The following is a 57,671-nucleotide window of genomic DNA, read 5'->3' on the forward strand; positions in this document are numbered from 1 at the left end:
CAGTCCCGGCACCGTATACCGCAATAGGTTTGTCTTTTTGCGCGTTGCCGCCGCCGAACTGCAACACGTCGTCTTCTGACAGCATCGGGATCGCCATCGACACGGCGGTGAAGTCGTTGATCACTTCCAGATGGCTCAGCCCCAGGTTGGCCTTCATCTCTTTAATCGAAAACGCCCAGGTGTGATTGGTCATGGCAACCCAGTCTTCGGTGACCGGGCAGGCAATCGCGATACAGGCGTCCTGCACCTGAATATCATGCTCTTGCAAATATTGGCGGATCACCGCCTCCAGACTGTCAAACTCCAGGCCGGAATAGGTTTTCGCCTGGGTAATTTCACCCGTCGCCACAGTGCACAACGCCAGGCGGGCATTGGTGCCGCCTACATCACCTACGAGGGCATAGGTCATCAGTATCTTCTCCGCAAAATGAATAATAGAAAGCTGCCCACACTGTAAAATCCCGCCGCAAAAACAACAATCACCATCCTCCGCGCTGCCGTCCATTAGCGATCCAGATCACAAAAAACGTTTCAGCCTGGCGGCTTCAAGGCGATTTGAAACAAATTGCGGCAAAAAACGTCGCGCGGTGGCTGTTAACCGTCATAACTCGTAGGCACTATTACTCCGCTGTGGACCTGGCCCAGCCGGAAATTTCTTTGCGTGCCAGCGTGTCGATTGTCTGGCAAGCTAGCGCTATAACCCAATCACCCGTTCGCCCTGCCAGCCAGAGGGCCATTGACAAGGGATCCCCGCATGTTGCACCCGCGCGCCAATGCCATGTTGGCCTTCGCTCTGCCTGCTCTCATTATCGGTTCTGCCTCAAGTTTGGTGCTCATTCTGGTGATGAAGTTCGCCGAGGCTCTGCAACGGCTGCTCTGGGTCAATGTTCCCGCCGCGTTGAATATCGACACTCACTCCCCCTGGTGGCTGGTGGGCATGTTAACGCTCACCGGCGTCGCCGTCGGGCTGATTATCCGTTTTCTCCCCGGCCATGCAGGGCCGGATCCGGCGACCGAGTCTTTGATCGGTATGCCGTTGCCGCTTTCTGCGGTGCCTGGGCTGGGGCTGGCGTTGATTATTGGCCTGGCGGGCGGCGTCAGTTTGGGGCCAGAAAATCCGATCACCGCCATCAATATTGCGCTGGTGGTGGCGGCAGGTTCGCGTTTGCTGCCGAAAGTGCCGCGTATGGACTGGATTATTCTCGCGGCGGCCGGCACCATCGGCGCGCTGTTTGGCACCCCGGTCGCCGCGGCGCTGATCTTTTCGCAAACCCTGGCGGGCAATAATGACGTTCCCTTGTGGGACAGGCTATTTGCACCGCTGATGGCGGCAGCGGCGGGAGCGGTCACCACCCAGCTATTTTTCACCCCGAATTTCTCACTGCAAATTGATGCCTATGCCGCGACCCGGCTGGCAGATATTTTCAGCGGCTCGATAGTCGCCCTGATCGCCATCGCGCTGGGTATGGTAGCCGTATGGAGCTTTCCGCACATTCATCGCCTATTTCATTCGATTAAGAATCCGGTGCTGATGCTGGGGTTAGGCGGCTTTGTGCTCGGCCTGCTGGCGCTGATCGGCGGTGAAATCACGCTGTTTAAAGGGCTGGATGAAATGAAGCAGTTAGCCATCGGTGAGAATTTCTCCGTCACGGAACTGATGCTGATTACGCTGACTAAACTGGCGGCGCTGGTGATTGCCGCTGCCAGTGGCTTTCGCGGCGGGCGCATCTTCCCGGCGGTGTTTGTCGGCGTAGCCTTGGGGCTGATGCTGCATCAGCACGTGCCGGCCGTGCCGGCAGCCATTACCGTCTCCTGCGCCATTATGGGGTTGGTACTGGTGGTCACGCGTGACGGCTGGCTCAGCCTGTTTATGGCCGTTGCGGTGGTGCCGGAGCTGCATCTGCTGCCGGTGCTGTGCATCGTGATGCTGCCCGCCTGGCTGGTGCTGGCGGGCAAACCGCTGATGCTGGTGGGCAAGGGCAAACAGCTTCCCCCGCGCGAAGATTAAGCCAGCGCGAATTCCGCTGCGGCGCGCGCATGGATTTCGGTGGTGTCGAATACCGGCACTGACGCATCTTGCGCGCTGACCAGCAGGCCAATTTCGGTACAGCCGAAAATAATGCCCTGAGCCCCCTGCTGCTCCAGATCACCGATAATGCGGCGATACTCGTCACGCGACGCATCGCGGATTTTACCCAGGCACAGTTCTTCATAAATAATGCGGTGCACAATGTCACGATCGGCGGCTACGGGAGTGACCACCTCGATACCGTGCTTTTCCTGCAGTCGCCCACGGTAGAACTCCTGCTCCATGGTAAAGCGCGTACCGAGCAGCCCAACGCGACGAATATCCTGTTGGCGCACCTGCAGCGCAGTGGCGTCAGCGATGTGGATCAGCGGTAAACCGCTGGCCTGCTCGACCGCATCCGCCACCTTGTGCATGGTGTTGGTGCAAATGACAATGGCCTGCGCACCGGCGGCGCGTAATGAGGTCGCCGCATCAGCCAACAAGCGCCCGGCACCGTCCCAGTCGCCCTGATGCTGCAGGCGTTCCACCTCGTGAAAGTCGACGCTGTAGAGCACGATTTTAGCGGAATGCAGACCGCCCAGCCGTTGCTTAACCTGTTCATTGATCGTGCGGTAATAAGGAATGGTCGATTCCCAGCTCATACCGCCCAGCAGTCCCAGCACTTTCATCATTGCTCCTCGTTTTCATCGCCGTAATTCTTCGACATTACCTCAGAATCACGGCGGATACGACGGCTTATTTCGCACCGGAATTCACCGGCTGGCGCGCCTCGAACCAGCGCTGACGCAGCGTGTCGTACACCCAGTTATAGAGCATGGTGTACGGCAGGAAGAACAGGAAGAAACCGATCTCCAGCATAAAGGCCTGAACGAAAGAAATGCTCAGCATCCAGGCGGCAATCGGCACGCCGATCAGCACAAAACCGGCCTCAAAGCCCAGCGCGTGAAACACCCGCACTTTAAGGTTACGTGCCACACGGCTCACCGGCCACAGGCGGTCAAATACCGTGTTATAAACCATGTTCCAAACCATGGCGACGGTGGATAACATCACCGCCAACGCACCGATCTGCACCATCGAACGGTTGAGCAGCCAGGCGCCCAGCGGGGCGCAAATCATCACTGCGATAGCCTCAAAACCGACGGCGTGGACGATACGTTCAATGAAAGACTTGTTTTGCAGTTGCATACATCACCTGTTTTTTTACCTTATAAATTTGTAGGGGCGCTGCAAGCCGCGCCCGTGTTACCAGGAGCGGATTTATTCGCCTCCTATGAAAACCAGGTGATTATCATCGAGTTTTTGAGTAGATTAAAGATAGGTTCCATCTATAAAGTAGATACATTATGCGCTACTCCCCCGAAGCTTTGCTGGCCTTCGTTGAAGCCGCCGCCCTGGGCTCTTTTTCCGCTGCGGCCCGTAAGCTGCGTAAAAGCCAGTCAACCATCAGTACCGCCATCGCCAATCTTGAGGCCGATCTGGGTTTGATCCTGTTCGATCGCCAGGCACGCCAGCCGGTACTGACAGCCGCTGGGCGGAAAGTGCTGGGCCATGTACAGGAAATTCTTGCGGCCAGCGAACGGTTGGATGCCCTGAGCATTCGGCTGGCGGACAATATAGAGCCGCGCTTAAGCGTAGTGTTTTCCGATACCTATCAGCCGAAACACCATGACCGGCTGATGCAGCAGTTCGAGCAGCGTTATCAGGATATCGAACTGGAGTGGATGATCGCTGAAGAAGGTGACGTGATTGACCTGCTGCAAATCGGTCGCGCGCACCTGGGCATGGTTGAGGTGCAAAAACAGTATCCGCCAGACATCGCCTTTGCCCGGCTGCCGGAGCAAACCGAAATGGGGCTGTTCGTCGCACATTCGCACCCGATGGCGCAAACTGCCTCGCCCACGCCTGAACAACTGTCCAGCACGCGGCAACTTATCCTGAACACCTATACCGGTGCCGAAACCGCCCGCTCTGGCGGGCTGGTATGGTCAGCCCCCAGCTATCTGCTGTTGCTGGAAATGGCGGAACAAGGGTTTGGCTGGGCGGTACTGCCTCGCTGGCTGGTGCAGCAATACGGTCACAACAGGCTCACCGAGCTGCGTCCGCGCGGCTGGCCCAAGCTGATATCGGTGGATGCGGTTTGGTCTAAGCTGACCCCGCCGGGACCGGCGGGGTACTGGATGCTGGAGCGGCTTTTGGAAAGCTAACAGGTTCAGGCCGCCGCGTTACGTGACTGAAGGGCACTTGAGATCGTTTGCAGCAGTTCGGGAATGTCCATCTTCGGCAGCACCACTTCGACAAAGGCCAGCTGTGGGCTGTCGGCCACTTCGCTCAGCGCCTGGCGCAGCTGTTCCGGTTCGGTAACGCGTAACGCTTTCACTTGACGTTCAGCACCTAACGCCTGCGGTAGTTGAGTCCAGTTCCAATGAGCGATGTCGTTATAACGCTGGTTCGGGCCGTGGATTGCCCGTTCAATGGTGTATCCGTCATTATTCAGCAGGAAGATCACCGGCTTCAGCCCATCGCGCAACATCGATCCCAATTCCTGCACCGTCAGCTGTGCTGAACCGTCGCCGATCAGCAGCACCACTCGCCGCTCCGGCTCCGCCGTCTGTGCACCGAACGCCGCCGGCAGTGTGTAACCGATAGATCCCCACAGCGACTGGACGATGAAACGGCAGCCTTGTGGCAAGCTTAGCGATGCCGCGCCAAAACAGGCGGACCCCTGCTCGGCGAGCAGGATATCGCCCGGCCGCAAAAAGCCCTGTATCTGTTGCCAGAAACCGTGCTGATCCAGACCACTGCCGTTCGGATCCGGCAACGCTGAACGTTTAATCTCTGACCGTTGCCATTGGTTGGTCAGCGACAACGTTAACTGGTGTAACGCGATAACCGCGTCACGCATCGGGATTTGACTGAATACCTGCTGCCCCACACGCGCTTCAAAGGGCTGAAGATCAATACATTTCTCGGCAGGAAGGTGCTGACTGAATCCGGCGGTAATGGTATCGGTAAAACGTACGCCAACATTAATGATCACGTCGGCGTTCTCGATCAGCTGTTTTACCTGTGGCTCGCTAGCCGCACCGACGTAGGTCCCGGTGAAACAGGCATGAGTTTCGTCCAATACGCTCTTGCCTAGCAGCAAGGTTGAATGCGGCATATCCACCTCATTCATCCAATGCTCCAGCACCTTTTCAGCACCGAAGCGTTCGGCCAGGAAATCGGCTAGCAGAGAAACCCGCCGTGCCGGTAACAGCAACTCCCGTGCGGCGGCGATAAAGCCCTGCAGTGATGCCGGTGAAAGATTGGCCTGTCGCAGCATTAACGTGGCAGGCTTTGACACCAGCGGCGCTTCAGCCACGTCGCTCGGCAGCAGCAGATAGACCGGACGACGCTCGAACAGCGCGGTAGTCAGCAGGCGATCTATTTCCCCTTCGGCGTTATCGGCGGTGAGGCTGGCCTGAGCCACGGTCACCTCTTTCGCCATGCGGGCGAAGTGACCAAAATCCCCGTCGCCCAGGGAGTGATGCAACAATTCACCAGCCCGTTGCGCACGCAGAGCCGGTGCGCCCACCACGTGGATCACCGGCAGGTATTCGGCATAGCTGCCGGCAATACCGTTGACTGCGCTCAGTTCACCTACGCCAAAAGTCGTCAACAAGGCGGCGGCTGGTTTACAACGCGCGTAACCGTCAGCAGCATAGGCGGCATTAAGTTCATTGGCGCACCCTACCCAGGTGATTTGCGGGTGATCGATCACGTGATCAAGAAACTGCAGGTTATAGTCACCAGGCACGCCAAAGAAGTGCCGGATGCCGATCTGAGCTAAACGATCGAGTAGGTAATCAGCCACCGTATAGTTCTTATTCATGATCATCACCTGCCAAGGGTTAGGATTTTCAGTATTAAGTATCGAAGATGTTGTATAAATTTCGAACTTTATGTCTGAAAGGTAACTGGAAACCCTGCGTTACATCCCTGCCCCATTGGCTGACATTGGGCCGCTCTGATAAGCCATGTTGATATACAGGCTGTTTAGCGTGATCGCAGCCTCTGACAAATACGGTGAAAGCGCATACACTAAAATTCATTTCACCTCCGCTGAAAAGGGTTCGTATGCTCTACCAGGCTGATTCTTCACGTTATCAAAGTATGGAATACCGTCGCTGCGGCCGCAGCGGGCTAAAGCTCCCGGCCATTTCACTTGGCTTATGGCATAACTTTGGTGACGTCACGCTGTATGACAACGCTCGCAGGCTGATCCACTGCGCGTTTGATCTCGGCATTACCCATTTTGATCTGGCCAACAATTATGGCCCGCCGCCCGGCTCCGCCGAGGAAAACTTCGGTCGCATTCTCAAGGCGGATTTGAAGTCCTGGCGCGATGAACTGATCATCTCGTCAAAGGCCGGTTACACCATGTGGCCCGGGCCTTATGGGGATTGGGGCTCGAAAAAGTACCTGGTCGCCAGCCTAAATCAAAGCCTGCAGCGCATGGGGCTGGAATACGTGGACATCTTCTACCACCATCGTCCGGATCCGGACACGCCGCTGGAAGAAACCATGGCCGCCCTGGATTTGCTGGTACGGCAGGGCAAGGCGCTTTACGTCGGGTTGTCCAACTACCCTGCCGATCGTGCGCGCCAGGCGTTCAGCATTCTGCAGCAGCTCGGCACGCCCTGCGTGATCCATCAGCCGAAATACTCCATGTTCGAACGTTGGGTGGAGCCAGAATTGTTGGATACGCTGGAAGAACACGGCGTGGGTTCTATCGCCTTCTCACCGCTGGCCGGCGGCCTGTTGACCGATCGTTATCTGCAGGGCATTCCCCAGGACTCACGCGCTGCCAGCGGCAGCCAGTTCCTGCAGCCCGATCAGCTCACCGAGGATAAACTGGGAAAAATTCGTCGACTTAATGCACTGGCGCAGCAGCGCGGACAGAAGCTGTCGCAAATGGCGCTGGCCTGGGTATTGCGTGGCGATCGCGTCACTTCGGCACTGATTGGCGCCAGCAAGACCAGCCAAATTGAAGACGCCGTAGGCATGTTGGCTAACCGCACCTTTAGCGATGATGAAATTAAGCAGATCGAGCAAATATTAATGTAATCGCTTACAATTATCGCCGGTTTATCGCCGGCGATAACGCCTGCCGCGCCAGACAAATCTTAAATCACTCTCCCTGCCCCGCTTTTAAGAATGCCGCTAAGATTCAACCCTATCCACAAAGGCTAATATGCCGATATTGCAGGTAAAACTATAAGGCTGTTTTATAAACTGATGAACGCGCTTCATTAATTGTAAAACCGGCCAAGCCGCTACGGCGGAAAGGAGCATTCATGTTTAAACCTCTGTTATTGGCCGCTCTGTTGGTGGTGTCAACGCTGCCTGCCATCCAGCCAGCGCAGGCGGAAGGGCTGAGTATCGATCTGATGCCGGGCGTCTCATTACGTATCGGTGAGCAAGACAATCGCGGCCGTTACTGGGACGGTTATGACTGGCGCGACCGCGACTGGTGGCAGGGCCATCAGGGTCGGTACCTGGGTGAACGCAATCGTCGGGGCTACAACTGGGATGGTTATCGCTGGCGCGACAACAATTACTGGCGTAAGAATTATTACTATCATGAGGGGCGCTATCGTAAATACGATAAGCACTATTATAAGCACCATGAGAAGCATCACGGGAAAGGCCGACGTCATGACGATCGCGATCATCGCCACCATGACCACGATGATTGACGGCCAAAGGCCGTCAGCCCGCCTAATCCTCCTCATTTAACAGATCGAGATACCCGGGGCGACCCGGGTTTCGCTGATATTGAGCTTGAGTGAACCGCATTAGACTCAATGTCGGCCCTTCATTTGGTGTCCGCTCAGAGAAGGCTGCTGACCAGCAGGTAGCCGTTCAGCCCAACCACCACCAGCACGATCACTTTCCCTATCGCCTGTATGCTGCGGCTGTTGACCATCTCCCCCATCAGCTCGCGGTTGCCGGTGAACGACAACAGCGGCACCAGCGCCAGCGCAATACCGAAACTCAGCAGCACCTGGCTCAGTACCAGAATACGCGTAGCGTCCATGCCCATCATAATGACGATAAACGACGGCAGCATGGTGACCACCCGGCGCACCCACAGCGGAATATAAAAGTGTACAAATCCCTGCATCACAACCTGCCCTGCCAGCGTCCCCACCACGGTGGAAGATAATCCGGCAGCGACCAGACTCAGTCCGAAGATGGTCGCTGCCGCCTGGCCCAATAGCGGCTGCAGCGTCAGATAAGCCTGATCGAGATCGGCAATGCCGCTGTGGCCGTTAAAATGGAAGGCCGCAGCGGCGGTAGCCATCATCGCCAGGTTAACAAAACCGGCTATGGTCATGGCAATGGCGACGTCAAACTTGGTGGCCGCGTAGCGATCGGCTTTTGAATGCTCACCGCCGGTCTGGGTTAATGACGAATGCAGATAAATCACATGCGGCATGATGGTCGCGCCGAGCACCCCGGCAGCCAAAAATACCGCGTCGCCGTTCGGCAGGTCCGGTATCGCCATGCCTTTCAACAAAGGCTCCAACTGCGGCTGTGAAAATACCAATTCCACCATATAAGCTGCGGCAACAAACAGCAGCAAACCGCCGATCACCATTTCCAGCGGTTTCTGCCCGCGTTTTTGCAGCATCAGGATAAGGAACGTGGCGATACCGGTCAGGATCGCCCCTTCCAACAGCGTGACGCCCAGCAGCAGTTTGAAGCCAATCGCTGCACCAATAAACTCGGCCAAATCTGTGGCCATGGCAATGATTTCCGCCTGAACCCAATAGGCCCAAACCGCCGGACGCGGGAAACGATCGCGAATGTGCTCTGCCAGATTTTTACCGGTGGCAATACCGAGTTTTGCGGACAACAGCTGGATCAACATCGCCATGACGTTGGCCCACACCACCACCCACAACAGGGTGTAGCCAAAGGAAGCGCCTGCCTGGATGTTGGTGGCAAAATTACCGGGATCGATATAGCCGATAGCCGCTATGAATGCGGGGCCCATCAAGGAAAGTTTGATCTTCCTGGCAGGGCGACTGGTGGTTTCAACCACATCACTGTTCAGCATGTTCTGAACCCTTACTTCTATTAAGCCTGTGGTTATCTTATGTAAATGATAATAATTATCAAGTGCATTTAGAGCGGTAATGCTTATCTCTGCGATAGAAAATAACCACGGGTTTAACGAAGGGTTTGGCGGGTAAGTGAACATTTACCGCACTGAACGAAGTTCTATCCTGGGAAAAATCCTTTGGATGATCCATTTAGCGCAAGAATATGAATTTCATATGGATTGATTAACCTCTTGATTTTTTATGCTTTACCGTACAAGTTTAAGATGTTTCCCCCTATGATTTTCCATATTTGCAATAGAGCTCTCGTTTTTAAACGTGGCGTTACATAAAATGACATCCGAAATTCAGCCTGCCTCAAGTTTGGAGCAAACATGTCCCATATTGCGCACTTTGCGTTGGCGTTAGTGGTCGTCGCGATCCTGGCACTTTTAGTGTGTCGCGATCGTAAAAGCATCCGCATTCGCTATGTTATTCAACTGTTGGTTATTGAAGTACTGCTGGCCTATTTTTTCCTGCATTCGGAAGCGGGTTTGGGCTTTGTAAAAGGATTTGCCGCGCTGTTTGACAAGCTGCTCGGGTTTGCTGGGCAAGGGACTGATTTTGTATTCGGCGGTATGGGCGACAAAGGTCTGGCCTTCTTCTTCCTGAAGGTACTGTGCCCAATCGTCTTTATCTCTGCGCTGATCGGTATTCTGCAATACATTAAAGTACTGCCGTTTATCATCCGCATTATTGGTACCGTGCTGTCAAAAGTAAACGGTATGGGCAAGCTGGAGTCCTTCAACGCCGTCAGCTCGCTGATCCTGGGCCAGTCTGAAAACTTCATCGCCTATAAAGATATTCTGGGCAAGATGTCAGAAAAGCGCATGTACACCATGGCGGCAACCGCGATGTCCACGGTTTCCATGTCCATCGTCGGCGCTTACATGACCATGCTGGACGCCAAGTTTGTGGTGGCGGCGCTGGTACTGAACATGTTCAGCACCTTTATCGTGCTGTCATTGGTCAACCCGTATGACACCAGTAAAGAAGAAGAGCTGCATCTGGGCAACCTGCACGAAGGCCAGAGCTTCTTCGAAATGCTGGGCGAATACATCCTGGCGGGTTTCAAAGTCGCGATTATCGTTGCTGCGATGCTGATCGGCTTTATTGCCCTGATCGCCGCGCTCAACGGCCTGTTCAGCGCCATCTTCGGCCTGAGCTTCCAGGAAATCCTGGGCTACTTCTTCTATCCATTCGCCTGGATTATGGGTATCCCTAAGCACGAAGCGTTGCAGGTTGGCAGCATCATGGCGACCAAGCTGGTTTCCAACGAATTCGTGGCGATGATGGAGCTGCAGAAGGTTTCTGCTGAACTCTCTCCGCGCAGCCTGGGTATCCTGTCGGTGTTCCTGGTTTCCTTCGCCAACTTCTCTTCCATCGGCATCGTAGCCGGTGCGATTAAAGGGCTGAACGAGCACCAGGGCAACGTGGTTTCCCGCTTTGGTCTGAAGCTGGTTTACGGTTCTACGCTGGTCAGCATCCTGTCTGCGTCGATCGCAGGCCTGGTTCTGGGCTAAGCTTAAAAGCCAGTCATGCAAAGGTCGCTTCGGCGGCCTTTTTTATTGCCTGCGATTCTTCTGTAACTGCTGGCATAACAGGAGGCGTTACGGTGATTCAATATGGGAAAAGACAGAAAGCAAAAAGCCGACCCTAAGGTCGGCTTTTTAAATGGTGGTGGAGCTAGACGGGATCGAACCGTCGACCTCTTGCATGCCATGCAAGCGCTCTCCCAGCTGAGCTATAGCCCCACAAAAGTGGCACGCTTTAACCGGCGTTACGGTATTCCCCAACCCTTCTGAGATAAAGGTTGGTGGAGCTAGACGGGATCGAACCGTCGACCTCTTGCATGCCATGCAAGCGCTCTCCCAGCTGAGCTATAGCCCCAATCCACAATCACGAAATCCTGTGAACGGGGCGCATAATATGAAACCCCTGAAAAACTGTCAACGGCTAAATTGAATTAGTCGATCAAGCGCTGAAAAAGCCGCCAAATCAGCGCTTTTCACGCTAAAAAATCGCCATGACGGACAAAAATCAGCCATCATCGCCTGACTTCACAAAAAACAAAAAACCTTATCCATTGTGTTGATTTTTAATTAACGGAATGTTAGCGAAATACCCTTGAGTCATCTCGCCCACAGGCATAGACTTCCCCGCGTCTTAAATCCCACAACAATAAACCGAGTCAGTTATGTCGTTGCATTCACCAAAAGAAATCGCTGCGTTAGCCATTCAGGCCGGCGTAAACAAAAGCCGGGCGTCGCTCGCCAACCTGCTCATTCTGGGCTTTCTCGCCGGTGCCTTTATCGCGACCGGCTTCCTGTTAGATATCCACGTGATCGGCACCCTGCCGGCCGAATGGGGCTCCTTCGGCGCATTGCTGGGCGCTGCCGTCTTCCCGATAGGGCTTATCCTGACGATTCTGGCCGGCGGCGAGCTGCTGACCGGTAATATGATGACCTTGCCGATAGCCTGGTTTGCTCGCCAAATTTCGCTGCTTGCTGTCGTGCGCAACTGGTTCTGGGTCACCCTGGCCAACTTCGCCGGTAGCCTGGCCGTCGCCTATTTCTTTGGCCACCTGCTTGGCCTGACCGAAGGCGCCTTCCTGCACAAAACCCTGTCCATCGCACAAGCCAAGGTAGATGCCGACTTCCTGCACGCCTTTATATCCGGCGTAGGCTGCAATTGGTTGGTGTGCCTGGCGGTGTGGCTGGCCTTTGCCAGCAAGGATGTGCCGGGCAAAGTGATTGGCATGTGGTTCCCGGTGATGGCGTTTGTCGCCATCGGCTTCCAGCACGTAGTGGCGAACATGTTTATTATCCCGGCGGCCATTTTTGCCGGTGGTTTAAGTTGGAGCCAATACCTGCCCAATTTCACGGCCGTGTTTCTCGGTAACGCGCTGGGCGGCGCCGGTTTCGTCGGCCTGATGTACTTCCTCGCCTACCGCCCCACCGTGCCGGCCGCTGAACAGGCCTGATCGACAGCGACAAAAAAAGCCCCGGGATTGCTCCACGGGGCTTTTTCATTATAGGCTCAGAAACTATCAGGCCTGAGCTTCACGCCCGGCGATATAAGCCAATGCCAGATCGATACGCTGTAAAGAACGTGCCTGCCCGATGGCATGCACGGTCACATCCATGCCTGGTGACTGACCGGCACCGGTGACCGCTACGCGCAGCGGCATACCTACCTTGCCCATACCGACGCCCAGCTCATCAGCCGTGCCCTGAATGGCATCATGCACGTTTTCCGGCGTCCAGGCGGTAATGGCCGCCAATTTGGCGCGTACCGCTTCCAGCGGCTGGCGAGCAACCGGGCGCAGGTGTTTTTTCGCAGCGTCAGCGTCGAACTCGCTGAAGTCTTCGTAGAAGTAACGGCAAGACTCAGCCATTTCCTTCAACGTTTTGCAGCGCTCGCCCAGCAGCTTAACGATATCTTTCAGCTCCGGACCGTTGCGGGTTTCAATGCCCAGTTGCTCCACGTGCCACGCCAGATACACGGCAACTTCTTCGGCCGGCATATGGTTAATGTAATGATGGTTCAGCCACTGCAGCTTTTCGGTATTGAAGGCGCTGGCAGATTTGTTGATCGCTTCCAGCGTGAAGAACTCTTTCATCTCATCAATAGAGAAGATTTCCTGATCGCCATGTGACCAACCCAGACGCACCAAATAGTTCAGCAACGCCTGCGGCAGATAACCGTCATCGCGATACTGCATCACGCCCACGGCACCGTGACGTTTAGACAGCTTTTTACCGTCGTCACCGAGGATCATCGAAACGTGGGCGTATTCCGGTACCGGTGCGCCCAGCGCTTTCAGGATGTTGATCTGGCGCGGGGTGTTGTTGATGTGGTCTTCACCGCGGATCACGTGGGTGATTTCCATATCCCAGTCGTCGATCACCACGCAGAAGTTATAGGTCGGCGCACCGTCGGTACGACGAATGATCAGATCGTCCAGTTCCTGGTTGCTGAATTCGATCGGACCACGGATCTTGTCATCGAAGATTACCGAGCCTTCCTGTGGGTTACGGAAACGCACCACGTGCGGCTCGTCGTCGGTGTGGCTGCATTGGCTGTCGCGGCAGTGGCCGTCGTAACGCGGTTTTTCACCGTTTTCCATCTGCTTTTCACGCAGCGCTTCCAGACGTTCCTTCGAGCAATAGCATTTATAAGCAGTTCCCTGCACCAGCATGTCGTCAATCACCGCGTTATAACGGTCAAAACGCTTGGTCTGGAAATACGGGCCTTCGTCCCAATCCAGGTTTAACCAGTTCATGCCATCCATAATTGCGTCGATAGCATCCTGGGTTGAGCGTTCCAAATCGGTATCTTCGATACGCAGAACGAACTCACCGCCCGCATGGCGAGTGAATAGCCAGGAGTAAAGCGCAGTACGGGCGCCACCGACGTGAAGATAGCCGGTTGGGCTCGGTGCAAAACGGGTTTTGATTTTCATTGGGTTCACTGCCTTATTACGCAACGCATGTCAGCGGTTGCCGACGATTGCTCGGAATTTAAAAAAGTGGCCGACATTGTATCACCACGCGCTAATTCCTCAACGCTGACACGATATTGCTGCATCAGCTTTCATCATCTCTGCGGCGCTTTTCGCATAACAATGTGCAAAGAATCAGCATTGCTGGCGATAAATATCGCATCCTGTTTAAATTTGCGGCGAACGATTGAAATCATTTTAAAAACCGTTGACTCACTTTCAACTATCCCTATAATGCGACTCCAACAAGACGGGGCGATTAGCTCAGTTGGTAGAGCATCTCCTTTACACGGAGGGGGTCGGCGGTTCGAGCCCGTCATCGCCCACCATCTTGTTGAGCAGTAAAGCAGTAAGAAATGAGAAGAATGAGGGTGATTAGCTCAGTTGGTAGAGCATCTCCTTTACACGGAGGGGGTCGGCGGTTCGAGCCCGTCATCACCCACCACTCATTCTCTTGTTTAGCAATACCTGGAAGTCCTGAAGTGGGTGATTAGCTCAGTTGGTAGAGCATCTCCTTTACACGGAGGGGGTCGGCGGTTCGAGCCCGTCATCACCCACCACTTCTGCGGGTCGTTAGCTCAGTTGGTAGAGCAGTTGACTTTTAATCAATTGGTCGCAGGTTCGAATCCTGCACGACCCACCAATACAGAAAAAAGCGCCTTTTGGCGCTTTTTTCGCATCTGCGCTACCTTATTCCCGCAAACTCCTTGATCACATACTCCGCCGTATCGTGCTGGATGAGAACCTGCGTTCAGGTTCGAGCCGAGCGAAGCGAGACGACAACGCACAGCGTTGCCCGCAGGGCGAGGCCCAAGGCCGAGTCAATCCTGCACGACCCACCAATACAGAAAAAAGCGCCTTTTGGCGCTTTTTTCGCATCTGCGCCCTGATAATCTCTATAAGCCTCACCACGTCCGCCCTGCCCCTGAAAATAATCATGCCCCTGCGCCGCCAATAGAAAAGGCGCTGCAAGCAGCGCCCTTGGGCTATCCTGGCGTTGTCGAGCGGATTATCAGGCCGCCAGCGTCGCCCCGCCGTCAATCACGATATCCTGCATGGTGATATGGCTGGCGCGATCGGAAGCCAGGAACAAAATGGCATCGGCGATTTCCTGCGGCTGGGCAATTTTACCCAGCGGAATACCCAGCTTGAACTGTTCCGGGAAACCGTTGATGGTGTTCTGTTCTCCCGTTTCGTCCTGCCACATGCCGCGCTGCATCGGGGTATTGGTCGAGCCGGGCGAAACCAGGTTGCAACGTACGCCATAAGGCGCCATTTCCAACCCCACGGTTTGGCACAGGCTACGCAACGCCGCTTTGGAAGCGCAATAGGCCGCCATGCCAACACGCGGCACATGCGCCGCATTGGATGCCACGCTGACAATAGCGCCGCGTCTCTGGCGACGGAATACCGGCAGGGCATGGCGGAACATATTGAATGCACCACCGGCATTAACCGCCAGGCAGGCCAGCCAGTCTGCGGTGCTGGTTTCGTCCGCCAGCCCCATGCGCAGAATACCGGCGCCGTTGACCAACACGTCCAACTCACCCTGCTCAGCCAGCAAACGCCCGCACAGGGCATCTACCGCATCGCTGTCGGCGATATCCAGCACTTCGGTGCGAAACGCGTATTCCGGTTCGCCAAAATGCTTATCGAAACCAATTACCTCGGCACCGGCCCGCACAAACGCCAATGCGGTCTCCAGGCCAATCCCGGCGCCCGCGCCGGTAACCCAGACCCGTTTGCCGGCAAAATCGCCCTGTTGACTCATCAGGCTTTCCCCTCTGACAACAGCGCCCACCAACCATCAATGGTCGGGTTCTTGGCCAGGGCGATAAAATCGATATCGCCGCGGATCTTACGCCAGCGTGCCGCCAGCTCCATGATCCGCACTGAATCCAGACCGTAGTCGATCAGGTTCTCGTCGTCACCCATGTCTTCGCTGTCTTCGTCGAGGAAAGGCATGATTTGCTGACGCAACGCCGCTTTGCTGGTGATCCCTGGCAGCAGTTCGGCGGTGGTTACCACGCGGCCACAGCGGCCGGCGGTGTAACGCAGCGCCATCAGGTGCTCTTCGCGGGAGAAGTCGGCCAGACCATCAGCAACCATAAACGGCTGAATGTTACGCATAAAGGCATCGATCGCCGTGGTCATACAGCCGATATGGGCGTAAACACCACAGATGATCAGCTGATCGCGGCCTGACTCCTGCAGAATTTCCTGCAGCGGTGAACGGTGGAAGGCGCTGTAACGCCATTTCACCAGCACAGTGTCGTCTTCTTCCGGCGCCAGCGCGGCGACCACCGCCTGTTGCTCCGGGTGCTTGTTCAATCCAGGCCCCCACATATCATTGAGCAACGCCCGATCTTCATCGCTCTGCTGATTAGGCTGCGCGGTGTAAAACACCGGGATGCCCTGGGACTTGCAGTAGCGGCGCAGGTTGGCGATGTTCTCCACTACCTGTTTGATCAACGGGCTGTCTTCACCCCAGAAATTCAGAAAATACTGCTGCATATCGTGGATCAACAGTGCAGCGCGCTGCGGTTCCACCGTCCAGCTCACTTTGTTGGTCGGCAGTTCAGCCTGTGTCGGCAACGCGTAATCATTAAGTTTTGGAATGGCCATGACTTATTCTCCCTGGACCTGAGTCAGTTGTTGCGCCTCCAGGCGTTGGCGCAACAGTTTTTTATCCACTTTGCCAACCGGGGTGAGCGGCAGCGTCTCAACCTGTATAAAGCGGTCGGGTAATTTGAATTCGGCCACGCCCTCGGCGCGTAAATGGCGACGCAAAACGACCGGTTTCAATGGGCTGGTGGCGATAATGTAGGCGCAGCTTTTTTCGCCCATCAACTCGTCCGGCATCGAAACCAACGCCGCATTGATCACTTCCGGGTGACGCAGCAGCAGGTTTTCGATCTCCTCGGCGGCAATCTTCTCACCACCGCGGTTGATTTGGTCTTTCTGACGCCCTTCAACCTTCACGTAGCCGTCTTCAGTCAGGCTAATCAAGTCGCCGGAGCAGTAGAAACCGTCTTTATCGAAGGCGGCGGCATTATGTTCCGGGCTTTGGTAATAACCACGGAAGGTGTAGGGGCCACGGGTCATCAGACGCCCGGTCTCGCCGACAGGCAGCGGAGTACCGTCGTCATCGGCCACCCAAAGTTCATCATCCGGCGACATCGGGCAGCCCTGAGTAGTCAAAATATGCTGCTCGTCATCATCCAGCCGGGTGTAGTTCACCAGGCCTTCCGCCATGCCGAACACCTGCTGCAGCTGACAGCCGATTTCGGCCGGAATGCGCGCGGCCAGGGTTTCCCCCAGCTTGGCACCGCCCACCTGCAGCAGCTTCAGGCTGGCCAACTGCTGGCAACCGCCCCATTCCTCAATGGCCTGCAGCCACAGCGTTACCGCCGGCGGCACCAGCGCAGTCACGTTGATCTGATGCTGGTCGATCAAACCGAAGCATTGCCCGGCATCCGGATCGCTGGCGAACACCACCAGCCCACCACCGTAAAACACGCCCAATACGCCAGGCGAGCTCATCGGATAGTTGTGTGCTACCGGCAGTGCGCACAGATAACGGGTTTCGTCATCAAAATGACAAATCTCCACGCTGCGGCGAATGCTGTAGTAGTAGTCGTTGTGGGTACGTGGGATCAGCTTCGGCGTGCCGGTACTGCCACCGGAGAGTTGGAAGAACGCTACCTGATCGGCCGCGGTTGGCGCAGCCACGAAATCGCCGCAATCCTCTTCCAGCCAACTCGCCAACGACTGCTCGCCCTGTTCCTCACTGCGCAAAGCGACCAGGCGCAATGAAGGATGTTCAGCGCGAAACGTCGTCAGGAATTCGTCGTTACCGAACAGGCCATGCTGACGATCGGCAATCAGCAACGCCGGTTTGATCTGCGCCGCATAGGCGTTCAGCTCATTGCGTTGGTGGCTAAACAGCGCATTCACCGGCACCACGCCAATTTTCAACAGCGCAAAGAAAGTCACGTAGAACTCGACCACGTTACCCAACTGCACCAGCGCGGTATCACCGCTGTGTATGCCCCGACGCAGCAAGGCCGCAGCCAGCCGATCGGAGAGTTGATTAAGCTGGCGATAGCTCAGGCTGCGTTGCGGGTCGATCAGCGCGATGGCGTCATTTTTAGCCTGGCGGGTGATGATGTCGGTCAATGGCCGGTCGGTCCAATATCCCCGTTCGCGATAGCGACGGGCTAGTGCCTCAGGCCAGGGAGTAAAAGCAATGCTCATGGAAATGTCTATCCTTGGTTCAGGCCAAACGCCCGCGAAATGGTACTGAGTTTGGTGCCGGTTTCGTGCCATTCAGATTCCGGCGAAGAGTCTTGCACAATGCCGGCTCCGGCAAAGAGTCGCACCTGGTTGCCCTGCACCGTGCCACAGCGGATGGTCACTACCCACTCCCCGTTGCCTTCGGCATCACACCAGCCGACGATGCCGCCAAACAGGCCGCGATCAAAAGGCTCCAGTTGCTTGATCACCTGATGTGCCAGCGCCGTTGGCGTACCGCACAGCGCCGGTGTCGGATGCAGCAGGCAGGCCAACGACAACGCGTTTTCCGCCCGGCTGGCGGCCTCGCCGTCGATTGGCGTAGACAAGTGCCACAGCGTGGTGGTGCTCAATAATTCAGGCGAGGTGGGGATATTCAAATAACTGCAGCGATCGGCCAGCACCTGCCGCATACCTTCGGTAACAAACTGGTGCTCGTAGAGATCTTTCTCGGAAACCAACAGCTGTTGGCTGACTTCACGATCCCGCTGCGGGTCGGCGTCACGACGGGCGGAGCCTGCCAGCGGGTTGGAATAAAATTGTGCGCCGGATTTACGCAGCAGCAGTTCAGGGCTGGCGCCCAGCAATGCTCCTTGTTCCAACGGCACATGGAAATGGAAGCCATGTGGGTTTTGCGCGATGATACGCGCCATCAATGCCTGACTGTCTACCGGTTCGCGTGTTTCAATCTCCAGCAGGCGTGACAGCACCACTTTATCCAGTTGGTCACCACGGGTTGCTTCCACCGCATCTGCCACCATCTGCATGAAAGGCTGTTGTGCCGGCACTTCATTTTGGCTGATAATTTCCGGCAGGGCTTCCTGTGGTGAGGTTACGCCAGCCAAAAAGGCTTCGCGTTCAAACCACTGGGTGTGCTGGGGAATAAAAAGCGCAGAGGGTTGATGAGTATCGAACGGGATCGCGCCGCACAGGACCGGGTTTTTCACCCCCGCCAGTTTGGCTTCGGCAAAAGCATGCCGTACCGCCTGCTGGAACTCGCCGTTAAGCTGATCCCCGCCCTGGGCCGGCAGCGTGATTTTGGCGAAGCAGCCCTGGGTGCTCAGGCTACGGAAAGGAGAGGTAAAGAAAAAGCCGGAGGTCGGCGACACGCCTGCTTCGGACGACTCGCTCTCCTTGCTGTGCGGCTTCTTCTGCCCGGTACCCTTTACTGTCACGCTCATCGGTTCTCCCTTTCGTATCATGAACAATAACCTGTATAATAATGATTATCATTTGTATTGAATCGCGTTAAATTACCCTCGTGAATATGCTATGTCAATAAATGTAAACAGTTCTTCTATTCATTATCGTGCTATAAAACCAGCAGTTTTAATTATATAAATGATAAGTATTACTATTTAAATTCTAAGGAATGCTTTATGAAGAAGAACCTGTTCTTCGGCTTCGCACTGTTTGGCATGTTAGCCATGGGTGCAGCCCATGCCACAGAGGCCGGTTGGCCGCGTAAAATCGAAACTTCACACGGCGTAGTGACCCTGCAGCAGCCCCCTACCCGCATCGTTTCCACCAGCGTAACCGTCACCGGCACCCTGCTGGCGATTGATGCGCCAGTGATCGCCAGCGGCGCCACCACGCCCGGCAGCCGTCTCGCGGACTCACAAGGTTTCTTCCACCAATGGAGCGCTATCGCAACGCAGCGCGGCGTAAAGCGCCTGTACATTGGCGAACCCAACGCAGAAGCCATTGCCGGTGAAGCGCCCGACCTGATCATCATCTCCGCTACCGGTGCCGACTCCGCCGTACGCCTGTACGATCAGCTGTCCGCCATTGCCCCGGTGCTGGTGGTCAATTACGACGACAAAAGCTGGCAGGCGCTGGCGATAGAGCTGGGCCAGGCCACCGGGCACGAAGCCAAGGCGCAAAAAATCGTTGATGATTTCGATAGCCGCGAAAAGTCGCTCAAACAACGTATGACGCTGCCGGAACAACCGACCTCCGCTCTGGTCTTCAGCGCCGACGGCAAGTCAGCCAACCTGTGGACCGCCGAATCTTCCCAGGGGCAAATGCTCAAGCAGCTGGGTTTCACCCTGGCGGTTCCGTCTGACAAGCTGAACAACAGCCGCAGCATGGGTATGCGTAAGGACATCATTCAGCTCGCCGGGGAAAACCTGGCGGAAGGACTGAACGGCCAGACGCTGATGCTGTTTGCCAACAACGAAAGCGATGCGCAGCGGCTGATGGCCAATCCTTTCCTCGCTCACCTGCCGGCGGTGCAGCATAAGCGGGTTTATGCGCTGGGCAATGACACCTTCCGACTGGACTACTACAGCGCCAGCAACCTGCTGACGCTGTTGGAAAAACAGTTTATTTCTCAGTAGATCCCGCGGCGGGCTGGAGATCGCTTTCCTGCCCGCCAAGGCTCACCTGACGCAGACCTTTCATCGCGAACGCCAGCACTACACCCAGTACCGCCACGCCAAAACCGAAGCTGGTTGAAGTCATGGCCGGCAACATAAACGCCCCCATCGCCCCCAGCAGCAGGGCACCCAACGCGTCCCCCACCACGTTTTGCGCCGTCCACAGGCCATTAATGCGCCCCAGGAAAGCATCCGGCGTCAGGTTCTGAATCAGCCCGTACTGCAGTAATGAGTTCAATGCGCTCAGGTAGCCAAACACCACCAGGAAGAACAGTGCCAGACCGTACCAGGGCATCAGGCCGAACAGGCCGATAGCGACAAACGCGCCAATCGCCGTCATCAGCATCATCCAGCCCGGCCGCGCCACGTGCGCCACCCGGCCACTGGTAAAGGCGCCAATTGCCGCGCCCAGCGGCACGGCGGAATACATAAAGCCCAGCTGCGCCGCACTGACCTGCCACATGCCGGACATCGCCGGGTACAGCACTCGCACCGCGCTGGCCATGGTCAGCAACGCGCCGATCAGCGCCACCATGCCAATCACCCGGTTACGAAACAGGAAGCCAAATCCGCCGGCCAGTGCGCGCAGCGGATGCTCACGCGGCTGAGGGGGTGGCAACAGCTGTGGCAGCTGCAATAAAGGGATCAACGTCAGCAAGGTGCCGAAGGCCGCCAAAGCGTAGTTCCAGGTCACGCCGGCGTTGGCAATCACCAACCCGCCGATCGCCGGGGAAAGAATGGAGCCAAAACGCACCGTCAGCATGCTGATGGCACCGGCCTGAACGATATTTTCACGCCCAACCAGCGCAGGCGTCGCCGCCAGCAACGCCGTCACGCCTACCGCCCCGAAGAACCCGTCCCAAACCGCCAGCAGATAAATCAGCGTTAATGACGGCGCAGGTAAAGCGGCATTTAAACAAAGACCGATAAACCCAATACCACAGGTGGAACGGGCAAAGAGGATCAGACGGCGGCGCTCGTAGCGGTCAGCCAGTACGCCCCCCATCAGCAAACCGGCAAACATGCCGCTGCCGGCCAGCGTCACGGACAACCCGACCAGCAGCGTCGACCCGGTCAGGGCCTGGATCTGCACCGGGATGGCAATGGCCATCAGCCCGAGCGCCAGAATGGAAATAAAACGCGCGCAGAACACAGCGCGAAAGGCGCTATTGGTCTTAAGCAGGCCAAAATCAAGCAAAATAGAGGGCTTACTCATTAGCTTTCTCACCACAACTAAAGAAAAGGGGCAGCGTCTGTGCTGCAATAGCGAAGGGACTCATGGTACCATAGATGAAAACAATCAATAATGATAATAAATATCATTCATATTCAATCAAATAATGGATTGTTATGTTACGGATTACACGCAATTGCACACCGTCCATTCCGCTGTCCAGGGACCATCTTGCGGGTGGCACTCCCCGCTCATTTCGTCGCAAGCTGCTTGGCTTGCTGATTGCCGTTTGCGCCCTGTTGGTCGTCATGCTGCTCAGCCTGTCGCTCGGTGCCAAATCTATCCCCTTCGACACGGTTATCCAGGCGCTCAACGGCCAATGTAGCGGCGCCGACTGCACCATCATTACCAACGCCAGGCTGCCGCGCACGCTGATCGGCGTGCTGGCGGGTATCGCCCTGGGCCTGTCCGGCGTGCTGATGCAAACCCTCACCCGCAATCCGCTGGCCGACCCTGGCATTCTCGGCGTTAACGCCGGCGCGGGGTTTGCCGTGGTATTGGGCATCACTTTCTTTGGTGCCGCCCACGTCGGCGAATATCTGTGGTTCGCCTTTGCCGGCGCGATGTTTGCCGCCCTGCTGGTGGCTCTGATCGGCGCATTGGGAGGCAGCAGCCTGAACCCGGTTCGCCTGACGCTGGCCGGCGTTGCGCTGGCGGCGGTGCTGGAAGGCATGACCTCCGGCATTTCCCTGTTGAACCCGCTGGTCTTCGATCAGCTGCGTTTTTGGCAGGCCGGTTCGCTGGATATTCAAAATATGCAGGTGGTGCGCACCGTTGCCCTGCCGATCCTGCTGGGCACAGCAATCACGCTGTGGATGAGCAAATCGCTGAACAGCCTGAGTATGGGCAATGAGTTAGCCACCGCGCTGGGCACCGGCATCGTCCGCACCCAGTTGCTGGGGTTGCTGGCGATCACATTGCTGTGCGGTGGCGCCACCGCCGCCGTTGGTCCGATAGCCTTTGTCGGGCTGATGATGCCGCACATTGCCCGGCGACTGGCTGGCTCCGAGTTGCACTGGATGCTGCCGTGGACCTTGGTATTGACCCCTATCCTGCTGCTGAGCGCCGATCTGATCGGCCGCTTCCTGGTCGCCGGTGAACTGCGCGTTTCCATCGTCACCGCGCTTATTGGCGCACCGCTGCTGATCATGCTGGTGCGTCAACGCCATATGTTCAGGAGGCAGCGCTAATGTCGATGTCCGCAGCCCGCCTGATGGCCAACCACAAAATGCGCGCCTTGTCGCGCCCGGCGCTAACCGCGCTGCTGCTGTTGCTTGCCGCCCTGGCACTGGCGATTTATGCCCTGGGTTCCGGCGCTTTGTCGCTCAGCGCTCTGCAGGTGATCGACGCCTTACGCGGTGAAGGCCCGGCCAACCTGGCGGTGATCGTTACCCAGTGGCGTTTGCCTCGCGTGATAATGGCGCTGTTGTTGGGTGCCGCGCTCGGTATCAGCGGCGCCATCTTCCAATCGCTGCTGCGTAACCCGCTCGGCAGCCCGGACGTCATCGGTTTTAATACCGGCGCTTACAGCGGCGTACTGGTGGCAATAGTGCTGTTTAACGGCGGTATTCTCGGCATCACCTCCGGGGCACTGGCCGGTGGCTTGCTGACCGCCGCGCTGATTTATCTGCTGGCATGGCGCAACGGCGTCGAGTCATTCCGTTTGATTATCGTCGGTATTGCCGTTCGCGCCCTGCTGGTGGCCGGCAATACCTGGCTGATCATCAGCGCTTCGCTGGAATCCGCCATGACCGCCGGACTGTGGAGCGCCGGTTCGCTCAACGGCGTGACCTGGGCGAAAAGTTTGCCGGTGCTGGCGGTGATTGCGCTGTGCTGCCTGTTGCTGTTGATGCTGGCCCGCCGCATGCGGCTGCTGGAGATGGGCGATGACACCGCCTGCGCACTCGGTGTACCGGTGGAGCGCTCACGCGTGCTGCTGTTATTGGTCGGCGTTACCCTGACTGCCGCCGCCACCGCCGTCGCCGGGCCAATCTCCTTTATTGCGTTGGTGGCCCCCCAGATTGCGCGACGCCTGTGCGCCAACCGCAGCGTCCTGTTGCTGACAGCCCTGACGGGTGCCCTGTTGCTGCTGCTCGCCGATGTCGCGGCGCAACGCCTGTTTATGCCTTATCAGTTGCCGGTCGGGGTATTGACCGTCAGCCTGGGCGGCATTTATCTGATTTGGCTATTAATCCGTGAGTCACGAAAAAAATGAATGCTGAACTCTTACAGCCCGCGCCGTTACGCGCCGAAAATCTGACGCTCGGCTATGACAAAAAAATCGTCGCACGCGACCTTTCCGTTTCTATTCCGCACGGTGAACTGACGGTCATTATCGGGCCGAATGCCTGCGGTAAATCGACCTTGCTGCGCACTCTTAGCCGCCTGATGCAGCCGCAGGCCGGTGCCATCTGGCTCAACGGCAAACACATTAGCGACTATGCCACCAAAGAGGTGGCTCGCCAGTTGGGGTTGTTGCCACAAAGCTCGACCGCACCGGGTGACATTACCGTGTTTGATCTGGTGGCACGCGGTCGCTATCCGCATCAGCGCCTCTTCAGCCGCTGGCGTGAAGAAGACCAGCAAGCGGTCGAACAGGCCATGCGCTCCACCGGCGTGTTTGAACTGGCTGAACAGCCGGTTGATACGCTTTCCGGCGGACAACGTCAGCGGGTCTGGATTGCCATGGTATTGGCGCAGCAAACGCCGTTGCTGCTGTTGGATGAGCCGACCACCTGGCTGGATATCAGCCATCAGATCGACTTGCTGGAACTGATGCGCCAGTTAAACCGTGAAAATGGCCATACGCTGGTGGTGGTGCTTCACGATCTCAACCATGCCTGCCGTTACGCCACGCATCTGATTGCCATGCGCGACGGTAAAGTGGTCGCCGAGGGTGCACCGAAGGATATTGTGACGCCGGAATTGATCGAAAAGGTCTACGGTCTGCGCTGCATGATCATTGACGATCCCGTCTCGCACACGCCGTTGGTGGTACCGCTAGGTAAGTAATCGAGATTGTAGGGGCCCAGCATGCTGGGCCCGCGTTAATCGGGACGAATGTATTCGTCCCCTACCATCACTGGGTATTATAAAGCGCGAAGTATGCGGTTCAACAACGGTCCTAATACCTTGAACGACGTTGGTGAAACGATATCCACGTGCGCGCAGTCCAGTTCATGAACCTGTAGCGCGTCCACATATTGCGACCAGGTCTGCTGAACATCCATCCCCTCCTGCAACGTCTGGCGCGCGACAAACAGCGTCGCCTGTCCTTTGAAGTTCGCCGTATGGGTGGCTGAAAGCAGACGAACCGAATCGGCATAGTTGGCTTCGATATTATCGAACATGGCTACGCGGGTTTCGCCCAATGCCGGATCCAGCGCATCTTCAGACACCGCCAGGAACTGCTGACGTTCGCGCTGAACTTCTTTCAACACGTTGTCATCCAACATCACGTCCCAGTTTTGCGTTTCCGGCGGATAGGTATCCAGCAGCCCAAGGAAAGCCACTTCTTCACCCTTTGCTTGTAAGCGCGCGGCAATGCCTTGTGCCAGAGTGCCGCCCAGCGAGTAACCGATAAAGTGATACGGGCCGTGCGGTTGCACTTGCAACACCGTCTCCAGATGCGCGTCGCATACCTGGTCCATATTTTCGCTCAGCGCCAACGGGCCATCCGGCCGTGGTGACTGAATACCCACCAGCGACCAGTGCTGATCGATATAGCGCGGCAACACGCTGAACTGCCATGAGAAGCCGGATGCCGGATGCAGGCAGAACAGCGTTGGTCCTTCGGTGGTGCGCAGCGGCAGAACGCGGTCAAAACCGGTTTTGTCAGCTTCTTCCTGGGTGCGTTCTTCGGCCAACAGCTGCGCCAGCTGTTCCACGCGGGAAGCCACCATCACCTGGCCTACCGACACCGCCTTGCCCAGTTCACGCCGCAGCTCCGCCGCCAAACGCATCGCCAACAGCGAGTGCCCGCCGAGGGCAAAGAAGTCATCGTCGGCAAACACGGTTTCGCGTTGCAGCAGGCGGGCGAACACCGCAGCGATCGCCGTCTCCAGCCCCGCTTGCGGCTCACGCCCTGCGGCGCGGGCAGCGCCCTGCGGTTGCGGCAACGCTTTACGATCCAGCTTGCCATTGGCACTCAGCGGCAGAGTATCCATCTCGACCAGCGCCACCGGCACCATATGCGGCGGCAGGCGATCGGCCAACGCTGCGCGGAGCGCGTCAAGATCAAGGCGCACGCTGGGCTGCGCCACCAGATAGCCCACCAGCTGGCGGGCATCGCCACCGCCAGGATCGGTTGGCGTATTTTCCAGCACCAGCGCGTGAGTCACCGCCTGTTTAATCCCCGGCAGCGACAGCAAAGCATGATCGATTTCACTCAACTCAATACGTTGCCCACGTATTTTTAACTGATCGTCACTGCGGCCAAGGTATTCCACCTCGCCTCCCGGCAGCCAACGGGCGACGTCACCCGTGCGATACATCCGCCCGCCATCGCCGTCAGGATCGGCTACAAAGCGGCTGGCGGTCAGTTCCGGTCGTCCCAGATAGCCGTGCGCCAGTTGCACACCGGTAAGGTACAAATCACCGGCGACGCCCGGCGGCACTGGCCGCAGGCGCGTATCGAGGATGCGTAAACCGGTGTTCCAAACCGGTAAACCAATCGGCACATTGGCGCCAGTGACGGCAGCCAAGGCTTCGCCCCAGGCCGGATGCCAGCTGACGTCCACCGCCGCTTCGGTCGGCCCGTACAGGTTATGCAACGGCACCGCAGTGCGGCTTTGCCACAGGCGGCACAGTTCCGCTGGTAAGGCTTCACCACTGCAAAATACCTGACGTAACGGCGCACAACACGCCACCGCCTGCGGGCTATCCAACGCGCTGACGAAGGCCGCCAGCATCGAAGGGACAAAGTGCATGGTGGTGACACGATGTTGATCAATCAGCTGGAGCAGCTGTTCCGGATCGCGGTGCGCTTCAGGCGGAGCCATCACTAACTGGGCCCCCACTATCAGCGGCCAGAAGAATTCCCATACCGAAACGTCAAAACTGCAAGGCGTTTTCTGCAGCACCACATCGCCTGCCGCCATAGGATACTGATGTTGCATCCACAGCAACCGGTTGACGATCGCCTGATGCCCCACCAACACGCCTTTCGGTCGCCCGGTCGAGCCGGAGGTAAAGATAATGTAGGCCGGGTGATGCGGCGTCGGTCCATTGAGCGTGACGTTGGCTGCGCTGTCTATCGACAACGGCGCGTCATACAGCAAGATCTCACCCTTGCCGGCAAAACGTGCCTGCTGGGTCGGTTCGGTGATAATCAGGCGCGGCGCAGCGTCCTCCAGCATCATGCCAAGACGCTCGTCAGGATAACCGGTATCCAGCGGCAAATAGGCCGCCCCGGCTTCGACGATGGCCATTAACGCCAGAGACAAAAAGACCGAGCGCGGTAAGGCGACGGCGACGATATCACCCGGTTGTACGCCCTGCTCCGTCAACTGACGCGCCAGCGCGGCAACCTGTTCACGAGTTTCGCGATAGGTAAATTGGTACTGCGCATCGGCCAGCGCCGGGGCGTCAGGGGTTTTCTGCGCCTGCTCCGCCAGCAGCCCGCTGAGGGTTTGCGCCTTCACCGGATGTGCCGTGTCATTAACCCGGGCCAACAGTTGGCGGTCTTGCTCGGTGAGCAAATCGGCATCGCCAATCGGCATCTGAGGCTGTGCGGCAAACTGACGCAACAACAGAGGCAGGCGTTGCAGATGCGCCGCCAGCTCATCACGCTGATAACGTTCGGCATTAGCCAACAGATCGACCTTCAGCGTACCGGCCTCGTCGAGGTACAACGCAATCTCCAGATCACGGACCGGCCCGGAGGCCAGCTCATGGGTGATGCCTTCGATACCGCCGAAGTCCAACTGGAAATCGAACATCTTAAAGTTGAATACCGTGCCGTACAGCGGTTGGGCATCGCCAATTCGCCCCAGATCGCGCTGCACCTGCTCCGCCTCGTAGCGCTGATGGCGGCGTACGATTTTTAACTCACGACCAATATTACCGGCGACCTCGCTCAGCGTAGCCTGAGGGTCGAGGTGCATTTCGATCGGCAAGACGTTAATCACCGGTCCGTTGGCACAGAGCGCGGCCGAACCGGTACGGCGCATAAAGATAAAACCGGCGCTGAAGCTGGCATGTCCGCTCAGGCGTGAAACCCACAGCGCAACCAGCGCCAGTGCCATATCTGCCACGCTGAACTGCTGCTGACCGGCGTTCACCAACTGCGTGAAATCTTGTCGGTCGCACAGCTGTGACAAGCGGTGAATACGGGTGGTTGGCGTCTGCCCGGCCAACGGTTGCGGGCAAAGGGTGGCAGGCGTCGGCAATTGCTGCGCCTTGTTCAACCAGAAGGCAGCGTCGCGCTGAGAGGTGGACGATTGCGCATAACGCTGATATTCCTCGACCACTTCGCTGAATGCGCTGAAGGGCGTCGGATCCGGCCGTTCATTGTGCAACGTCCGGGTGTAAATATGGGCGATTCTGCGGGCAATGGCGGTAAAACTGAAGCCATCTACCAGAATATGATGATAACGCTGATACCAAAACCAGCGCTGTTCCGACAGGCGGATCAGCATATGACGATATAACGCATTGCCGCTACCGATGCGCAAATCACCGGACATATCCAACTGCATGAGGGCACGCGCCGCTGCAGCGGCATCGGGGGATTCGCTGAGATCGATGTATTCTACCGGCAGGATCGCCAGCTCGGGGTCATGCCACTGCATCGGCACCCCGTCACGCTCTTCAAAGCGGAACTGCAGGGTATCTACTTCCGACAGCCCCTGCTCAATCGCACGCAACAGGCACGCCTGATCCAACGGGCCATTCAGCTCAATATAGTGGGAAACCGCATAGGCGTTGGCATGCGGTGAAATCTGATCGGCAACCCAGATCCCGGGTTGCGCGGCAACCAACGGCAGTTCAGTGGCGAACGGCCGTTCGGTCGGTAATAAATTCCGGTCTGACAAGGTACTGACTCCTGTTATCGGTATTGGCGCCATCACGCCTTACGCAGCGAGGCGGGCCGCATATCCTGCCAATGCTGTTCCAGCCAAATCACGCACAGCGGACGCGCCGCCGGGCCAAACACCGGCGTCCACCCCGCCGGCACTGCGCTAAAGTCTGGCCACAGGCTGTATTGCAATTCATCATTCTGCACAATCAGGCAGCTTTGTTGCTCGTCATCGAACGGGTTCAGAGTTTCCATCGCGGACTCCTTGGGCAGTGAAGGTTAGCTTGATCGAAGGGGCAGAAGATTGGTCAGCCCACAGTGCCTGCAGACCGTCTATCAGGCCGCCACGCCAGCACAAATGATCGTGTCCCCCGGCCACCACCCGGTATTGCACCCGGTGACCGGCATCACGCAGCAAGTCCGCCATCCGATCGTTGACCCGGCGCGCCACTTTTTCATGCACGCCGGCTTCCATAAACACTTTCAGCTTGCCTTTGCCAACGCCCTGCTCAACCTGATGCAGTAACCAACCGGCATCGGCCGGAATTTCCGCAAGCTGATACATGTCGCGACGTGGCCACCAGAAAGAGCTGGACTGGCAAATCACCCCGCCGAAGCTCTGCGGCCAGTGCAGCCCGGCATACAGCGATGACAAGCCGCCAAAACTTTGTCCGCACACCAGAGTACGGGCAGGATCGCGCTGGTACGGCGCCCATTCGGCGACCTGCGGCAGCAATTCTTCTTGTACCGCCAGCCAGAAATCTGCATTGCAGGCCAGCTCCTGGGAGCGGTGTTTGAGATCGATAATGTCAATCAGCAGATAAACCGCTTCCGGCAGCTTGCCCTCGCGGGTCAACTGCATCAGCGGATCCCAGACCGGCATGTTGCTCGCCCAGAATTGACCGTCCAGCAATATCGCCAGCGGACGTTGTGTTGGATCGCCTTCGCCGGTGGTATAAACCCAGACGTTACGGGTATTGCCCAGACGCTCGCTGTGCCAGCTGTGGCGCTGCAGTTTCGCCGGGGGAGCTGGAGTACAACGCCCGCTGGCGACCGCATAGCGATCGAAATCCTGCCAGGCCGGTTGCGGCAGCGCTTCCGGCATATGCAGACCTGACAATACATGGCCGCCGACACCAGCCCAGGAACGATGGGGATTCAGCAGGTCCTGGGTCGCACCGGCAAACACCTGATGCCACCAATGGCGGACCGAATGCATATTAACGTGCGAATCCTCATCACTGGGGGCCAGTGGCCGGTCGTCCATACAGGGGATAAAGCAGTAGCTGCCGCGCCAGTCGGCGCTGAGCTCGGTCTGCCAGTACCAAACGTCGGTCCCTTCCAGCCGTTGCAGGCTCTGCGGCGGCGACGACTGATGATGGTCGGTCAGACAATTGATGTGGATCCAGACGCGTCGATAGGCGGAAGTGAGTTCACATCCCTGGGGGTCACGCCATAAAAAGGTGACCTTCCCGCGTCCATCCCCTTGCAGCTCCACCAGCGGCGTGCCGCGTTTGGCGATATTCAGCCACCATCCATGGCGCCCGGCGTGCTTGCTTGATAATAATCTGCTGCTTTCTGACTCGGATTTTGTTTTCAAACGCCTATTCACTATTTAGCTGGCAGCTTCAGGAAAGCCGGTAATTTCGCGGCGCGAGGCGCTGCCCAAGAAAACGGTAAGTCGAATACTATTGATAATTATTTGCGTTTGCAATAGTGTGTGTAGGCTCGTAAACAGGGCAGGTATTCTTCAACAGGGACGGATGCCGAATTTAAGCGCTGAATCCAATGTCGTGGCCGCTGCGTCTTGGCCGATTGGGTTTCTCTTTCCGAAAACAAAAAACTACAACCGCCCTTCTCATAGCCGGAGAGCTACTGCTTCGGTGCCCGGAGAAAGGCAGCAAGGTAGGAACTCTCAGATGAACAGCAAATTATCACGTTATTCCTTAGCCACACTCATCGGGTTAGGGTTAGGCGCGTCCGCTTTTGCACACGCCGCACAGCAAACTGACACCAGCCCAGAAACAGACAAGGTCGCCAAAAGTAAAAAAGAAGCCGCCGAGGACACTATTGTTGTCACTGCCGCCAAGCAAAACTTGCAGGCACCTGGGGTTTCTACCATTACCGCCGACGAAATCAAAAAGCGCCCACCTGCCCGTGATATCAGCGAGCTGATCCGCACCATGCCCGGCGTTAACCTGACCGGTAACTCCACCAGCGGCCAGCGCGGCAACAACCGCCAGATCGATATCCGCGGCATGGGCCCGGAAAATACCCTGATCCTGATTGACGGCAAACCGGCCAGCAGCCGCAACTCGGTGCGTCAGGGCTGGCGCGGTGAGCGTGATACCCGCGGCGATACCGCCTGGGTCCCGCCGGAAATGATTGAACGTATCGAAGTGCTGCGCGGCCCCGCGGCAGCCCGTTACGGTAACGGCGCCGCCGGCGGCGTGGTCAACATCATCACCAAGAAGAACACCAAAGAGCTGCACGGCTCGCTGAACACCTATTTCAACGTGCCGGAGCACAAGCAGGAAGGCTCCACCAAGCGTACCGACTTCAGCCTGTCCGGCCCGCTGACCGACCAGTTGAGCTTCCGCCTGTTCGGGGGTTACAGCAAAACTCAGGCCGATGCCTGGGACATTAACGAATCGCATAAATCCGAGCGAGTGGGTGCCTACGCCAGCAGCATTCCTTCCGGCCGTGAAGGGGTGGTAGATAAAAATATCGACGCCTTGCTGCACTGGGACTTCGCGCACCTGCAGTCGCTGGAGTTTGAGTATTCCTATGGCCGTCAGGGCAACCTGTACGCCGGTGACACTCAGAACACCAACACCAATGCGCTGGTACAGAGCAACTACGGCAAAGAAACCAACCGTATCTATCGCGAGACCTTCGGCCTTAACCACCGCGGTGCCTGGGACAATGGCGTCAGCACCAATAACTACGTTCAGTTCGAGCGCACCCGCAATACCCGCCTGAACGAAGGGTTGGCCGGCGGTACCGAAGGTATCTTCGACGCTAAAAACGAAGGCTTCGGCACCACCAAGCTGGACGATTTCCTGGCGCACAGCGAAGTCAGCGTGCCATTTGAACTGGGCGTGACGCAAACCGCCACCCTGGGTACCGAATGGAACCAGCAACGCATGAAGGACGGTTCATCCACCAGCCAAACGATGATGGGGGGCACCATTCCCGGTCAAGGTAGCGGTACTCGTAGCCCTTACGCATCCGCCCATATCTTCTCGCTGTTTGCCGAAGACAACATGGAGCTGACCGACAGCACCATGCTGACGCCGGGCCTGCGTTACGATCTGCACTCCGAAGCCGGTAACAACTGGAGCCCGTCGCTGAACCTGTCACAGGAACTGGGCGACAACTTCACCCTGAAAATGGGCATCGCCCGCGCCTACAAAGCGCCTAACCTGTACCAGACCAACCAGAACTATTTGCTGTACAGCAAAGGTCAGGGGTGTTCGTCCAGCGATGTCAAAAATGGCTGCTATCTGCTGGGTAACGACGACCTGAAGGCGGAAACCAGCGTCAATAAAGAAGTCGGGTTGGAATTCCACAATGAAGGCTGGCTGGCCGGCGTGACTTATTTCCGCAACGATTACCACAATAAAATCGAAGCGGGCAATAGCCGTATCGGTACCAGCAGCACCGGCACAGCCGTGTACCAATGGGAAAACGTGCCGAAAGCGGTAGTCCAGGGCCTGGAAGGCACGTTGAACGTGCCGGTCAGCGAGACCGTCTCCTGGAGCAACAACGCCACCTATATGATCGAGAACAAGAACAAGAGCACCGGCGACTACCTGTCGGTGATCCCCAAGTTCACCATCAACTCGACGCTGAGCTGGCAGGCGACCCAGGATCTGTCGATGCAATCGACCCTGACCTGGTACGGCCGTCAGAAACCGAAGAAGTACAACTACCAGGGTAAACCGGTCAGCGGTACTGAAACCAAGGAAGTCAGCCCTTACGCCGTGGTAGGTGCCAGCGCGACCTATGATGTGACCAAAAACATCAGCCTGACGGCGGGTATCGACAACCTGTTCGACAAACGTCAGTTCCGCGAAGGTAACTCGCAGAACGTGGGTGACCCAACCACCGGTGCCATTAACATTGCCGGTGCAGGTGCCGCCACCTACAACGAACCGGGCCGTACTTACTATATGAGCGTGAATACCCATTTCTAAACGGCCAACTTAATCAAGACTGCTAACCCCCACTAAGGGGCTAAACCGGTAGGGGTCGAACATGTTCGACCCGATTAAATCCAGTGTTTATGCAACTGGGCGCTGCATGCAGCGCCCCTACCATAAAAAAGCAGAGCCGATTGCCAACGACCTAAGGGGCTGCCATGCAGCCCCTTTTTTATTATTTCTCCAGCGAAACCTGTTTGAAGATGTGTTTGCCGAAGGGATCGATCTCGTAGCCTTTCACCTCTTTGCGCACCGGTTCAAAAATGGTCGAATGGGCAATCATCAACGCCGGCATCTGATCATGCATCATCACCTGTGCCTGTTCATACATTGCCACCCGCTTGGTGTGATCGTTTTCCTCACGCGCTTGCGAAATCAACTTGTCGAACGGCGGATAGCACCACTTGGCCGAGTTCGAACCGCCGTTGGCCGACACGCAGGTAAACAACGGGCCAAAGAAGTTATCCGGATCGCCATTGGCCGTAGTCCAGCCCATCAATGCCGTTTGATGCTCGCCATTTTTTATCCGCTGCAGATATTCGCCCCACTCGAAGGTGACAATTTTGGCCTTCACGCCAATCTTCGCCCAGTCGGACTGGATCATCTCCGCCATGCGCTTGGCATTCGGGTTGTAGGGCCGCTGTACCGGCATCGCCCACAGATCTATCGCAAAGCCCTGCCCCAGCCCTGCCTCTTGCAGTAACTTTTTGGCTTTCTCCGGGGAATACGGGTAATCCTCAATCTTGTCATTGCTGCCCCACTGGGTCGGCGGCAACAGGTTCTTCGCCGGCTGGCCCGCGCCGTGGAACACCGCTTCGAGGATCGCCGGTTTGTTCACCGCCAGCGCCAGCGCCTGCCGCACCTTGACGTTATCCAGCGGTTTTTTCTGGGTATTGAACGCCAGGAAACCGATATTCAGACCGGACTTCTCCATGACCTGGATATTGGGATCCTGACGCATGCGTGTCAGATCCGCCGGGTTAGGAAACGGCATGACCTGGCACTCATTTTTTTGCAGCTTGGCATAACGCACCGCCGCATCAGGGGTAATTGAGAACACCAGGCGGTCTACCTTGGGTTTGCCTTCCCAATAGTGGTCGAACGCCTTATAGAGGATCTTCGCATCCTTCTGGTACTGCACCAACTGGAAGGGACCGGTGCCGATCGGGTCGTTGTCCACCCGCTGTGGGGTACCGGCCTTTAGCATCGCATCGGCATATTCGGCGGAGAGAATGGTGGCGAAATACATGCCGAGATCGGCCACGAATGGCGCTTCGGCACGTGAAAGTTCAAAGCGCACGGTGTTATCGTCCACTTTGACAATGTTGTTGATCAACGTGCCGAACTCCATCGACTCAAAGTTGGTGTAAGCGCCGTTGGAAACCTTGTGATAAGGGTTATTGGCGTCTTTTTGCCGCATGAAGGAGAAGATGACGTCGTCGGCGTTGAAATCGCGGGTGGGGGTAAAGTATTTATTGTTCTGGAATTTCACCCCCTTGCGCAGGTGAAAAGTGTAATTTTTGCCGTCTTCGCTCACCTGCCAGCTTTCGGCCAGGCTGGGCTGCAGCTCAACGGTGCCGGTTTTGAAGTCCACCAATCGGTTGTAGATCGTCGCCGAACTGGCGTCCACCGTCGGGCCCGAGGTAAACAGCTGCGGGTTAAACCCTTCCGGAGAGCTTTCGGAACAATAAACCAGCGTACTGGCGCGCGCACCGCCCATCACTGCCAAAGCCAATAATCCCAGCGTCATTGTGAGTGTTTTTGTTTTCATCCTGCCATCCCCGGTATAGAAAATAGACTCGATGGATACCAATAAATCATGAAGTTAGGGATGTAAAGAACAAATTTTAGGCATAAAAAACGGGGAGCGCCGCGTACGGCATTCCCCGTGGTTTTTACGCCTGATGAAATTAAATCATCTGGCTGAAGTTCATCTGCGCCATCAACTTGTAGTTGTCGGCGTAATCGACCGGAATGGCCACCACGACCGGCCCCTGGATTTCCATCGCCTTGCGTAACATGGGCCGCAGGTCATCCACCGACTGCACCGCAAACCCGACCGCCCCACACGCCTCGGCATAGGCTTTAAAATCGATAGGGCCGAATTCCACCCCGGATTTGCGGCGGTATTTGTTCACCTCCTGCATTTCCACCATGTTGTAGGCGTTATCCACCCAAATTACGTGCACGATGTTATTTTTCAGCCGCACGGCGGTTTCCAGTTCCATGCTCGACTGCATAAAACCGCCGTCGCCGGAAATCGACACCACTTTGTCGCCCGGCCGCACCAGCGCCGCGCCGATGGCCCACGGCAGCGCCACCCCCATGGTCTGCTGGCCGTTGGAAATCAGCAGTTGGCGCGCACGGAAGCTGTAAAGGTAACGCGCAATCCAAATGTGGAAACTGCCCATGTCCACACACAACGTCACGTCGTCGCTGACAATATCCTGCAGCTCTTTGACGATACGCAGCGGGTGGATTGGCATACCGCCGCGCCGTGCGGCACGTTCCGCCAGTTCGGTACGCTGGCGACCAAGATCGCTGAGGATCGATTCCACTTCAGCCGGCACGCTCACCACGCTGTTAAAGGCTTCGGTCATCATGTCGAGCGTGGCGCTGATATTGCCCACCAGCTCGACGTCCGGACGATAGCAGGTATCGATGTCCGCCGGCAGCACGTCGATATGCACCAGTTTCAATCGCCCCTGGCTGTTCCACATGCAGGGATCGTATTCGATCGGGCCATAGCCGACGCTGACCACCAAATCGGCTTTCTGCAGCAGCTGGTCGGCCGGTTGGTTGTTGAACAAGCCGACGCGGCCGGCAAAGCGTGCAAAGTGATTAACGTCGATCACCCCTGCCGCCTGGTAGGTCCCCACTACCGGCATATGGGTGCGATGCAGCAGTTGGCGCACCGCCTCGCTGTTTTCCGGGCGGCTGGCTTGCAGCCCCAGCAACAACACCGGGCACTTCGCCTGTTGGATCAGCTTAACTGCGGCGCGAATATCCTCGGCAGCGGCGGCCCCCATTCGCGGCAACCGACACCCCGCCAGCACCGGGGCGCTGACTGGCTCATTGACGATGTCCATCGGCAGGCTGACAAAAGACGCCCCCGGACGGCCGAATTCGGCGTGGCGGAAAGCGTTGGCAATCACTTCAGAAATCGCCGAACCGGCATGCACTTCGGCACAATACTTGGTCACCGGCCGAAACATACTGACGGTATCCATGCTCTGGTGGGTCTGTTTGAGGTTGTCGGCACGCTTCACCGCCCCGCCGAACGCCACGACCGCATCCCCTTCCGAGGTGGCGGTCGCCAACCCGGTGATCAAATTGGAACTGCCCGGCCCGGAGGTCACCAACGCCACCCCGGCCTTGCCGGTCAAACGCCCCACCGCCGCCGCCATAAACGCCGCGTTGGCCTCGTGGCGCACCACCACCGTTTCTATCGACGGCGCGTCTTCCAGCGAATCGAATACCCGGTCAATCTTGGCGCCCGGAATACCGAATACGTGTTTAACCCCCTGCGCCTCCAGATTTTTCACCACCAAATCTGCGCCACATGCCCAGTTATTGTCTGTTTTTGCCTTGTTCATGGAATACCTCCTGAAAATACACCCAGGACTGTCGCGGAATTAACCCTCGGCAGAACGAATTGCGCTATCCAAATCCTCGGGACAGAGGTCGGCGCGCAGAAAATCCGCATCATGCGGCAATTGAAGATTGAGACGGGTGATCACGCCAAATTGCAGGCGACCGTGGTCAAGTTGGTAATCCAGCACGTGACCGCCACCGTTGCGATCGTCGGTGACAAAGTGCTCGTGATAACCGGCCACGCCAACACCCTGCATATAATCAGGCGAACGGAAGCCAACCAGGGTGCCCTGACGTCGATGGAAGGCAAAGGTCGGCTGCTCTTCTATCGCCTCCAGCATCGGACGATAAGGCCGCTCCTGACGCGGCACGGTGCGGGTTTCCACATGGCTGAATTCACCGTCGACGCGCAGCGCGCAGAACAGGTTCGGCGAAGCCACCTGCTCATCGATGCACTGGTGCAACTGCGCCTTGGTGATCGGACTGTCGAAGTGTTGGGTAACGCTAGGTTGGAAAAAAGTGACAACGGCAAACGGGGTTTTCTGCTGCAAACTGGCCGGTCGTGCGCTGCCGTCGGCGCGCAACTGGTGAATTTCCTGGTCGAAAGCGATCAGTTCGCCGTCGAGGTGATTGAACGTTCCCAGGCCAAAGTTGCCGTGCTTGAGCAATTCGGCAATGGTGACCTCCCCTTCGTAAACGCCGCTGATCAGTGCGCTCATCAGCGAGATTTGATAGATCTCGCCCTCCCCAACGCTCAGCGACTGCCTGGCAAACCCTTGCGCCAAATGCTGCGCGCAGGAACACCCATGGTCTTCGTTCATAACTACTCCTCCACCAGCGCGGAGTGAAATGCCCCGCGCGTTCAAAAATGCCCACCCGTAGGTGAACAAAGATGTCGCCGGCAACGCGTTCAGTTGGAACGATTCAGCCAACGGCGACAAAAAAACCGGCACGGCAGGCCGGTGATGCCCAATGTCAACAACGGTTTAGATTCACTAATCATTGTTGGTAAACAGGGCATCAATTTGAACGGTTAATCTGGTGCTGAAGTCATCATCAATACCGCAGGCACACGGTGGAACCTGGGGGGAATTCTGTATTTAAAGTTCTAAAAACCGCGAGTTTTATACATTTTCTCTCTGTGCGGTGGGGTTCACGGCATGTCATCGCTTTCCGTAAGCCCGAAAAAAGAGTAGCCGCATTGCGACGGACGGAGAACCTGGTATTCATAAGAAACGCTTTTGCATATAATGCAAAGATGAATGACGCCCGCTATGTTGAACATCTGCCGATATTTCTCGAGGTGGCCCTGTTGGGCAGCTTCTCCGCCGCCGCTCGCAAGCTGGGAATGGTGCCTTCTTCGCTGGTACGCCACATTGATGCGCTGGAAAACGCACTGGACGCCACGCTGTTTATCCGCTCTACGCGGGGTTTGATGCTGACGGATGCGGGCGAAAGGCTGCAGGCGCGAGCAAGCACGCTGCTGACGGATATCACCGACATCCGTGCCGAACTGGCTTCGTGGAACGATATGCCGCAAGGCACGCTGCGTATCAGCTGTCTGCCCACCTTCGGCAAAACCTATATCCTGCCACTGTTGCCGACGCTGGCCGAACGCTATCCGCAACTGTTTGTCGACCTGGATTTGACCGAACGCCAAACCGATCCGACCCAGGAACTGTTGGATGCCGCCATTCGTATCGGCGAGCAAAAAGACAGCGGGCTGTACGCCAGCCGCATCGCGACCCAGCGCTGGGTGATGTGCGCCAGCCCTGATTATATCGCTCGTTACGGACAGCCGGCCGACCTCAATGCATTGCCGCAGCATCGACTGATTGCCCGCTACCATAAGCAACAACCGGCCTGCTGGGCGCAGATCCTCAGCGTTCCTCTGATGAGCCGCTGCAGCATGGTGCTGCGCTGTGACGACTTTACCGCTCAACGCCAGGCGGCGCTGCTGGGGTTGGGGCTCACCTTTTTGCCCAACTGGGTGGTTGGACCGGATATTCAGGCCGGCCGCTTGCTGCAGGTGTTGGAAGACCCGCGCCAGGAGCAACAGGGCATTTACCTGTTACGGCCGGTGGCGAAGGTATCCGCGCGGCTGAACCTGTTTATTACCCTGCTAAAACAAAGCATCGGTCAGCCGCCGAGCTGGGAGTAACGCGGGGAAACCTGTCCCTGCAGCGCCGGGTTGTCGCTTTCATCTTTCAGCTCCACCCCGGTCAGCCGACGCTGGAAAGCCTGCTCCAGCAGCCAGGCCAGTTTGAACGCCGCCTGCGGATAATCCAGCCCTTCCGGACGCACGTTGGAGATGCAGTTGCGCTCCGACTCACGCCGCCGGGTGTTCGGCCCCCAGGTAAGGTAGATACCAAGGCTGTCCGGCGACGATAAGCCCGGCCGCTCGCCGATCAACATCGCCACCGCTCTGGCCTGCAAACACTCGCCGATATCATCCCCCAGCGCGACCCGCGATTGGTGTGCCAATACCACAGGGGCGACCGAAAGCCCCAGTCCATCGAGATAAGGTCGCAGCGCCTGCAGCAACGGTAGCGCCTGACGGTGCACCGCCTTGGAGGATAAACCGTCCGCCACCACCAGCAGCAGATCGGCCGGTTTTTCCGGCAGGCCCAGCAGCAGGCTGCGGCTGTCAGGAGCCAAACGCCGCCCGAGGTCCGGCCGACGGAGATAGGCGGTGCGATCGGCGGCCTGACTGTGCACCGTCAGGGTTTGCCAACCTTGCTCCTGCAATGTCCCGGCCAGCGTGTCGCTATCAAACGGCTGATGTACCGCATCACGCGCCTGCGCATGCGCCAGACCGAATTTAAGCAACTCCGCCGTAGGCAGGCTGGAGCCGGTACGCCCCAATGCAATGCGCGCATCGGTAAAGGCGCGCAGCGCGTCCCAACGGTTAACGTGCACCGGTTTGCTCATCGTCTCTCTCCCTGCAGGGCCAGTAGCAAAGGGTGATTGGCGGCGGTATCGCGCAGTTGACCCCGTTCATCGGTAATCTGCATTTTAGTCAGCCAGTCGGCAAACTCCGGTGCGTGCTTCAACCCCAGCAGCTCGCGGATATAGAGCGCGTCGTGGAATGAGGTGCTTTGATAATTGAGCATGATGTCGTCGGCACCCGGCACGCCAATCAGGAAAGTCAGCCCGGCGGTGGCCAACAGCGTCAGCAGCGTGTCCATGTCGTCCTGATCCGCCTCCGCGTGATTGGTGTAGCACACGTCGCACCCTAGTGGCAGACCAAGTAGCTTGCCGCAAAAATGATCCTCCAAGCCGGCGCGGATAATTTGTTTACCATCGTACAGATATTCCGGGCCGATAAAGCCGACCACGGTGTTGATCAACAACGGGGAGAAATGACGCGCCACCGCATAGGCCCGCGCTTCGCAGGTTTGCTGATCGACGCCATGATGTGCGTTGGACGACAAACAGCTGCCCTGCCCGGTTTCGAAATACATCACGTTATTGCCCAAGGTGCCGCGGTTAAGGCTCAGTGCCGCCTGCTGCGCTTCCGCCAGCAGCGCCAGATTGATGCCGAACCCCTGATTGGCCGCTTCGGTACCCGCGATCGACTGGAACACCAAATCCACAGGGACGCCACGCTCCATCAACCGTAGCGTATTGGTCACATGGGTCAGCACGCAGGATTGCGTCGGAATGGCGAAGCGCTGGATCACGTCGTCCAGCATGTAGTTGAGCTTTTCCAGCAGCGGCAGGCTGTCGCTGGCCGGATTGATGCCGACGACCGCATCCCCGCAACCATACAACAGGCCGTCGAGCATGCTGGCGGCGATGCCCTGCAGACTGTCGGTAGGATGATTTGGTTGCAACCGCACGCTGAGTCGCCCCGGCAGGCCGAGGGTATTGCGAAAACGCGTGATGACCCGGCACTTCTTCGCCACCAGGATCAGATCCTGATTGCGCATCAATTTACTCACTGCCGCCGCCATTTCCGGCGTAATGCCTGCAGTTACCCGTGCCAACATCGCGCTGTCCGCCTGCTCGCTCAAGAGCCAATCGCGGAAATCCCCCACCGTCAGGTGCGATATCGGCGCAAAGGCCAACGCATCGTGGCTATCGACAATCAGCCGTGTGACCTCGTCATGTTCATAAGGCACCAGCAGTTGCTGAAGAAAGGTTTTCAGCGGCACATCCGCCAACGCGATGCGCGCCGCCATGCGTTCTTCTGCGCTGTCCGCCGCCACCTCCGCCAGATAATCGCCGGAACGTGCCGGCGATGCCTTGGCCAGCAACTGGCGTAAATCGTTGAAACGGTAGCTGCGCCGGCTAAGCGTGGCCTGATACATAGCGCCCCCTGTTTTGCCCTGAATGGTCGGTGGAAGTTGCAAACCCTGTACCAAGTGTAGTCAGTGGGCGTGTGAAATTATTTTTTGCCGGAAATCAGCCTATTGTCCCCATATCTCGGGCTATCCACGCTGCAGTGGCGTGCACTAAAATCATGCACGGCATTCCGCCTGCGGTCGCTTCGGGTTACAGTAGCCGCAACTAAGGAGCGGTAATGAGTCTGCAGCAGAAAATTATCCAATGGTTACAACAAGATAACGAAAGAATGATGACATTGCGCACCGCGCGACGACTCGGGCTGAATGACTGGTGCCTGGGGGCCGGTTTTGTGCGCAATCTGGTGTGGGATCAGCGCCACGGTTACGCTACGCCAACGCCGCTCAACGACATCGACGTGATCCATTTCGACCCACAGCGCCCGGAAGCGGAACGTGACCACATGCTGGAAACGCGGCTGCAAGAGTGGCTGCCACAGCCCTGGTCGGTGAAAAACCAGGCGCGTATGCATTTGCGTAGCGGTCGGGCTCCTTATCGCAATAGCGAAGACGCCATCAGCTTTTGGACCGAGGTGGAAACGGCCGTGGGCGCACGCCTGAATGCAGATGACAGCATTACGCTGGTCGCGCCGTTCGGTCTCGAGGGGCTGTTTGCCGACACTATTACCTTCAATGCCAAAAACGGCGACCTCGATGCCTATGAACAGCGGGTTGTCGGCAAGGGCTGGTTACAACGCTGGCCGCGCCTGCGGCAAATTCGCGGGTAAAGTTTTTCCCCACGCTGCCGATACCCTGAGTAGCCATATCAAGACTCAGGGAGAGCATTATGTCGACCAGCATCACCATGATTGTTCCGGTGAAAAATACCGTACCCGGCGTCAGCAACGTTTTTAGCGCCCCCGGTAATACAGGCCAGGTGCTGATGGCCAAGCCGGTACATCAGCAACCTGAAGGCGACAAGTCTAATGAAACCAAAGCGGCGGGCGGTAGCGACCGGGTTAGCGTTTCCGACAGCAGCGCTTCAGCGCGCATCAAAGTGCTGAACAAACAGATTCAGGCTCTGCAGCAAAAACTGGTAGATCTGAAAGATTCAGACAGCGATCCCAAAGAGATCGAAAAACAGAAACAGCTGATCCAGGCGCAGATCAAGATGCTGCAGGCCGAGATCGCGCGGATTCAAAAAGAAGAGATGGAAAAACAGCAGGCCGAGCAGATGGCCAAGGCCAATGAGAGCATTGTCCCTGCCAAGGGCGATGGCATCAACCGCCCGACGGCGGCCAACGCCGTGGACGTGTATATCTGACTCAGTAGTCCGCCTGTTGTCGGCGTTGCTGCTGCAACAATGCCGCCTGCTGGCCAACCACTTGCCAGATGGCTTCCGCCGCGGGTGTCAGCGAACGGTTTTTACGCCGCACCAGCATCAGCGCGCGGTTGATTTCCGGCAGCAGCCGACGCACCTTTAATTGCCCCCCTTCCGGCAGCGGTAACGCCAGCGCAGGAAAAATACTGATGCCGATACCTGCCGCCACCATCGGGAACAACGTTGCCGGGTGGCCTATCTCTTGTACCACCTGCGCTTCCACGCCTTGCTGACGCAACGCGCTGTCAATCAGCGGCCGGCTACCGGACGCATAGTCCTGCAATACCAGACGACTGCCGTTCAGCGCCGACCAGTGCACCTCGGCCAGCCCGGCGAAGGGGTGATCGTTACGGCACAGCAGCAGGAAGGGTTCGTGCAGGATGGGTTCGCAGTCCAGATCCACCGCCTGGACCGGATCCACCACGATGCCAAAATCCACTTCGGCGTTGCGAATGCTGTGCAGGACCTGTTGCTGCGCCTGATCGCGCAGCATAATGCGAATATCCGGATACTGCTTTTCCCCTGCCGCAATGCACTGCGGCATCAGGTGTGCGGAGATGGTTTGGCTGGACGCCACCCGTACCGTACCGCTGCGCTGCACGCCGAAGCTGCGCGCATCCAGCAATGACGACTGCAGCTCATCCAGCAAGCGCTCAACGCGGTTGGCCAGCCGCTGCCCGGCGTCGGTCAGCACCACTTCGCGAGTGGTGCGATCGAGCAGGCGAACGCCGACCTCCGCTTCCAGCTCTTTCACGCTGTGGCTGACCGCCGACTGCGTCAGACCAATGGCCTCACCGGCCCGGCTGAAACTGCGGTGGCGGGCAATGGCGACAAACACCTTGAGCTGCTTAATAGAGTAATTCATGTTTTTTATTCATAAATGAATTAAATAAATCAATTTAATTATTATATCCCGCCGCGCGACAATGGGCGCATTGATTTTTCATCCGAGTACGCCGCCATGAGATTCTTGCCCGATCGCTTTACCCTGACGTTGATCGCCACCGTGCTGCTGGCTTCGTTCCTGCCTGCGCGCGGCGAGTTCGTCGGCTGGCTGAACGCACTGACCATCGCCGCCATCGCCCTGCTGTTCTTTATGCACGGCGCCAAGCTGTCGCGCGAAGCCATTCTGGCCGGCAGCAATAACTGGCGGCTGCATCTGTGGGTGATGTTCAGCACCTTCATTATTTTCCCGGCGCTGGGCGTGCTGTTTAAATGGTGGTCGCCGGTCAACGTCAGCCCCGAGCTGTATTCCGGCTTTATTTATCTGTGCATTCTGCCCGCCACCGTGCAATCGGCCATCGCCTTTACTTCGCTGGCAGGCGGCAACGTGGCGGCGGCGGTATGCAGCGCTTCAGCGTCAAGCCTGTTGGGGATTTTCGTTTCGCCGCTGCTGGTGGGGCTGCTGATGAACGTTCACGGTGAAACCGGCAGCCTGCAGCAGGTGGGTTCCATCGTCCTGCAGCTGTTAGTGCCCTTTGTGGCCGGTCACCTGTCGCGCCCGCTGATTGGTAAATGGATTGAACGCAACCGCAAGCTGATTGGCAAGACCGATCAGACCTCGATCCTGTTGGTGGTTTACGCGGCCTTCAGCGAAGCCGTCACCCACGGTATCTGGCATCAGGTCGGGTTGGGTTCGCTGGTGTTTATCATCGTCGCCAGCCTGGTGCTGCTGACGATCGTGCTGGTGGTGAACACTTACATGGCGCGCTGGCTGGGCTTTAGTAAAGCCGATGAGATCACCATCGTGTTCTGCGGTTCGAAGAAAAGCCTGGCGAACGGTATCCCGATGGCTAATATCCTGTTCCCGGCCGCTACCGTGGGGATTATGGTGCTGCCGCTGATGGTGTTCCACCAGGTACAGCTGATGACCTGCGCCGTGCTGGCGCGGCGCTATCAAAAGAAACAGCAGGAAAAACAGGCGGTGCCAAACGCCGAAACGGCGCGGGGATAATCAAACGGGCGCGACGATTGCCGCGCCCGGCTACTCAACTTTTCTTCAGCGGCTTGACCAGGTGGTCGAGCCCTTCGATTTTAATCGCCAGCGTCATTTCCATCAGCATGCCGAGTTTGCCGTTCGGGAACTCCCCCTTGCGAGCAAACCACAGCAGGTACTCCTCGGGCAGGTCAATCAGCACCCGCCCCTGGTATTTGCCGAACGGCATCACGGTGTTGGCGATTTCCAGCAGGTTTTCTTTTTCCATCAGGCACCCAACAGGCGGATCATTTCCGCTTCGTCGATCACCGCAATGCCCAGTTCTTGCGCCTTCACCAGCTTGGAACCGGCGGCTTCCCCGGCAATCACCAAATCGGTTTTCTTCGAGACGCTGCCGCTGACCTTGGCGCCCAACGCCGTCAGGCGATCTTTGGCCTCATCGCGTGAAAGCTGGCTCAACGAGCCCGTCAGCACCACGGTTTTACCGGCAAACGGGCTGTCGATTTCGTCCGCCACTATCACCACCGGCGCCGGCCAGTTGATGCCTATTTCGTCGCTGATCAGTTCATTGATAACCTTCTGGTTAAGCTCCTCGTCCAGGAAATGCCGCGTGTGTTTCGCCACCACTTCACCGACGTCAGGCACTTCTTTCAAAGCCTCGATGTCAGCCGCAAACAGCTTCTCCAGCGTGCCAAAATGCGCGGCCAGATTGGCGGCCGTGGCTTCACCGACCTCACGGATGCCCAACGCGTACAGGAAGCGGGCGAAGGTGGTTTGCTTGGACTTCTCCAGCGCGTTGACCAGATTCTGCGCTGATTTCGGCCCCATGCGATCCAACCCGGTGAGAATGCCGGCGGACAGGCGGAACAGATCGGCCGGGTTCTTGACGTACTCTTTTTCCACCAGCTGTTCGATGATTTTGTCACCCATGCCGTCGACGTCCAACGCTCTGCGGGAAACGAAATGCTTCAGTGCTTCTTTACGCTGCGCGGCGCAAATCAGCCCGCCGGTGCAGCGTGCCACCGCCTCGCCTTCGACTCTTTCGACATCGGAACCGCATACCGGACAGTGTTGCGGGAATACAACTTCACGCGCGTCTGCAGGGCGGCGATCGGTCATCACCCCAACTACCTGCGGGATCACGTCACCCGCGCGACGCACGATCACCGTGTCGCCAATGCGCAGGCCCAAACGTTCAATTTCGTCGGCGTTGTGCAGCGTGGCGTTGCTGACAATCACCCCGGCAACCAGCACCGGCTCCAGGCGCGCCACGGGGGTAATAGCCCCGGTACGACCAACCTGGAATTCCACCTCGCGCACCAGGGTAATCTGTTCCTGCGCCGGGAATTTGAACGCCGTTGCCCAACGTGGTGCACGCGCCACAAAGCCGAGCGTTTCTTGCAGATCGATATCGTCGATCTTCACCACCACGCCGTCGATATCAAAGCCGAGCTGCGCACGGTCTTGCTCAACCTGACGATAGAATGCCAATACCTCGTCACTGCCGGTACAACATTTGGCGCGATCGCTAACCGGCAAGCCCCACGCTTTGAACTGCATCAGCCGCTGCCAGTGGCTGCGCGGCAATTCGCCCCCTTCCAGCAGGCCAACGCCATAGCAGAAGAAGGTCAGTGGACGCTTGGCGGTGATGCGCGGATCAAGCTGACGGATCGACCCGGCGGCGGCGTTACGCGGATTGGCAAAGATTTTGCCGTCTTTGCGACGCGCCTCTTCGTTCATCTGCTCGAAACCGGCCTGCGGCATAAAGACTTCGCCACGCACTTCCAGCCGACGCGGGATGTTGTCACCGGTCAGACGCAGCGGAATGGCGCGGATGGTACGCACGTTGGAGGTAATGTTTTCACCGGTGGTGCCGTCGCCACGCGTGGCAGCGCGCACCAGCTCGCCGTCTTCGTACAGCAAACTGACCGCCAGGCCGTCCAGTTTCAGTTCACAGCAGAAGGTCAGCGGCTCGCTGCTCTTCAGGCGATCCTGCACCCGCTTGTAGAACGCCAGGAAGCTCTCTTCGTCAAAAACGTTGTCCAGCGACAGCATCGGCACTTCATGGCGTACCTGATCGAACGCCGCCAAAGGAGCCGCGCCCACGCGCTGGGTGGGAGAGTCGGCGGTGATCAACTCAGGATGTGCGCTTTCCAGCTCGCGCAGTTCACGCATCAGGCGATCGTATTCCGCATCCGGCACTTCCGGCGCGTCAAGCACATGATATTGATATTCGTGATGGCGCAGTGAGGCTCGTAGTTGATTGATTTGTTGGATTATCGATTCCATGGCTCACCATCAAAGATAAAAAACCCCCGGCAGGCGGGGGCTTTGTTGTTACGGATGTTCAGTGCGCGTAGCAGCCGTTTAGTCGTTGTTATCCAACACTTCACGAATGCGCGCTTTGTAGGTTTCCAGCTTCTGCGGGGTCATCATGCGGCGCTCGTCGTCCAGCACCACACCACCCACGTCGTCGGCGATCCGCTGTGCCGACTGCAGCATCAGCTTGAAGTTCTGATTAGCGTCGCCATACGACGGCACCATCATGAACATCGATACGCCCGGCGTCGAGAAATCGGACATCATCTCAGGATCAAAAGACCCTGGTTTAACCATATTCGCCAGGCTAAACAGCACAGGACCGCTGCCTGCCGGACTGATATGGCGATGGAAGATGCCCATTTCGCCAAACTGGAAGCCCGCCTGCAGCACGCTCTGCAGCAGAACTTCGCCGCCGATTACGCCACCCTGATGTGCGGTAACGTGCAGCACCAGTACGGTTTCTTTCAGTTTTGCCGGTTTGACGGCAGCAGGTGCAGGCTGAGGCTCGTGCACCACCGCTGGCTTCTCTTCCGGCTGTGGCTGATGAGCAGGTTCGGCGTGGAACGCCGGCTCCGCTGCATGCGCCACTGGCGGCAGATCGTCAACGCGCGGTTCACGGCGCGGCGCAGGCTGCTGCGGCTCGTCGTCTTCATCCTGCGCGTAGTTGTCCAGCAGGATGTCATCATAATCCGGTCGCTGAGACAGCGGTGGCGGAGACTGATGAGCAGCCGGTTGAACGGCACGCGGTGCTGGCTCAGCCGCCGGAGCGGGCTTGGGCGCAACCACGGGTTCTTCGCGAGCGGCATCAAAATGACCAAAGGACGGCTCATCTTGCGGGTGAGCGGAGCGTACACGCACCTCTCCCACGCCTTCATCGAGATCGTCGATCGGGGATTGTTCACGTTCCTTTTTGGAACGTTTGGCTGGGCGATCGCGAAAAAGCGATGAGCGTTCCTTACGACTGGTCCAAAGACCGTGCAATAACAACGCTATTATGGCGATCGCGCCAACAACGATTAATATCAGACGCAAATCCTGCATCATTGCTATCTCTGTTGTTCCAATACATTGCCACCGCGGCAAACATTCACTCTTTAACTCTATTTGCCCAAGCACACAAGTGCAAGTCCGTGCTGAACTTTATGCCAATAAAGATGATTATTCTGCCTTTTTTTGCTGTTTTTTCAGCCAATGTCACCCTAGCCAGTAGAAAATCATCCCGATATGATAGCGATGCCTGTTCAGACAAAGAGATAACTTAAGATATGTCCTATTCGCAGTCACCTTCTCACTCCACCAGCGGCCTTCATTATTTTGCCGAAGGCTGGCGCCTGATTTCACGCCCGGGGATTAAACGCTATGTCGTCTTGCCGTTACTGGTCAACGTGCTGTTGATGGGATCCGCCTTCTGGTGGCTGTTCAGTCAGCTTGGTGACTGGATCCCTAGCATGATGAGCCATGTGCCGACCTGGCTGCAGTGGCTAAGCTACGTTTTGTGGCCTCTGGCGGTGATTTCCGTCCTGTTGGTGTTCAGCTATCTGTTCAGCACCATTACCAACCTGATTGCCGCCCCGTTCTGTGGCTTGCTGGCCGAACAGTTGGAAGGCAGCCTGACCGGCAAACCGCTGCCGGATACCGGCATTTTTGGCATTGTGAAAGATCTGCCGCGCATTATGGCGCGCGAATGGCGCAAGCTGGCCTACTACCTGCCGCGCGCGCTGGTGCTGTTGATACTCTATTTCATCCCGGGCATCGGCCAAACGGTGGCGCCGGTGCTGTGGTTCCTGTTCAGCGCCTGGATGTTGGCCATCCAGTATTGCGACTACCCGTTCGATAACCATAAGGTAAGCTTTGCCGATATGCGTCGCGCGCTGCGCCAGCATAAAACCGACAACCTGCAGTTTGGCGCCATGGTCAGCCTGTTCACCATGATCCCCATCCTTAACCTGGTGATCCTGCCGGTCGCGGTTTGCGGTGCCACCGCCATGTGGGTCGATCGTTATCGCCCACAATTCGTCCGTTCCTGAGCCGTTTTATTGGCCGCATTACGATTAATTCTTCGACAGGGCGCGCAATTTGCGCCCTTATCCTTGTGCTTAAAACTTATTTCCTAATAACATATAGATATACCAATTCTTTACTTCCCTGCCGGTACTGTTAGCGTATGCTTTCGACGTTCCCCACATTTTTCATAGAGTTAAAGGACGGGCTATGAGCAAGATATATGAAGACAACTCATTAACAATCGGCCATACGCCGCTGGTTCGTCTGAACCGTATCGGCAACGGACGCATTCTGGCCAAGGTTGAATCACGCAACCCCAGCTTTAGCGTTAAATGCCGCATCGGTGCCAATATGATTTGGGACGCAGAAAAACGTGGCATTTTGGTCGCCGGTAAAGAACTGGTGGAGCCGACCAGCGGCAACACCGGCATCGCGCTGGCGTTCGTCGCCGCGGCGCGTGGCTACAAGCTGACGCTGACCATGCCGGAAACCATGAGCATCGAACGCCGCAAGCTGCTTAAAGCGCTGGGCGCCAACCTGGTACTGACCGAAGGTGCAAAAGGCATGAAGGGCGCGATCGCCAAGGCGGAAGAAATCGTCGCCGCCGATCCGAACCGCTACATCATCCTGCAGCAGTTCAGCAACCCGGCTAACCCGGCGATCCACGAACAAACTACCGGCCCGGAAATCTGGGACGACACCGATGGCGAAGTTGACGTATTCATCTCCGGCGTCGGTACCGGCGGCACGCTGACCGGTGTCAGCCGCTACATCAAAAACACCAAGGGCAAGGCGATCACCACCGTGGCGGTGGAGCCAACCGATTCACCGGTCATCAGCCAGGCGCTGGCGGGTGAAGAAATCAAACCGGGCCCGCACAAAATTCAGGGCATCGGCGCAGGCTTTATCCCCGGCAACCTGGATCTCGATCTGGTGGACCGCGTGGAACAAATCACCAACGACGAGGCCATCAGCATGGCGCGCCGCCTGATGGACGAAGAAGGCATCCTGGCGGGCATTTCCTCCGGTGCCGCGGTAGCCGCAGCGGTGAAATTGGCCGAAGAACCGGCGTTCGCCGACAAAACCATCGTGGTGATTTTGCCGTCTTCCGGCGAACGTTATTTGAGCACCGCCCTGTTCGCCGATTTGTTCACCGAGCAAGAATTGCAACAGTAGTGCCAGCCGCGCATAAATCGCTAAAAAAGCACCTTTCGGGGTGCTTTTTTGTGGGCTGGATCAAAGTTTATAGCAGTCAAAGATTGATTTTACCCGTCAGCTTTAGTATTTAACGGTGCATTATTTCGATGCGCAAAATTAATCGCCCTTCATTTCTTGTTTAGGCTGAATCGATTTACTCATTTGTCGCTGATGCGTTAAACACGGCATAATGAAGCGCGGATTGAAACGACGGCGGAAGCCAAATTTTTTGATCTGAAGTGCCAAACTCGTCGTTTTCTGTTGCATCAATGCTCGCCCCTGTACCATAGTCAGGCGCTAACCAGACAAGCTAAAGTCATACCCTTGGGCTAAACTTTAGCTCCACGACACACCAATAAGTTGGGGAAACATCAATGTTCCAGCAAGAAGTTACTATTACCGCTCCGAATGGTCTGCACACTCGCCCTGCCGCTCAGTTCGTTAAAGAAGCCAAAGGCTTCACTTCTGACATCACCGTGACCTCTAACGGGAAAAGCGCCAGCGCCAAAAGCCTGTTCAAACTGCAAACTCTGGGGCTGACTCAAGGGACCGTAGTGACCATCTCCGCTGAAGGTGAAGACGAGCAGAAAGCCGTTGAGCACTTGGTAAAACTGATGGCAGAGCTTGAGTAATCGGCCCGTCTTCTTAGTTAACACCAGTCAAGAGTAAGGTAGGGTTATGATTTCAGGCATTTTAGTATCACCGGGTATCGCTTTTGGTAAGGCTCTCCTACTGAAAGAAGATGAAATTGTCATCAACCGGAAGAAAATCTCTGCAGATGATGTAGAGCAGGAAGTCTCACGTTTTCTTGCCGGCCGCGCCAAAGCGTCCGAGCAGTTGGAAGCGATCAAGACCAAAGCTGGCGAAACCTTCGGCGAAGAGAAAGAAGCTATCTTCGAAGGCCACATCATGCTGTTGGAAGACGAAGAGCTTGAGCAGGAAATCATAGCCCTAATCAAAGATGAGTTGGCTTCTGCAGACGCTGCGGCCTACACCATCATCGAAGGCCAGGCGAAAGCACTGGAAGAACTTGACGATGAATACCTGAAAGAGCGTGCGGCCGACGTACGCGACATCGGTAAACGCCTGCTGCAGAACATTCTGGGCCTGGCGATCGTCGATCTGAGCGCCATCCAGGACGAAGTTATCCTGGTCGCTACCGATTTGACCCCGTCTGAGACCGCACAGTTGAACCTGGACAAAGTGCTGGGCTTCATTACCGATCTCGGCGGCCGGACTTCCCACACCTCCATCATGGCTCGCTCCCTGGAATTGCCGGCAATTGTAGGCACCAGCGACGTGACCAAGCAGGTGAAGAACGACGACTATCTGATTCTGGATGCGGTTAACAACAAAATTTACGTTAACCCGACCGCTGACGTTATCGATCAGCTGAAAGCCGAACAGAACCAGTACGTCACCGAGAAAAACGATCTGGCCAAGCTGAAAGATCTGCCGGCGATTACGCTGGACGGTCATCAGGTTGAAGTCTGTGCCAACATCGGTACCGTGCGCGACGTCGCCGGTGCAGAGCGCAACGGCGCAGAAGGTGTTGGCCTGTATCGTACCGAATTCCTGTTCATGGACCGCGATTCACTGCCGACTGAAGACGAGCAGTTCCAGGCTTACAAAGCCGTTGCGGAAGCCATGGGCTCACAGGCCGTGATCGTCCGTACCATGGACATCGGCGGCGACAAAGACCTGCCGTACATGAACCTGCCGAAAGAAGAGAACCCGTTCCTCGGCTGGCGCGCGATTCGTATCGCCATGGACCGCAGAGAAATCCTGCACGCGCAACTGCGCGCCATCCTGCGCGCTTCCGCGTTCGGCAAACTGCGCATCATGTTCCCGATGATCATTTCCGTGGAAGAAGTCCGCGATCTGAAAGGTGAAATCGAGACGCTGAAGGCGCAGCTGCGTGAAGAATCCAAGGCCTTTGACGAGACCATTGAAGTGGGCGTAATGGTGGAAACACCGGCCGCGGCAGTGATTGCTCATCACCTGGCGAAAGAAGTCGACTTCTTTAGTATTGGGACAAACGATCTAACCCAGTATACTCTGGCGGTAGATCGCGGCAATGAGCTGATTTCTCATCTCTATAACCCGATGTCCCCATCAGTGCTTGGCCTGATCAAACAGGTTATTGATGCATCTCATGCAGAAGGCAAGTGGACCGGTATGTGCGGTGAACTGGCTGGCGATGAGCGTGCTACACTGTTGTTATTGGGCATGGGGCTGGATGAGTTCAGCATGAGTGCGATTTCAATCCCGCGCATCAAGAAAATTATTCGTAATACTAATTTCGAAGATGTGAAGGCGTTGGCAGCGCAAGCCTTGGCACAGCCAACGGCGCAAGATCTGATGAATTGCGTGAATAAATTCATCGAAGAAAAGACGCTCTGCTAAACTTCCACGACACTGGAACGCCGCCCAATTTAATGCTTAGGAGAAGATCATGGGTTTGTTCGATAAACTGAAATCTCTGGTTTCTGATGACAAGAAAGACACGGGCACTATCGAGATCGTAGCTCCACTTTCTGGCGAAATCGTTAATATCGAAGATGTGCCTGACGTAGTATTTGCTGAAAAAATCGTTGGCGACGGTATTGCCATCAAACCTACCGGCAACAAAATGGTTGCCCCGGTTGACGGTACTATCGGTAAAATTTTCGAAACCAACCATGCTTTCTCTATCGAATCCGACAGCGGCATCGAGCTGTTTGTCCACTTCGGTATCGACACCGTTGAACTGAAAGGCGAAGGCTTCAAACGCATCGCTGAAGAAGGCCAGCGCGTCAAGAAAGGTGACGTCGTTATCGAGTTCAACCTAGCCCTGCTGGAAGAGAAAGCCAAGTCTATCCTGACGCCGGTGGTTATCTCCAACATGGACGAGATCAAAGAGCTGATCAAACTGACCGGTAACGTAACCGTTGGTGAGACCCCAATCATCCGCATCAAGAAGTAATTGCGAATGAAATAAGAACGGCGCCCTTGGCGCCGTTTTTTTATGTCACCAGGCTGAACCAGTACCTACTGCACGTACGCTCCGAGGCATATTCAAACTGCCTGTGCCGATAACGCCTATTGCACAACTGAGAATACCCAACGAATTTCGAATTGCAGCCAGGCGGCAAGCGGGTGAATCCCCAGGAGCTTACTCAAGTAAGTGACTGGTGTGCGCACGAGCAGCCAATCAACAACGCGGCGGTTCTAAAGGCGAAGGGTATTATTACTGCCAACGCGGAATGCGCAGAGTAATCACCAACCCTTCCTGTTCGCCGTTGCGCGCCTCAACCTGTCCGCCATGTGCCAGCACCACCTTGCGGGTGATCGCCAGTCCCAGTCCGTAACCCTTGCCCGACATCGACGATTTTACCCTGACGAACGGATCAAAGATGCTGGAAAGCTTCGACTCTTCTACCCCAGGCCCCTGATCGCTGACCTCTATTTGGAACAGTTGGTCGATTCGCGTCAACACCACCGTCACCCGCTGACCATGGCTGGAGAAACGTAACGCGTTGCGCACGATATTATCCACCGCGCGCCGCATCAGCTCGGCATTGCCCTTAACGGTATATTCCACGTCCGAACTGGCCTGCAGCACAATCTCGACGCCAGGGATTTGCGCTTCGTAACGCGCGTCGCTCACTACCGCATCCACCAGCCCGTACAGATCGAAATACTCTTCGTCCGGCAGACTGTTGCTCTCGGCACGTGACAGCGCCAACAGTTCGCCAATCATTTTATCCAGCCGCCCCGCTTCATGCTCAATGCGTTGCAGCGAGTTCTCGACGTTGCCTGCATTTTGCCGCGCCAGGCCAATGGCCAACTGCAACCGGGCTAACGGTGAACGAAGCTCGTGCGAAACGTCGTGCAGCAACTGTTCGCGGGCGCTGACCAACAGCTCCAGCCGTTCGGCCATGCTGTCAAAATCGCGCGCTACCTCGGACAGTTCATCATGCCGCCGGCGCATCGCCGGGAACAAACGCACCGATAAGTCGCCCTGAGCTACGCGGTCAAAACCATCGCGCAGCTTACGCATCGGCCGGGTCAGGTTCCAGGCCAGCACCGTACTGAACAGCAGCCCCGCCAGCCCCCCCACCCAAAGCATCGGCATAGGGATATTGAACACGTGCGGACGCCGGTTCGGGCTATATTCTTCCCGCAGGGCCCGCATGTCGTAACTCAACAGATAGCCCGTGCCACCCGAATCTTTCACCCACGCAGTCACCTCTTTTAACCTGCGGCGCCCCTCAAATACCGGTTCCTCCGCTGCAGGCGGCTGCGCCATCGGCGTTACGGACAACAAGCGCCGGTCATCATCCGACCAGTCTTTCAGCATGGCATTCAATGCCGGCAGTCCGCCCTCGCGCAATTGGGTGGCGGCCGAAGTCAGTTGCAGCGTAACCGCACGCCGGGCCATCGCGTTTTCCGGCGGTTCATAGCGATCGCCATACAAAGAAAAAGCGACCCACAGCGCCTGGGTCATGATGATAAAGGTCAGCCAGAAGCCGAGCAGGATTTTCCAGAATAGTCTTCCGCGCATGGCCATTACCGAATGCGGTAGCCGATGCTGCGCACCGTTTCAATGCTGAGTGCATTATCCGTCAACGCCCCCAACTTCTGGCGAATATTGCTGATGTGAACGTCAACGCTGCGGTCATAGGCTTCGCGCGGGCGCCCCAACCCTTTTTCCGATAGCTCGTCTTTTGATACCACGCGTTCAGGCGCGCGCAGCAACAGCTCCAGCAAGTTGAATTCGGAAGCGGTCAGATCGAAAGGTTTACCGCGCCATTCGCTGCTGCGGGTCGATGGGTTGAGGGTCAACTCACCGAAGTTAATGGCAATTTCGTCGTCCACTTCTTCCGGGCGCTCGTCGAAACGACGCAGCACCGCACGCAGGCGTGCCACCAGCTCACGGGGATAGCATGGCTTGGGCATGTAGTCGTCGGCCCCCATCTCCAACCCGATGACCCGGTCGATATTGTCGCCTTTGGCCGTCAGCATAATGATTGGCATGCGGCTCTTTTTGCGCACGTCGCGCAGCACGTCGATGCCGCTCATGTCCGGCAGCATGATGTCGAGGATCATTGCGGTGTAATCGCCAGACAGCGCGCCTTCCACGCCCGCTTTGCCGGTCAACACCAGCGTGGCATTGAAACCTTCGCCAGTCAGATATTCACTCAGCATGGTGCCGAGCTCGAGGTCATCATCGACCAATAAAATTTTCATGCCTTACTCCTTCGCGGATTTTCGTCATTTTCACGCCTATTTGCCTGCTTCGCAGCCGGTTTTACTCAATCCTTACATATTCCTGAATGCCACTTAACCGCAGCCCGGCCGACGGCGCGTTAAATTAGTGCCAACAGATTTTCGCCACGCTTTATGCCAGGGAAGCTTCTCCTCATGCCATCGTTTCAACGCTTAAAACGCTATCTGCCGCCCACTGTTATTGTGGCCGCTATCGCCCTATTTCTCTACTTCCGATCCCACGACGCTACAGAAACACCCCGGTATATCACTGCGGTAGCGCAAACCCGTGACCTGGAACAAACGGTGCTGGCCGACGGTACGATAGAAGCGCAAAAACAGGTTAGCGTCGGCGCTCAGGTATCGGGCCAGATTAAGGCCCTGTACGTGGCGCTGGGCGACAAAGTGCATAAAGGCCAGCGAGTGGCTGAGATTGATGACTTAACCCAGCAGAACGCCCTGAGGGACGCGGAAGCGGCATTGAAGAACGTTCAGGCACAGCGCGCGTCCAAAATGGCGGCGCTGCACAACAATCAGCTGGTTTATCAGCGCCAGCAGGCCATAGTGGCGCGTGGCGTCGGGGTCCGCGCAGACTTGGACAGCGCTCAGGCTACTTTGATTTCCACCCGCGCCGATATCAACGCGCTGGATGCGCAGATCATTCAGGCGCAAATCGCGGTCAACACCGCGCAGGTTAACCTCGGTTACACCAAAATCACCTCGCCGATCGACGGCACCATCGTCGCGTTACCGGTAGAAGAAGGCCAAACGGTGAACGCGGTCCAAAGCGCCCCCACCATCGTCAAAGTCGCTCAGTTGGCGACCATGACTGTCGAAGCGCAAATATCCGAAGCTGATGTGGTCAAGGTGAAAACCGGCATGCCGGTCTATTTCACCATCCTCGGCGAACCGGGCAAGCGTTATAGCACCCAGCTGCGGGCCATAGAGCCGGCACCAGACTCGATCAACGACGAAACCACTTCGACCAGCACCAGCACGTCCAGCAGCACGTCCAGCTCCAGCACCGCAATTTACTACAACGGCCTGTTTGATGTGGCAAACCCGGACGGCGCGCTGCGCATCTCAATGACTGCGCAGGTGTATATCGTGTTGGCCAAAGCGGAAAATGCGGTGGTGATCCCCGCAACCGCGCTGGAAGGCGACTGGGTACAGGTGGTGGATAAGCAGGGCAATATCGCCCGCCGTCCGGTCAAGGTCGGTATCAATAACAACGTCGACGCACAGATTATCAGCGGCGTGTTGACCGGTGAGAAAGTGATCGTCAGCCAGGCCAATGCCACGAGCCAAAGCCCCGCCCGTCGTATGGGCCCGCCACCGATGGGGATGTGATGATGGCCTCACAACCCCTACTGCAACTGCACGGTATCAGCCGCCGTTTTCAGGCCGGTGACCAAAACGTCACCGTGCTCAAGGAGATCAATCTCAGCATTGCCCAAGGCGAGATGGTGGCCATCGTGGGCGCCTCCGGCTCGGGTAAATCAACCTTGATGAACATTCTCGGCTGCCTCGATCGCCCAAGCGAAGGGGATTATCAGGTGGCCGGCCGCAGTACCGCACAGCTGGATCGCGACAGCCTGGCCGAACTGCGCCGCGAACATTTCGGTTTTATCTTCCAACGCTATCATTTACTGGGGGATCTTAGCGCCCAAGGCAACGTGGAAGTCCCCGCAGTGTATGCTGGCCATTCGCGCAGCGCACGCCAACAACGCGCCGCCGATCTGCTGCAAAGGCTCGGCCTGGCGCAACGGTTGAATTATCGTCCCAGCCAGCTCTCCGGTGGCCAGCAGCAACGCGTCAGTATCGCTCGCGCATTGATGAACGGTGGCGAGGTAATCTTGGCAGACGAACCCACCGGCGCGCTGGACAGCCACAGCGGGCAAGAGGTGATGAGCATCCTGAAAGACCTGCACGCTCGCGGCCATACGGTGGTGATTGTCACTCACGATATGCAGGTTGCCGAACATGCTCAGCGCATCATTGAGCTTAGCGACGGCGAGATTGTCGCCGACCGACGGAAAACAACGCCCCACACCGTGGCACGCCTACCGATAGCGCTGGATAACGCCGTCAGCCGCTGGCAATCGCAACGCGATCGCCTGTACGAGGCATTCAAAATGGCGCTGCTGGCGATGGCTTCCCAACGCCTGCGCACCCTACTGACCATGCTCGGCATTATCATCGGCATCGCCTCGGTAGTATCGGTGGTGGCGCTGGGCAAAGGCTCTCAGCAGCAGGTGCTGGCCAACATCAACGCCATGGGCACCAGCACGCTGGAGGTCTATCCGGGCAAAGATTTCGGCGATATGCGTTCTGCTGCAGTACAGACGCTGCGGGCCACCGACGCAAATGCGCTGGCGCAGCAGGGCTACGTGCACAGCGTCACGCCGACCGTTTCAAGCAGCACCACCTTCCGCTATGGCAATCAGTCGGTCAGCGGCACGGTCAATGGCGTCGGTGAGCAGTATTTTCTGGTGCGCGGTTACAGCATCGACAGCGGCATGGCGTTTAACCGCCATAGCGTCGACCAGTTGATGCAGGAAGCGGTGATTGATGAAAATACCCGCAACAAACTGTTTCCTCACGGCGTCAACCCGCTTGGCGAAGTGATCCTGCTCGGCTCGCTGCCGTGTCGCATTATCGGCGTCGCCGCCAAAAAACAGAGCGGTTTCGGCAGCGACGAGAATCTGAACGTCTGGATCCCCTACACCACCGCCATGAAACGCATGCTGGGCCAGAGCTACCTGAAAAGCATCACCGTGCGGGTGAACGACGATATCGATCTCACCAGCGCCGAAGACGGCGTCACCCGTCTGCTGAGCCAGCGCCATGGCGGCAAGGACTTCTTTGTGATGAATACCGACAGCATTC

General features: G+C 57.0%; 48 protein-coding genes, 6 tRNA genes and 1 other RNA gene (2 of these 55 cut by a window edge). 27 read left to right on the forward strand and 28 right to left on the reverse strand.

The window, feature by feature from the left end; translation table 11 throughout:
- Positions 1–412, reverse strand: the beginning of a protein-coding gene (glk, locus tag M495_RS17180) for a glucokinase (protein WP_122080658.1). The gene continues 554 nt to the left of window position 1, outside the view; 412 of the gene's 966 nt are visible here — the first part of the coding sequence; its start codon is at positions 410–412; its stop codon lies beyond the left edge, outside the window.
- A 342-nt stretch (positions 413–754) separates the two neighbouring features.
- On the opposite strand from glk, the gene M495_RS17185 reads away from it, so the two are divergent.
- A complete protein-coding gene (locus tag M495_RS17185; RefSeq protein ID WP_020827951.1) occupies positions 755–2,008 on the forward strand; it encodes an ion channel protein in 1,254 nt (417 codons plus the stop codon).
- Here M495_RS17185 and M495_RS17190 read toward each other — a convergent pair.
- Both M495_RS17190 and M495_RS17195 read right to left on the reverse strand, forming a co-directional pair.
- The gene (locus M495_RS17190; RefSeq protein ID WP_020827952.1) at positions 2,005–2,697 is read right to left on the reverse strand and encodes an aspartate/glutamate racemase family protein; all 693 of its coding nucleotides are present in this window, start codon (positions 2,695–2,697) and stop codon (positions 2,005–2,007) included. The genes M495_RS17185 and M495_RS17190 overlap by 4 nt on opposite strands.
- Positions 2,698–2,764: 67 nt before the next feature.
- On the reverse strand, positions 2,765–3,217 hold the full coding sequence (locus tag M495_RS17195) for a multidrug/biocide efflux PACE transporter (protein WP_020827953.1): 453 nt from the start codon (positions 3,215–3,217) through the stop codon (positions 2,765–2,767).
- A 158-nt stretch (positions 3,218–3,375) separates the two neighbouring features.
- Here M495_RS17195 and M495_RS17200 point away from each other — a divergent pair, with 158 nt between their 5' ends.
- Positions 3,376–4,236: a LysR family transcriptional regulator gene (locus M495_RS17200; RefSeq protein ID WP_020827954.1), complete on the forward strand. Its 861-nt coding sequence runs from the start codon at positions 3,376–3,378 to the stop codon at positions 4,234–4,236.
- Positions 4,237–4,241: 5 nt separating this feature from the next.
- Here the strand turns inward: M495_RS17200 and M495_RS17205 are convergent, their stop codons facing one another.
- On the reverse strand, positions 4,242–5,903 hold the full coding sequence (locus M495_RS17205; protein WP_020827955.1) for an alpha-keto acid decarboxylase family protein: 1,662 nt from the start codon (positions 5,901–5,903) through the stop codon (positions 4,242–4,244).
- 245 nt (positions 5,904–6,148) lie between these two features.
- Here M495_RS17205 and mgrA point away from each other — a divergent pair, with 245 nt between their 5' ends.
- Together mgrA and M495_RS17215 are read left to right on the forward strand one after the other, a co-directional pair.
- On the forward strand, positions 6,149–7,138 hold the full coding sequence (mgrA, locus tag M495_RS17210; RefSeq protein WP_020827956.1) for an L-glyceraldehyde 3-phosphate reductase: 990 nt from the start codon (positions 6,149–6,151) through the stop codon (positions 7,136–7,138).
- Positions 7,139–7,368: 230 nt separating this feature from the next.
- Entirely contained in the window at positions 7,369–7,770 is a 402-nt protein-coding gene (locus tag M495_RS17215; protein WP_020827957.1) for a DUF2502 domain-containing protein, read from the forward strand.
- A gap of 134 nt (positions 7,771–7,904) precedes the next feature.
- Here the strand turns inward: M495_RS17215 and M495_RS17220 are convergent, their stop codons facing one another.
- Positions 7,905–9,137 carry an Nramp family divalent metal transporter gene (locus M495_RS17220; RefSeq protein WP_020827958.1) on the reverse strand — a complete coding sequence of 411 codons (1,233 nt, stop codon included), beginning with the start codon at positions 9,135–9,137 and terminating at the stop codon, positions 7,905–7,907.
- Positions 9,138–9,515: 378 nt separating this feature from the next.
- Here M495_RS17220 and M495_RS17225 point away from each other — a divergent pair, with 378 nt between their 5' ends.
- Positions 9,516–10,703, forward strand: a complete 1,188-nt coding sequence (locus tag M495_RS17225; RefSeq protein WP_020827959.1) for a NupC/NupG family nucleoside CNT transporter — start codon at positions 9,516–9,518, stop codon at positions 10,701–10,703.
- Between the two features lie 155 nt (positions 10,704–10,858).
- On the opposite strand, the gene M495_RS17230 is transcribed toward M495_RS17225, so the two are convergent.
- Together M495_RS17230 and M495_RS17235 are read right to left on the reverse strand one after the other, a co-directional pair.
- Positions 10,859–10,934 (reverse strand) — tRNA-Ala (locus tag M495_RS17230).
- Between the two features lie 60 nt (positions 10,935–10,994).
- A tRNA-Ala gene (locus M495_RS17235) sits at positions 10,995–11,070 on the reverse strand.
- A 307-nt stretch (positions 11,071–11,377) separates the two neighbouring features.
- Between M495_RS17235 and M495_RS17240 the strand changes: the two genes are divergently transcribed.
- Positions 11,378–12,163, forward strand: coding sequence for a formate/nitrite transporter family protein (locus M495_RS17240; protein ID WP_020827960.1), 786 nt, complete (start codon positions 11,378–11,380; stop codon positions 12,161–12,163).
- A gap of 66 nt (positions 12,164–12,229) precedes the next feature.
- On the opposite strand, the gene gltX is transcribed toward M495_RS17240, so the two are convergent.
- Positions 12,230–13,645 (reverse strand): glutamate--tRNA ligase, encoded by a 1,416-nt coding sequence (gltX, locus tag M495_RS17245; RefSeq protein ID WP_020827961.1) that lies wholly within the window; start codon positions 13,643–13,645, stop codon positions 12,230–12,232.
- A 292-nt stretch (positions 13,646–13,937) separates the two neighbouring features.
- On the opposite strand from gltX, the gene M495_RS17250 reads away from it, so the two are divergent.
- From M495_RS17250 to M495_RS25105, 5 genes are all read left to right on the forward strand, one after another.
- Positions 13,938–14,013: transfer RNA gene (locus M495_RS17250), tRNA-Val, on the forward strand.
- A 40-nt stretch (positions 14,014–14,053) separates the two neighbouring features.
- A tRNA-Val gene (locus tag M495_RS17255) sits at positions 14,054–14,129 on the forward strand.
- A 39-nt stretch (positions 14,130–14,168) separates the two neighbouring features.
- A tRNA-Val gene (locus tag M495_RS17260) sits at positions 14,169–14,244 on the forward strand.
- A 7-nt stretch (positions 14,245–14,251) separates the two neighbouring features.
- A tRNA-Lys gene (locus tag M495_RS17265) sits at positions 14,252–14,327 on the forward strand.
- 73 nt (positions 14,328–14,400) lie between these two features.
- Positions 14,401–14,526: non-coding RNA, RtT sRNA (locus M495_RS25105), on the forward strand.
- A gap of 170 nt (positions 14,527–14,696) precedes the next feature.
- On the opposite strand, the gene dhbA is transcribed toward M495_RS25105, so the two are convergent.
- From dhbA to M495_RS17285, 4 genes are read right to left on the reverse strand one after another with little or no spacing between them, the layout of a single operon-like run.
- Complete coding sequence (gene dhbA / locus M495_RS17270; RefSeq protein WP_020827962.1) at positions 14,697–15,455, reverse strand: 2,3-dihydro-2,3-dihydroxybenzoate dehydrogenase; 759 nt, start codon at positions 15,453–15,455, stop codon at positions 14,697–14,699.
- Positions 15,455–16,309, reverse strand: a complete 855-nt coding sequence (locus M495_RS17275) for an isochorismatase (RefSeq protein WP_020827963.1) — start codon at positions 16,307–16,309, stop codon at positions 15,455–15,457. The genes dhbA and M495_RS17275 overlap by 1 nt, the downstream gene beginning before the upstream one ends.
- Positions 16,310–16,312: 3 nt before the next feature.
- Positions 16,313–17,941 (reverse strand): (2,3-dihydroxybenzoyl)adenylate synthase, encoded by a 1,629-nt coding sequence (locus M495_RS17280; RefSeq protein WP_020827964.1) that lies wholly within the window; start codon positions 17,939–17,941, stop codon positions 16,313–16,315.
- 8 nt (positions 17,942–17,949) lie between these two features.
- Complete coding sequence (locus M495_RS17285) at positions 17,950–19,158, reverse strand: isochorismate synthase (protein WP_020827965.1); 1,209 nt, start codon at positions 19,156–19,158, stop codon at positions 17,950–17,952.
- A 198-nt stretch (positions 19,159–19,356) separates the two neighbouring features.
- Here M495_RS17285 and fepB point away from each other — a divergent pair, with 198 nt between their 5' ends.
- Positions 19,357–20,316 carry a Fe2+-enterobactin ABC transporter substrate-binding protein gene (fepB, locus tag M495_RS17290; RefSeq protein ID WP_020827966.1) on the forward strand — a complete coding sequence of 320 codons (960 nt, stop codon included), beginning with the start codon at positions 19,357–19,359 and terminating at the stop codon, positions 20,314–20,316.
- On the opposite strand, the gene entS is transcribed toward fepB, so the two are convergent.
- The gene (entS, locus tag M495_RS17295) at positions 20,303–21,571 is read right to left on the reverse strand and encodes an enterobactin transporter EntS (protein ID WP_020827967.1); all 1,269 of its coding nucleotides are present in this window, start codon (positions 21,569–21,571) and stop codon (positions 20,303–20,305) included. The two genes, fepB and entS, sit on opposite strands and share 14 nt — an antisense overlap.
- A gap of 134 nt (positions 21,572–21,705) precedes the next feature.
- Here entS and fepD point away from each other — a divergent pair, with 134 nt between their 5' ends.
- From fepD to M495_RS17310, 3 genes are read left to right on the forward strand one after another with little or no spacing between them, the layout of a single operon-like run.
- On the forward strand, positions 21,706–22,779 hold the full coding sequence (gene fepD, locus M495_RS17300) for a Fe(3+)-siderophore ABC transporter permease (protein WP_041414799.1): 1,074 nt from the start codon (positions 21,706–21,708) through the stop codon (positions 22,777–22,779).
- Positions 22,779–23,804, forward strand: coding sequence for an iron-enterobactin ABC transporter permease (gene fepG, locus M495_RS17305; RefSeq protein WP_020827969.1), 1,026 nt, complete (start codon positions 22,779–22,781; stop codon positions 23,802–23,804). The genes fepD and fepG overlap by 1 nt, the downstream gene beginning before the upstream one ends.
- Positions 23,801–24,601, forward strand: a complete 801-nt coding sequence (locus M495_RS17310; protein ID WP_020827970.1) for an ATP-binding cassette domain-containing protein — start codon at positions 23,801–23,803, stop codon at positions 24,599–24,601. Before fepG ends, M495_RS17310 begins: the two co-directional genes overlap by 4 nt.
- Before the next feature lie 77 nt (positions 24,602–24,678).
- Here the strand turns inward: M495_RS17310 and M495_RS17315 are convergent, their stop codons facing one another.
- Genes M495_RS17315 through fes form a run of 3 tightly spaced genes read right to left on the reverse strand, consistent with a single transcriptional unit; the run spans position 24,679 to position 30,207 of the window.
- On the reverse strand, positions 24,679–28,623 hold the full coding sequence (locus M495_RS17315) for an enterobactin synthase subunit F (RefSeq protein WP_020827971.1): 3,945 nt from the start codon (positions 28,621–28,623) through the stop codon (positions 24,679–24,681).
- Between the two features lie 32 nt (positions 28,624–28,655).
- Complete coding sequence (locus M495_RS17320) at positions 28,656–28,862, reverse strand: MbtH family protein (protein ID WP_020827972.1); 207 nt, start codon at positions 28,860–28,862, stop codon at positions 28,656–28,658.
- Complete coding sequence (gene fes, locus M495_RS17325) at positions 28,837–30,207, reverse strand: enterochelin esterase (RefSeq protein WP_020827973.1); 1,371 nt, start codon at positions 30,205–30,207, stop codon at positions 28,837–28,839. The genes M495_RS17320 and fes overlap by 26 nt, the downstream gene beginning before the upstream one ends.
- Before the next feature lie 319 nt (positions 30,208–30,526).
- On the opposite strand from fes, the gene M495_RS17330 reads away from it, so the two are divergent.
- On the forward strand, positions 30,527–32,806 hold the full coding sequence (locus M495_RS17330) for a TonB-dependent siderophore receptor (RefSeq protein ID WP_020827974.1): 2,280 nt from the start codon (positions 30,527–30,529) through the stop codon (positions 32,804–32,806).
- 181 nt (positions 32,807–32,987) lie between these two features.
- Here M495_RS17330 and M495_RS17335 read toward each other — a convergent pair whose 3' ends face one another.
- The 3 genes from M495_RS17335 to budA form a co-directional block, all read right to left on the reverse strand.
- Positions 32,988–34,583, reverse strand: a complete 1,596-nt coding sequence (locus M495_RS17335; protein ID WP_041414800.1) for an ABC transporter substrate-binding protein — start codon at positions 34,581–34,583, stop codon at positions 32,988–32,990.
- Positions 34,584–34,722: 139 nt separating this feature from the next.
- Positions 34,723–36,408 (reverse strand): acetolactate synthase AlsS, encoded by a 1,686-nt coding sequence (gene alsS / locus M495_RS17340; protein ID WP_020827976.1) that lies wholly within the window; start codon positions 36,406–36,408, stop codon positions 34,723–34,725.
- 39 nt (positions 36,409–36,447) lie between these two features.
- Positions 36,448–37,227 (reverse strand): acetolactate decarboxylase, encoded by a 780-nt coding sequence (gene budA / locus M495_RS17345; protein WP_020827977.1) that lies wholly within the window; start codon positions 37,225–37,227, stop codon positions 36,448–36,450.
- A gap of 437 nt (positions 37,228–37,664) precedes the next feature.
- On the opposite strand from budA, the gene M495_RS17350 reads away from it, so the two are divergent.
- On the forward strand, positions 37,665–38,567 hold the full coding sequence (locus tag M495_RS17350; RefSeq protein WP_020827978.1) for a LysR family transcriptional regulator: 903 nt from the start codon (positions 37,665–37,667) through the stop codon (positions 38,565–38,567).
- Here the strand turns inward: M495_RS17350 and eutC are convergent.
- Both eutC and M495_RS17360 read right to left on the reverse strand, forming a co-directional pair.
- The gene (gene eutC / locus M495_RS17355) at positions 38,546–39,337 is read right to left on the reverse strand and encodes an ethanolamine ammonia-lyase subunit EutC (protein ID WP_020827979.1); all 792 of its coding nucleotides are present in this window, start codon (positions 39,335–39,337) and stop codon (positions 38,546–38,548) included. The two genes, M495_RS17350 and eutC, sit on opposite strands and share 22 nt — an antisense overlap.
- Positions 39,334–40,719: an ethanolamine ammonia-lyase subunit EutB gene (locus tag M495_RS17360; RefSeq protein ID WP_020827980.1), complete on the reverse strand. Its 1,386-nt coding sequence runs from the start codon at positions 40,717–40,719 to the stop codon at positions 39,334–39,336. Before M495_RS17360 ends, eutC begins: the two co-directional genes overlap by 4 nt.
- 212 nt (positions 40,720–40,931) lie before the next feature.
- On the opposite strand from M495_RS17360, the gene M495_RS17365 reads away from it, so the two are divergent.
- Positions 40,932–41,480 carry a nucleotidyltransferase family protein gene (locus M495_RS17365; RefSeq protein WP_020827981.1) on the forward strand — a complete coding sequence of 183 codons (549 nt, stop codon included), beginning with the start codon at positions 40,932–40,934 and terminating at the stop codon, positions 41,478–41,480.
- A 59-nt stretch (positions 41,481–41,539) separates the two neighbouring features.
- Positions 41,540–42,016 carry a FlxA-like family protein gene (locus M495_RS17370; protein ID WP_020827982.1) on the forward strand — a complete coding sequence of 159 codons (477 nt, stop codon included), beginning with the start codon at positions 41,540–41,542 and terminating at the stop codon, positions 42,014–42,016.
- 1 nt (position 42,017) lies between these two features.
- Here the strand turns inward: M495_RS17370 and M495_RS17375 are convergent, their stop codons facing one another.
- Entirely contained in the window at positions 42,018–42,938 is a 921-nt protein-coding gene (locus M495_RS17375; RefSeq protein ID WP_020827983.1) for a LysR family transcriptional regulator, read from the reverse strand.
- Positions 42,939–43,034: 96 nt separating this feature from the next.
- Here M495_RS17375 and M495_RS17380 point away from each other — a divergent pair, with 96 nt between their 5' ends.
- Positions 43,035–44,027: a bile acid:sodium symporter family protein gene (locus M495_RS17380; RefSeq protein WP_041414803.1), complete on the forward strand. Its 993-nt coding sequence runs from the start codon at positions 43,035–43,037 to the stop codon at positions 44,025–44,027.
- A gap of 34 nt (positions 44,028–44,061) precedes the next feature.
- Here the strand turns inward: M495_RS17380 and M495_RS17385 are convergent, their stop codons facing one another.
- From M495_RS17385 to zipA, 3 genes are all read right to left on the reverse strand, one after another.
- Positions 44,062–44,277, reverse strand: coding sequence for a DUF3820 family protein (locus tag M495_RS17385; protein WP_020827985.1), 216 nt, complete (start codon positions 44,275–44,277; stop codon positions 44,062–44,064).
- Positions 44,277–46,298, reverse strand: coding sequence for an NAD-dependent DNA ligase LigA (gene ligA / locus M495_RS17390; RefSeq protein ID WP_020827986.1), 2,022 nt, complete (start codon positions 46,296–46,298; stop codon positions 44,277–44,279). Before ligA ends, M495_RS17385 begins: the two co-directional genes overlap by 1 nt.
- Before the next feature lie 78 nt (positions 46,299–46,376).
- A complete protein-coding gene (zipA, locus tag M495_RS17395) occupies positions 46,377–47,375 on the reverse strand; it encodes a cell division protein ZipA (protein ID WP_020827987.1) in 999 nt (332 codons plus the stop codon).
- Between the two features lie 221 nt (positions 47,376–47,596).
- On the opposite strand from zipA, the gene cysZ reads away from it, so the two are divergent.
- Both cysZ and cysK read left to right on the forward strand, forming a co-directional pair.
- A complete protein-coding gene (gene cysZ, locus M495_RS17400) occupies positions 47,597–48,358 on the forward strand; it encodes a sulfate transporter CysZ (protein WP_020827988.1) in 762 nt (253 codons plus the stop codon).
- A gap of 184 nt (positions 48,359–48,542) precedes the next feature.
- Positions 48,543–49,511, forward strand: a complete 969-nt coding sequence (gene cysK, locus M495_RS17405) for a cysteine synthase A (RefSeq protein WP_020827989.1) — start codon at positions 48,543–48,545, stop codon at positions 49,509–49,511.
- A gap of 138 nt (positions 49,512–49,649) precedes the next feature.
- On the opposite strand, the gene M495_RS25865 is transcribed toward cysK, so the two are convergent.
- Positions 49,650–49,799 carry a hypothetical protein gene (locus M495_RS25865; RefSeq protein ID WP_020827990.1) on the reverse strand — a complete coding sequence of 50 codons (150 nt, stop codon included), beginning with the start codon at positions 49,797–49,799 and terminating at the stop codon, positions 49,650–49,652.
- Positions 49,800–49,906: 107 nt separating this feature from the next.
- On the opposite strand from M495_RS25865, the gene ptsH reads away from it, so the two are divergent.
- The 3 genes from ptsH to crr are packed head-to-tail and all read left to right on the forward strand — an operon-like array spanning position 49,907 to position 52,497.
- On the forward strand, positions 49,907–50,164 hold the full coding sequence (gene ptsH, locus M495_RS17410; RefSeq protein ID WP_004936458.1) for a phosphocarrier protein Hpr: 258 nt from the start codon (positions 49,907–49,909) through the stop codon (positions 50,162–50,164).
- A 46-nt stretch (positions 50,165–50,210) separates the two neighbouring features.
- The gene (gene ptsI, locus M495_RS17415) at positions 50,211–51,938 is read left to right on the forward strand and encodes a phosphoenolpyruvate-protein phosphotransferase PtsI (RefSeq protein ID WP_020827991.1); all 1,728 of its coding nucleotides are present in this window, start codon (positions 50,211–50,213) and stop codon (positions 51,936–51,938) included.
- 49 nt (positions 51,939–51,987) lie between these two features.
- On the forward strand, positions 51,988–52,497 hold the full coding sequence (gene crr / locus M495_RS17420) for a PTS glucose transporter subunit IIA (protein ID WP_012146162.1): 510 nt from the start codon (positions 51,988–51,990) through the stop codon (positions 52,495–52,497).
- Between the two features lie 264 nt (positions 52,498–52,761).
- On the opposite strand, the gene M495_RS17425 is transcribed toward crr, so the two are convergent.
- Positions 52,762–54,078 carry an ATP-binding protein gene (locus M495_RS17425; protein ID WP_041415561.1) on the reverse strand — a complete coding sequence of 439 codons (1,317 nt, stop codon included), beginning with the start codon at positions 54,076–54,078 and terminating at the stop codon, positions 52,762–52,764.
- Between the two features lie 5 nt (positions 54,079–54,083).
- Positions 54,084–54,764: a response regulator transcription factor gene (locus M495_RS17430; protein WP_020827993.1), complete on the reverse strand. Its 681-nt coding sequence runs from the start codon at positions 54,762–54,764 to the stop codon at positions 54,084–54,086.
- A gap of 174 nt (positions 54,765–54,938) precedes the next feature.
- Between M495_RS17430 and M495_RS17435 the strand changes: the two genes are divergently transcribed.
- Positions 54,939–56,132, forward strand: a complete 1,194-nt coding sequence (locus tag M495_RS17435; protein ID WP_041414805.1) for an efflux RND transporter periplasmic adaptor subunit — start codon at positions 54,939–54,941, stop codon at positions 56,130–56,132.
- Between the two features lie 2 nt (positions 56,133–56,134).
- On the forward strand, positions 56,135–57,671 hold the 5' portion of the coding sequence (locus M495_RS17440) for a MacB family efflux pump subunit (protein ID WP_041415563.1). The gene runs 416 nt beyond the window's last position; the window shows 1,537 of its 1,953 coding nt (coding positions 1–1,537); its start codon is at positions 56,135–56,137; its stop codon lies beyond the right edge, outside the window.

This window comes from Serratia liquefaciens ATCC 27592 (assembly GCF_000422085.1).
Lineage (GTDB): Bacteria > Pseudomonadota > Gammaproteobacteria > Enterobacterales > Enterobacteriaceae > Serratia > Serratia liquefaciens.

Coding starts and splice junctions, on each gene's coding strand:
- M495_RS17310 (WP_020827970.1), top strand. CDS start 23,801: ATGAATGCTGAACTCTTACAGCCCGCGCCGTTACGCGCCGAAAATCTG.
- M495_RS17185 (WP_020827951.1), top strand. CDS start 755: ATGTTGCACCCGCGCGCCAATGCCATGTTGGCCTTCGCTCTGCCTGCT.
- M495_RS17205 (WP_020827955.1), bottom strand. CDS start 5,903: ATGAATAAGAACTATACGGTGGCTGATTACCTACTCGATCGTTTAGCT.
- M495_RS17190 (WP_020827952.1), bottom strand. CDS start 2,697: ATGAAAGTGCTGGGACTGCTGGGCGGTATGAGCTGGGAATCGACCATT.
- M495_RS17220 (WP_020827958.1), bottom strand. CDS start 9,137: ATGCTGAACAGTGATGTGGTTGAAACCACCAGTCGCCCTGCCAGGAAG.
- fepB (WP_020827966.1), top strand. CDS start 19,357: ATGAAGAAGAACCTGTTCTTCGGCTTCGCACTGTTTGGCATGTTAGCC.
- M495_RS17435 (WP_041414805.1), top strand. CDS start 54,939: ATGCCATCGTTTCAACGCTTAAAACGCTATCTGCCGCCCACTGTTATT.
- crr (WP_012146162.1), top strand. CDS start 51,988: ATGGGTTTGTTCGATAAACTGAAATCTCTGGTTTCTGATGACAAGAAA.
- M495_RS17330 (WP_020827974.1), top strand. CDS start 30,527: ATGAACAGCAAATTATCACGTTATTCCTTAGCCACACTCATCGGGTTA.
- fepG (WP_020827969.1), top strand. CDS start 22,779: ATGTCGATGTCCGCAGCCCGCCTGATGGCCAACCACAAAATGCGCGCC.
- M495_RS25865 (WP_020827990.1), bottom strand. CDS start 49,799: ATGCAACAGAAAACGACGAGTTTGGCACTTCAGATCAAAAAATTTGGC.
- ligA (WP_020827986.1), bottom strand. CDS start 46,298: ATGGAATCGATAATCCAACAAATCAATCAACTACGAGCCTCACTGCGC.
- cysK (WP_020827989.1), top strand. CDS start 48,543: ATGAGCAAGATATATGAAGACAACTCATTAACAATCGGCCATACGCCG.
- mgrA (WP_020827956.1), top strand. CDS start 6,149: ATGCTCTACCAGGCTGATTCTTCACGTTATCAAAGTATGGAATACCGT.
- budA (WP_020827977.1), bottom strand. CDS start 37,227: ATGAACGAAGACCATGGGTGTTCCTGCGCGCAGCATTTGGCGCAAGGG.
- gltX (WP_020827961.1), bottom strand. CDS start 13,645: ATGAAAATCAAAACCCGTTTTGCACCGAGCCCAACCGGCTATCTTCAC.
- entS (WP_020827967.1), bottom strand. CDS start 21,571: ATGAGTAAGCCCTCTATTTTGCTTGATTTTGGCCTGCTTAAGACCAAT.
- M495_RS17280 (WP_020827964.1), bottom strand. CDS start 17,941: ATGAGCATTGCTTTTACTCCCTGGCCTGAGGCACTAGCCCGTCGCTAT.
- M495_RS17385 (WP_020827985.1), bottom strand. CDS start 44,277: ATGGAAAAAGAAAACCTGCTGGAAATCGCCAACACCGTGATGCCGTTC.
- M495_RS17370 (WP_020827982.1), top strand. CDS start 41,540: ATGTCGACCAGCATCACCATGATTGTTCCGGTGAAAAATACCGTACCC.
- alsS (WP_020827976.1), bottom strand. CDS start 36,408: ATGAACAAGGCAAAAACAGACAATAACTGGGCATGTGGCGCAGATTTG.
- M495_RS17430 (WP_020827993.1), bottom strand. CDS start 54,764: ATGAAAATTTTATTGGTCGATGATGACCTCGAGCTCGGCACCATGCTG.
- M495_RS17285 (WP_020827965.1), bottom strand. CDS start 19,158: ATGAGCGTGACAGTAAAGGGTACCGGGCAGAAGAAGCCGCACAGCAAG.
- M495_RS17225 (WP_020827959.1), top strand. CDS start 9,516: ATGTCCCATATTGCGCACTTTGCGTTGGCGTTAGTGGTCGTCGCGATC.
- fepD (WP_041414799.1), top strand. CDS start 21,706: ATGTTACGGATTACACGCAATTGCACACCGTCCATTCCGCTGTCCAGG.
- M495_RS17240 (WP_020827960.1), top strand. CDS start 11,378: ATGTCGTTGCATTCACCAAAAGAAATCGCTGCGTTAGCCATTCAGGCC.
- cysZ (WP_020827988.1), top strand. CDS start 47,597: ATGTCCTATTCGCAGTCACCTTCTCACTCCACCAGCGGCCTTCATTAT.
- M495_RS17360 (WP_020827980.1), bottom strand. CDS start 40,719: ATGTATCAGGCCACGCTTAGCCGGCGCAGCTACCGTTTCAACGATTTA.
- M495_RS17275 (WP_020827963.1), bottom strand. CDS start 16,309: ATGGCCATTCCAAAACTTAATGATTACGCGTTGCCGACACAGGCTGAA.
- M495_RS17215 (WP_020827957.1), top strand. CDS start 7,369: ATGTTTAAACCTCTGTTATTGGCCGCTCTGTTGGTGGTGTCAACGCTG.
- eutC (WP_020827979.1), bottom strand. CDS start 39,337: ATGAGCAAACCGGTGCACGTTAACCGTTGGGACGCGCTGCGCGCCTTT.
- dhbA (WP_020827962.1), bottom strand. CDS start 15,455: ATGAGTCAACAGGGCGATTTTGCCGGCAAACGGGTCTGGGTTACCGGC.
- ptsI (WP_020827991.1), top strand. CDS start 50,211: ATGATTTCAGGCATTTTAGTATCACCGGGTATCGCTTTTGGTAAGGCT.
- M495_RS17380 (WP_041414803.1), top strand. CDS start 43,035: ATGAGATTCTTGCCCGATCGCTTTACCCTGACGTTGATCGCCACCGTG.
- M495_RS17365 (WP_020827981.1), top strand. CDS start 40,932: ATGAGTCTGCAGCAGAAAATTATCCAATGGTTACAACAAGATAACGAA.
- M495_RS17195 (WP_020827953.1), bottom strand. CDS start 3,217: ATGCAACTGCAAAACAAGTCTTTCATTGAACGTATCGTCCACGCCGTC.
- M495_RS17375 (WP_020827983.1), bottom strand. CDS start 42,938: ATGAATTACTCTATTAAGCAGCTCAAGGTGTTTGTCGCCATTGCCCGC.
- ptsH (WP_004936458.1), top strand. CDS start 49,907: ATGTTCCAGCAAGAAGTTACTATTACCGCTCCGAATGGTCTGCACACT.
- M495_RS17350 (WP_020827978.1), top strand. CDS start 37,665: ATGAATGACGCCCGCTATGTTGAACATCTGCCGATATTTCTCGAGGTG.
- M495_RS17425 (WP_041415561.1), bottom strand. CDS start 54,078: ATGCGCGGAAGACTATTCTGGAAAATCCTGCTCGGCTTCTGGCTGACC.
- M495_RS17320 (WP_020827972.1), bottom strand. CDS start 28,862: ATGGAAACTCTGAACCCGTTCGATGACGAGCAACAAAGCTGCCTGATT.
- M495_RS17200 (WP_020827954.1), top strand. CDS start 3,376: ATGCGCTACTCCCCCGAAGCTTTGCTGGCCTTCGTTGAAGCCGCCGCC.
- zipA (WP_020827987.1), bottom strand. CDS start 47,375: ATGATGCAGGATTTGCGTCTGATATTAATCGTTGTTGGCGCGATCGCC.
- M495_RS17335 (WP_041414800.1), bottom strand. CDS start 34,583: ATGAAAACAAAAACACTCACAATGACGCTGGGATTATTGGCTTTGGCA.